The 57,671-nt window shown below is 49.9% G+C and carries 43 protein-coding genes (2 of these 43 cut by a window edge); 19 read left to right on the forward strand and 24 right to left on the reverse strand.

Annotated elements, in window-relative coordinates; all coding sequences use genetic code 11:
• The 6 genes from P2H89_RS33825 to P2H89_RS33850 form a co-directional block, all read left to right on the forward strand.
• Positions 1-697: the 3' portion of a RagB/SusD family nutrient uptake outer membrane protein gene (locus tag P2H89_RS33825; RefSeq protein WP_275835707.1), read on the forward strand. Its footprint begins 992 nt before the window's first position; the window shows 697 of its 1,689 coding nt (coding positions 993-1,689); its start codon lies beyond the left edge, outside the window; the stop codon is at positions 695-697.
• 64 nt (positions 698-761) lie between these two features.
• Positions 762-3,194, forward strand: a complete 2,433-nt coding sequence (locus tag P2H89_RS33830) for a hypothetical protein (protein WP_275835709.1) — start codon at positions 762-764, stop codon at positions 3,192-3,194.
• Positions 3,195-3,244: 50 nt separating this feature from the next.
• A complete protein-coding gene (locus P2H89_RS33835) occupies positions 3,245-4,462 on the forward strand; it encodes an alpha-L-fucosidase (protein ID WP_275835711.1) in 1,218 nt (405 codons plus the stop codon).
• Between the two features lie 15 nt (positions 4,463-4,477).
• Positions 4,478-5,755, forward strand: coding sequence for an MFS transporter (locus tag P2H89_RS33840; protein ID WP_275835713.1), 1,278 nt, complete (start codon positions 4,478-4,480; stop codon positions 5,753-5,755).
• Positions 5,756-5,757: 2 nt separating this feature from the next.
• Positions 5,758-6,153, forward strand: a complete 396-nt coding sequence (locus tag P2H89_RS33845) for an AraC family transcriptional regulator (RefSeq protein WP_275835715.1) — start codon at positions 5,758-5,760, stop codon at positions 6,151-6,153.
• 292 nt (positions 6,154-6,445) lie between these two features.
• On the forward strand, positions 6,446-8,662 hold the full coding sequence (locus P2H89_RS33850) for a substrate-binding domain-containing protein (protein WP_275835717.1): 2,217 nt from the start codon (positions 6,446-6,448) through the stop codon (positions 8,660-8,662).
• Between the two features lie 136 nt (positions 8,663-8,798).
• Here the strand turns inward: P2H89_RS33850 and P2H89_RS33855 are convergent, their stop codons facing one another.
• Both P2H89_RS33855 and P2H89_RS33860 read right to left on the reverse strand, forming a co-directional pair.
• A complete protein-coding gene (locus P2H89_RS33855; RefSeq protein ID WP_275835719.1) occupies positions 8,799-10,883 on the reverse strand; it encodes a RagB/SusD family nutrient uptake outer membrane protein in 2,085 nt (694 codons plus the stop codon).
• A gap of 21 nt (positions 10,884-10,904) precedes the next feature.
• A complete protein-coding gene (locus P2H89_RS33860) occupies positions 10,905-14,132 on the reverse strand; it encodes a TonB-dependent receptor (RefSeq protein WP_275835721.1) in 3,228 nt (1,075 codons plus the stop codon).
• Positions 14,133-14,408: 276 nt separating this feature from the next.
• On the opposite strand from P2H89_RS33860, the gene P2H89_RS33865 reads away from it, so the two are divergent.
• The 3 genes from P2H89_RS33865 to P2H89_RS33875 all read left to right on the forward strand — a co-directional run bounded on the left by P2H89_RS33865 (position 14,409) and on the right by P2H89_RS33875 (position 20,145).
• A complete protein-coding gene (locus P2H89_RS33865; RefSeq protein ID WP_275835722.1) occupies positions 14,409-15,821 on the forward strand; it encodes a sialate O-acetylesterase in 1,413 nt (470 codons plus the stop codon).
• A gap of 81 nt (positions 15,822-15,902) precedes the next feature.
• Positions 15,903-18,914, forward strand: a complete 3,012-nt coding sequence (locus P2H89_RS33870; RefSeq protein WP_275835724.1) for a T9SS type A sorting domain-containing protein — start codon at positions 15,903-15,905, stop codon at positions 18,912-18,914.
• A 79-nt stretch (positions 18,915-18,993) separates the two neighbouring features.
• Positions 18,994-20,145: an SGNH/GDSL hydrolase family protein gene (locus P2H89_RS33875; protein WP_275835726.1), complete on the forward strand. Its 1,152-nt coding sequence runs from the start codon at positions 18,994-18,996 to the stop codon at positions 20,143-20,145.
• Between the two features lie 127 nt (positions 20,146-20,272).
• On the opposite strand, the gene P2H89_RS33880 is transcribed toward P2H89_RS33875, so the two are convergent.
• Both P2H89_RS33880 and P2H89_RS33885 read right to left on the reverse strand, forming a co-directional pair.
• A complete protein-coding gene (locus P2H89_RS33880; RefSeq protein WP_275835728.1) occupies positions 20,273-21,271 on the reverse strand; it encodes an aldo/keto reductase in 999 nt (332 codons plus the stop codon).
• Between the two features lie 31 nt (positions 21,272-21,302).
• Positions 21,303-21,668: an L-rhamnose mutarotase gene (locus P2H89_RS33885; RefSeq protein WP_275835729.1), complete on the reverse strand. Its 366-nt coding sequence runs from the start codon at positions 21,666-21,668 to the stop codon at positions 21,303-21,305.
• Positions 21,669-21,809: 141 nt separating this feature from the next.
• Here P2H89_RS33885 and P2H89_RS33890 point away from each other — a divergent pair, with 141 nt between their 5' ends.
• Positions 21,810-22,697, forward strand: coding sequence for an AraC family transcriptional regulator (locus P2H89_RS33890; RefSeq protein ID WP_275835731.1), 888 nt, complete (start codon positions 21,810-21,812; stop codon positions 22,695-22,697).
• A gap of 266 nt (positions 22,698-22,963) precedes the next feature.
• Positions 22,964-23,683 carry an HAD family hydrolase gene (locus tag P2H89_RS33895; protein WP_345799385.1) on the forward strand — a complete coding sequence of 240 codons (720 nt, stop codon included), beginning with the start codon at positions 22,964-22,966 and terminating at the stop codon, positions 23,681-23,683.
• Between the two features lie 91 nt (positions 23,684-23,774).
• Here P2H89_RS33895 and P2H89_RS33900 read toward each other — a convergent pair whose 3' ends face one another.
• Positions 23,775-24,155 (reverse strand): VOC family protein, encoded by a 381-nt coding sequence (locus P2H89_RS33900; RefSeq protein WP_275835734.1) that lies wholly within the window; start codon positions 24,153-24,155, stop codon positions 23,775-23,777.
• 136 nt (positions 24,156-24,291) lie between these two features.
• The gene (locus tag P2H89_RS33905) at positions 24,292-25,296 is read right to left on the reverse strand and encodes a nucleoside hydrolase (RefSeq protein WP_275835736.1); all 1,005 of its coding nucleotides are present in this window, start codon (positions 25,294-25,296) and stop codon (positions 24,292-24,294) included.
• Between the two features lie 343 nt (positions 25,297-25,639).
• Here P2H89_RS33905 and P2H89_RS33910 point away from each other — a divergent pair, with 343 nt between their 5' ends.
• From P2H89_RS33910 to P2H89_RS33930, 5 genes are all read left to right on the forward strand, one after another.
• Entirely contained in the window at positions 25,640-25,957 is a 318-nt protein-coding gene (locus P2H89_RS33910; RefSeq protein ID WP_275835738.1) for a hypothetical protein, read from the forward strand.
• A gap of 31 nt (positions 25,958-25,988) precedes the next feature.
• A complete protein-coding gene (locus tag P2H89_RS33915; RefSeq protein WP_275835740.1) occupies positions 25,989-28,151 on the forward strand; it encodes a TonB-dependent receptor in 2,163 nt (720 codons plus the stop codon).
• A gap of 106 nt (positions 28,152-28,257) precedes the next feature.
• Entirely contained in the window at positions 28,258-28,740 is a 483-nt protein-coding gene (locus tag P2H89_RS33920) for a hypothetical protein (RefSeq protein ID WP_275835742.1), read from the forward strand.
• A 448-nt stretch (positions 28,741-29,188) separates the two neighbouring features.
• A complete protein-coding gene (locus P2H89_RS33925; protein WP_275835744.1) occupies positions 29,189-30,196 on the forward strand; it encodes a T9SS type A sorting domain-containing protein in 1,008 nt (335 codons plus the stop codon).
• 33 nt (positions 30,197-30,229) lie between these two features.
• Entirely contained in the window at positions 30,230-31,726 is a 1,497-nt protein-coding gene (locus P2H89_RS33930; protein WP_275835746.1) for a tail fiber domain-containing protein, read from the forward strand.
• A gap of 147 nt (positions 31,727-31,873) precedes the next feature.
• Here the strand turns inward: P2H89_RS33930 and P2H89_RS33935 are convergent, their stop codons facing one another.
• From P2H89_RS33935 to P2H89_RS33955, 5 genes are all read right to left on the reverse strand, one after another.
• Positions 31,874-33,478 carry an alpha-L-fucosidase gene (locus P2H89_RS33935; RefSeq protein WP_275835748.1) on the reverse strand — a complete coding sequence of 535 codons (1,605 nt, stop codon included), beginning with the start codon at positions 33,476-33,478 and terminating at the stop codon, positions 31,874-31,876.
• Positions 33,479-33,713: 235 nt separating this feature from the next.
• Positions 33,714-34,625, reverse strand: a complete 912-nt coding sequence (locus P2H89_RS33940) for an AraC family transcriptional regulator (RefSeq protein ID WP_275835750.1) — start codon at positions 34,623-34,625, stop codon at positions 33,714-33,716.
• A 71-nt stretch (positions 34,626-34,696) separates the two neighbouring features.
• On the reverse strand, positions 34,697-35,839 hold the full coding sequence (locus P2H89_RS33945; protein ID WP_275835752.1) for an efflux RND transporter periplasmic adaptor subunit: 1,143 nt from the start codon (positions 35,837-35,839) through the stop codon (positions 34,697-34,699).
• Between the two features lie 2 nt (positions 35,840-35,841).
• Positions 35,842-40,167, reverse strand: a complete 4,326-nt coding sequence (locus tag P2H89_RS33950; RefSeq protein WP_275835754.1) for a CusA/CzcA family heavy metal efflux RND transporter — start codon at positions 40,165-40,167, stop codon at positions 35,842-35,844.
• 63 nt (positions 40,168-40,230) lie between these two features.
• Positions 40,231-40,632, reverse strand: coding sequence for a hypothetical protein (locus P2H89_RS33955; RefSeq protein WP_275835756.1), 402 nt, complete (start codon positions 40,630-40,632; stop codon positions 40,231-40,233).
• A gap of 242 nt (positions 40,633-40,874) precedes the next feature.
• Between P2H89_RS33955 and P2H89_RS33960 the strand changes: the two genes are divergently transcribed.
• The 3 genes from P2H89_RS33960 (at position 40,875) to P2H89_RS33970 (ending at position 44,358) form a co-directional block, all read left to right on the forward strand.
• The gene (locus P2H89_RS33960; protein WP_275835758.1) at positions 40,875-41,249 is read left to right on the forward strand and encodes a hypothetical protein; all 375 of its coding nucleotides are present in this window, start codon (positions 40,875-40,877) and stop codon (positions 41,247-41,249) included.
• A gap of 428 nt (positions 41,250-41,677) precedes the next feature.
• Positions 41,678-42,745, forward strand: coding sequence for a T9SS type A sorting domain-containing protein (locus tag P2H89_RS33965; protein ID WP_275835760.1), 1,068 nt, complete (start codon positions 41,678-41,680; stop codon positions 42,743-42,745).
• A 116-nt stretch (positions 42,746-42,861) separates the two neighbouring features.
• On the forward strand, positions 42,862-44,358 hold the full coding sequence (locus tag P2H89_RS33970; RefSeq protein WP_275835762.1) for a TlpA disulfide reductase family protein: 1,497 nt from the start codon (positions 42,862-42,864) through the stop codon (positions 44,356-44,358).
• Positions 44,359-44,409: 51 nt separating this feature from the next.
• On the opposite strand, the gene P2H89_RS33975 is transcribed toward P2H89_RS33970, so the two are convergent.
• The 13 genes from P2H89_RS33975 to P2H89_RS34035 form a co-directional block, all read right to left on the reverse strand.
• Complete coding sequence (locus P2H89_RS33975) at positions 44,410-44,652, reverse strand: hypothetical protein (protein ID WP_275835764.1); 243 nt, start codon at positions 44,650-44,652, stop codon at positions 44,410-44,412.
• A gap of 377 nt (positions 44,653-45,029) precedes the next feature.
• Positions 45,030-45,926: a hypothetical protein gene (locus tag P2H89_RS33980; protein ID WP_275835766.1), complete on the reverse strand. Its 897-nt coding sequence runs from the start codon at positions 45,924-45,926 to the stop codon at positions 45,030-45,032.
• Between the two features lie 491 nt (positions 45,927-46,417).
• The gene (locus tag P2H89_RS33985) at positions 46,418-46,660 is read right to left on the reverse strand and encodes a hypothetical protein (RefSeq protein WP_275835768.1); all 243 of its coding nucleotides are present in this window, start codon (positions 46,658-46,660) and stop codon (positions 46,418-46,420) included.
• A gap of 153 nt (positions 46,661-46,813) precedes the next feature.
• Positions 46,814-47,797 carry an aldo/keto reductase gene (locus tag P2H89_RS33990; protein ID WP_275835770.1) on the reverse strand — a complete coding sequence of 328 codons (984 nt, stop codon included), beginning with the start codon at positions 47,795-47,797 and terminating at the stop codon, positions 46,814-46,816.
• Between the two features lie 240 nt (positions 47,798-48,037).
• Positions 48,038-48,589 (reverse strand): carboxymuconolactone decarboxylase family protein, encoded by a 552-nt coding sequence (locus P2H89_RS33995; protein WP_275835772.1) that lies wholly within the window; start codon positions 48,587-48,589, stop codon positions 48,038-48,040.
• Between the two features lie 2 nt (positions 48,590-48,591).
• A complete protein-coding gene (locus P2H89_RS34000) occupies positions 48,592-49,140 on the reverse strand; it encodes a peroxidase-related enzyme (RefSeq protein WP_275835774.1) in 549 nt (182 codons plus the stop codon).
• 32 nt (positions 49,141-49,172) lie between these two features.
• Positions 49,173-50,420: an MFS transporter gene (locus tag P2H89_RS34005; RefSeq protein WP_275835776.1), complete on the reverse strand. Its 1,248-nt coding sequence runs from the start codon at positions 50,418-50,420 to the stop codon at positions 49,173-49,175.
• 21 nt (positions 50,421-50,441) lie between these two features.
• Positions 50,442-53,210 (reverse strand): TonB-dependent receptor, encoded by a 2,769-nt coding sequence (locus tag P2H89_RS34010; protein WP_275835779.1) that lies wholly within the window; start codon positions 53,208-53,210, stop codon positions 50,442-50,444.
• Between the two features lie 25 nt (positions 53,211-53,235).
• Complete coding sequence (locus P2H89_RS34015; protein WP_275835781.1) at positions 53,236-53,796, reverse strand: peroxidase-related enzyme; 561 nt, start codon at positions 53,794-53,796, stop codon at positions 53,236-53,238.
• Between the two features lie 139 nt (positions 53,797-53,935).
• On the reverse strand, positions 53,936-54,490 hold the full coding sequence (locus P2H89_RS34020) for a hypothetical protein (protein WP_275835783.1): 555 nt from the start codon (positions 54,488-54,490) through the stop codon (positions 53,936-53,938).
• 272 nt (positions 54,491-54,762) lie between these two features.
• Positions 54,763-55,995 (reverse strand): alkaline phosphatase family protein, encoded by a 1,233-nt coding sequence (locus P2H89_RS34025; RefSeq protein ID WP_275835785.1) that lies wholly within the window; start codon positions 55,993-55,995, stop codon positions 54,763-54,765.
• 19 nt (positions 55,996-56,014) lie between these two features.
• Positions 56,015-57,493 (reverse strand): SusD/RagB family nutrient-binding outer membrane lipoprotein, encoded by a 1,479-nt coding sequence (locus P2H89_RS34030; protein ID WP_275835787.1) that lies wholly within the window; start codon positions 57,491-57,493, stop codon positions 56,015-56,017.
• A 31-nt stretch (positions 57,494-57,524) separates the two neighbouring features.
• Positions 57,525-57,671, reverse strand: partial view of a SusC/RagA family TonB-linked outer membrane protein gene (locus P2H89_RS34035; RefSeq protein WP_275835788.1) — the 3' end only. 2,958 nt of this gene lie beyond the right edge of the window; the window shows 147 of its 3,105 coding nt (coding positions 2,959-3,105); the start codon falls outside the window, past its right edge; it ends in the stop codon at positions 57,525-57,527.

Below are 57,671 nucleotides of genomic sequence, written 5' to 3' on the forward strand. Positions count from 1 at the left end.
CGGTACGCCCTGGATGGGATATTCTTATCAACCGCACCCCGATTCCCTAACCACCAGGAGCTACAAGACCGGCGCTATGGTGGCCAATTTCGACAACCGGGCTGTGCGCGAATTTGCCAGCTTTACGGGCTTCCTCTGGAAGAAAGGGATCGATCAAAGCTGGGCCGACAGGCTGGTGGAAGACAACGATGCCATCATCGTTCGCCTCGCCGACATGTTGCTCACCTATGCAGAAGCGAAGATAGAATTGGGTGAAGTGGATGGTACGGTGCTGGATGCCATCAATAAAGTAAGGGCCAGGGCCTATGGAGTGCCGTTTACAGCAGTTGCCTCCTACCCTGCCCTTACGGCACTCGACCCCATTGCTTTGAAAAAGGTAGTGCGCCGTGAACGCCGCGTGGAGTTTGTAAAGGAAGGATTGCGTTACATGGACCTCATACGCTGGCGCCTGGCCGAAAATGTGCTTACCCGCCCCGTCATCGGTATTCCCGATCCCGCTAAACAAGACCGCAATAAATGGCCCTTCCCGGGCACCACACCACTCGATGACGATGGCATTGCCGATTATAGTGGATTTGGCGCCGATGTAAAGATCCTGGTAGAAAGGAAATTCGATAAAAGCAAACAATACCTCTGGCCCATACCCGCCATTGAAAGAAGGGTGAACCCCAACATTTCGCAAAACGATAATTATTAAGCAACACATCTAAAACTCAAGGGCGGCAGTACATGCTGCCGCCCATTCGAACAAAATGAATTCCATGAAACAGTCAACCAAATGGCTGGCCTGGGCATGCTGTGCCCTCCTCTCGCGGCAAGCCATCGGCCAGGCCTCCTCATCGGCCATCGAACCCTTTGTGAAAGCATCCCGCGCCCCGGTGAAAATTAGCGGTGTATACCCGCACCTGACATTATTTAATGAAGGAGGCTCTACTGCCTGCGGTATCTCCCGGCCCGGCTCTTATACCGATGGTGGTGAAGGCGGCATTGGCGCCGTAGTGCCCTGGGCAGGTAAACTTTGGATGATCACCTATTCGCCACATTGTCCCAACGGCAGCTCGGACAAGCTGTACAGCATCGACGAAAACCTCAACGTTACCATACATCCGGAAAGCGTTGGCGGCACGCCCGCCAACAGGATGATCCATAAAGAATCCAATCAACTGATTATCGGTTCGTACCTTATAGACAGCACCGGCAAGGTGAGGGTGATCCCCCTCACCGTCATGCCGGGGCGCATGACGGCCACTGCCCGCCACCTCACCGATCCCGCCAATAAGGTCTATTTCTACGACATGGAAGGTATGTTGTATGAGGTGAACGTGTACACCCTGGCGGTGAATAAGCTCTTTCACAAGCCAGTTCCCGGATGGCATGGCAAAGGTGGCTATACCGCCCAAAAGCAACTGATCATTGCCAACAATGGCGAGCACCAGGTATTCGACATCAAAAAGGATCTGCTGCTGGCCGGCGCTGCACCAAAGAACAGCGATGAAAAAGGGGTATTGGCTTCGTGGGATGGTACCACCTGGAAGATCATAGAACGCAAACAGTTCACCGATGTAACCGGGCCTGGTGGCATATATGGTGCCCCTAACGATGAAGCGCCTGCCTGGAGCATCGGCTGGGACAAACGATCGGTGCTGCTTAAGCTGCTGGACAACGGTCAGTGGTTCACTTATCGCCTACCCAAGTCAACCCATACCTACGATCATTGGGGAGGATGGTACACCGAATGGCCGCGCATCCGCGAGATCGGCAACAACAAGATGCTCATGGACATGCATGGCATGTTCTATGATTTCCCGAAAACATTCAGCCGGAAACAAAGCGGCGGACTGTCTCCCATCAGTACCCATCTCCGTTATATACCCGACTTTTGTAACTGGAATGGCCAGCTCATCTTATCGACCGATGAAACCACGGTACTGGATAATCCTTATGCCGGGCGCTCCCAATCCAACCTCTGGTTCGGCACCCCCGAAGCATTGAAACAATGGGGAGCTCCTACAGCCTGGGGCGGACCGTGGATAAAAGATACCGTAAAAGCCGGCATCCCTTCCGATCCATTTCTCTTCAATGGCTTCCGTCAAAAAGTATTGCACCTGAGCCATGAGGCCGGAACCCCTGTATCCTTCACGATTGAACTGGACAAAGCCGGTAACAACCAATGGACGACCTGGAAAATTTTGACGGTGCCTGCACATGGATATCGTTACTTTATCTTTCCGGCTGGCCTGAATGCCAGCTGGATCAGGATAAAAGCCAGTCAGCCCTGCGTAGCTTCCGCCTATTTCCATTTCAGCGCACAGGCGCACCCTCAGCAGGATCCCATGTTCACGGCACTGGTGGGCATTGATGAAAATGCCCCGGTACAAAGCAATTTTATCAGGCCGGCACAGCACAACAAGAACCTCCAGGTACTCGACATCTCCAATGGCAAGGCGCAGTATAGCGAAGTGGATGCCGCTCTCGGGTTTGTGCAGCCGGCGGGTGACAGCAGCGCTCAAATGAAAAGAATACTGGCGTTTAAAAAGGATTATGAGACCGACGAGGCATCGGTGATCGTTACAGACAAAACCGGTAGCTATCGCCTGCCCAAAACAGCTGCAGGGTACGACAAGCTGGCGGCCAGAGGAGCCCGGGAACTGGAATCCGAACGATACATGTTGAACGCCCACGGCACCTTATACGAAGTGGGCCGCGAAAGTGGATTTGCAGCCATCCGCCCCATTACCACGCACAAGAAGAAGATCGTTGATTATTGTACCTGGCGCGGCCTGCTGGTGATCAGCGGTACAAGGCAAGGAACACCTGAGGACAAGCATTATCATGCCAGTGATAACTACGACAATGGACTTTGGTTTGGCGCCATTGACGACCTTTGGAAGCTGGGCAAACCGGTAGGTGAAGGCGGTGTTTGGAAGAACACCCCCGTAAAAGCAGGCGAACCTTCACTCCCCTACCTCATGACCGGCTACGATAAAAAACAGATCAGCCTTACCGCCGATCAGGAGGTGACCATTACCCTGCAAACCGATGTAGACCACAATGGCTGGCACGCGTACAGGAAGATCAAAATACCTGCCGGCAAAACGATCACACATCAATTCCCGCAGGGATACAGCGCGCATTGGATCAGGGCCATCGCCGATAAGGATTGTAAAGCAACGGTATGGCTGAAATACGAATAAAGCAGGCACTGCTATAAACAGACCACAAAGCATATTTAACGAAGTATATTATGAAAAGGATCATCACCACCGTATCACTTGCACTCCTCGTTGGGGTATCCGTATCGGCACAACAGCCCGAAGTACCCTATTTTTTACAGGCCTATAAGAAACAATACAAAAAGGATCCGCGCGCTGCCACCATGCAGTGGTTTGTAGATGCCCGTTACGGCCTCTTTGTGCATTGGGGCGCCTCCTCCATGTATCAATCGGGTGACTGGGTGTTGTACAACAAAAAGCTGCCCCTGCAACCCTATATCGACAGCGCCCTGAAATTCAAAGGTGAGAAATGGAATGCCGATTCCATCACCGACCTCGCCGTGAAAGCGGAAATGAAATACGTGACCTATGTAGTGAAACACCACGATGGCTTTGCGCAGTTCGACTCCAAGGCTGGCCCCTTCAACAGCATGCAGGCGGCCGCTAAACGCGATTTCCTCAAGGAAATGGCGGTGGCCTGTAAAAAGCGCGGGCTAGGTCTTTTTGTCTACTATTCCATTGGCATCGACTGGACGCACCCCTTCTACCTCACCCGGAAGGATTACAATGCTGCCAGGCCCGATTATGCTACCATGCCTGCGGAGATCCGTTCACGCGGTAAGGAAGACTTTGTTCACTACTGGAATTATGTAAAAACTCATATTTATGAGATCTGCACCAACTATGGTCCCCTGGCCGGCCTGTGGTTCGATCCCGTAGGTGGCGCGTATACCAACTCGGATGTATTTGACCTTCCCGCCATCTATGCCATGATCCGCCGCTTACAGCCCCATGCGTTGATATCGTACAAAACAGGGTTCAACGGCGATGAAGATTACATTTCCTGCGAGCACGATGTTAAGTCCATTACCGACCTTATGCGGAAAGTTCAGGGTGAAAAAACGGCGCAGGCAGCTGAAGCTGCCTGGCAGAAGAACAGGAACAAACTTGCTGAACTGAATACCACCATGCAGGACATCGACTGGGGCTACCATGCCCGGGCCAAACACAAAACAGTGGAACAAGTGATGGCCCTGCTGCAGGAAGCCGCCGACAACAATGCCAACCTGCTGCTGAATATCGGGCCCTACCCCGATGGCAGCATCGTGCCTGCCGACCGGGAAACACTGTTGGAAGTTGGCCGCATCATCCGCCGCCAGGGGCTTCCCAAACAGGATAAGGTAAACTACATGAAACTGCGTGGCGATACCAAACCGATCACTGCGCGCGATCTCGAAACACAGAAATAAAAATCAGGAAGTCCGATGTTGGTAAAAAGACCGATAGAACGATCTCCCTTCAGCAAAACCGAAGAACAGCCACCCAAACCGCCAGCGCTTTTCAGCATGGCGGTATTGGTGGCAGCCCTGGGATACTTTGTTGATATATACGATCTGTTACTGTTCAGTATCATACGCATACCCAGTTTGCAGTCCCTGCACCTCGGCAACCAGGCTATACTGACAGAAGGCGAAAAGATCATACAGTGGCAAATGTGGGGACTGGTGATCGGTGGCATCATATGGGGTGTAATGGGTGATAAAAAAGGAAGGCTGTCTGTTTTATTCGGCTCCATCCTGCTTTATTCTCTCGCCAATATTGCCAATGGCTGGGTGCAAACCGTAGACCAGTATAAGGTGATCCGCTTCATTGCCGGTATAGGACTTGCCGGCGAACTTGGTGCCGGCATTACGCTGGTGTCGGAGCTAACGCCCAAAGAAAAGCGGGGTATTGCTACGTCTCTGGTGGCGGGCATAGGACTAACAGGCGCCATTTTCGCATTTGTTATGAAACAACACTTTCATTGGCGCACTTGTTATTTTGCCGGTGGCGGCCTGGGTATCGTGCTGTTGATGCTGAGAATATCTGTATTCGAGTCGGGTTTGTTTCAGCAGAGCAGGAAGAAGAAACTGCGCAGGGGAAGTTTGTGGATGTTGGTCAATAAAAAGAGGCGATTGAAGAAATATGTATTAAGCATACTGATCGGATTACCCACCTGGTTTGTGATTGGGGTGTTGGTGTCCTTTTCGAAGGAATTTGGCGAGCATATGGATATTTCCGAAGTAATAGATCCCGGGCAATCCATCATGTATTGCTATGTGGGCTTATCCGTGGGCGACATCATCATCGGCCTGGTTAGCCAGCGCCTGAAAAGCCGTAAAAAAGCACTGTTTATTTTTTATGGTATCACCACGGTCTTCATGCTCCTCTATTTCACCGCGCAATGGCAGGGCAGCGCAAGTGGCATGTACTGGATCTGTGCGGGATTAGGATTTGGTGCTGGTTACTGGGCCATATTCGTTACGATGGCGGCCGAACAGTTTGGCACCAACCTCCGCTCTACCGCTGCCACCACCATACCCAATATGGTGCGGGGTATGCTGGCGATATTGATATTGCCGCTTTTTCAATACCTGCGTGGCATTGCTGATTTTTATACGGGTGGGTGGATCACTGCGGCGATCATCATGGTCATCACGGTAGTTGCAGCCATTCGCATCGAGGAGACTTTCAATAAAGACCTGAATTTTGTAGAACGATAGTTATGAACCCGAAAATCTGTTCTTTTAATAAGTACCAGGAGCGCTCATTTCTTGTTCGCCAGGTTACAGACAATGAAAAGATAGAAATGGTACTTGATTATGTATTTGACAACTACCACCAGGGAGTATTGGTGGAAGATGCGGCCAGCATGTTGTGCATGACACCCCAAACATTCAGGCGCTTTTTCAAAAGCTATACCAGTAGAACCTTTAAGCAGTTTGTGATAGAGGTTCGCATCAGGAGCGCCTGCCGTATGCTGTTGCAAGGCGAAAAGAATGTCTCGGAAGTTGCCTACGCCTGCGGCTATCGGACTGCTTCGCATTTTATCAGGCAGTTCAACGACATCATCGGCAAAACTCCTCTGCGCTACCAGAGAGAGGACCGTACTGAAGATTGACAGGAGATGTGATCGCTTTCAACCCGGGCAACAAAAATGACAACAGATGCCGATGCACTACGCATCGGCATCTGTTTTTTCGGCACGTCGGTAATACACAAAGCACAATTATGGCGAAACTTTATTTGATAGTCGGAAATGTATAAAACAAAGTCTTATTTGGGGTAAGTATCGCTGACGTTCCCGTGCTAACTTTATCCTTATCCGGTGTCTCTTCGATCCCGACCACCTGCTTGCAAGCATCAACAACCTTCGCCTATGTCTACACTAGCTACCTCATCAAAAAAGCTGTATGAAAAGAAACCAGGTTACCATCCTCGACCTTGCCCGGCAGCTGGGGATTTCTAAATCAACTGTATCCAGGGCGCTCCAGGGTATGAAGCAGATAAGTCCTGAAACCCGGAAATTGGTCACTGATCTCGCTCATGCAACCGGGTACCAACCCAACCTGATGGCGCTGGGGTTAAAGAATCAACGCAGCAATATCATTGGCGTAATTGTACCTGATATTGAACTTCCGTTTTATGCCAGCTTAACGAGCAGTGTGCAGCAATATGCCTTACAGCATAACTATCATACGGTGATCTGTCAATCCAAAGAATGCTTTTCGGTCGAGACAGATGTACTCCAGACCTTGTGGGGACTACAGGTTGCAGGCATATTGATGATCCATTCTAAGGAAACCAGGGACTTCGCCCATGTACAACAGGTCATCGGAAGAAAGATACCGGTCATCCTCGTCGATCGTTCTGTCACAGACTTCGATATACCCCAGGTAGAGAACGATCATTATGCCGGAGGATTTGCCATCGGACAACACCTGGCGCAGGTTGGTTGTAAAAATATCGCCATCATCGGTGGACCCAGGCACCTGAAATTAAGCAACCTCCGCATCGAAGGCTGTGTGGCGGGTGCCGGTAGCGCCGGCGTACCTATTAAGGCTTCGTACATATACCAGGGTGATTTTAATCGTGAAAAAACACTTTCCATTCTGGATGAAATATTGAAGTCCGACACCCGGCCCGACGGCATTTTTTGTGTGCAGGATCGCGGTGCCTTTGAGGTCCTGAAGCAACTTGAATTCCGGAACATCGCAGTACCCGATGAAATTGCCGTGGCAGGCTTTGGCAATGAAATGATGTCAAAATATGTAGTGCCCTCCCTGACTACTGTCGAACAAAACCCAGCGAGGTTGGGTGAATTGGCGACAGCCACCCTCATCAGTCAAATAATGGATAACGTGACGGCGCCCATTCAGCAGCAACTCATCAGGCCGGAATTGATCGTAAGAGATTCCACCCGCCGTACCATTACCCGTCAAACAAAGGTTAACCACCTGAAGGCTGAACGGGTTGTGTGTACAGCGGCCACTGTTGTCGATAGTTTCAAGTCGTTGTATGGCGCCGCTCCTGCGTGTACCGTGCAGGCGCCGGCGGTAATCACCCTGGGTGGCGACTATACCGACTACCATGATGGCATTTTAGTTGGGGCTGGAATAGATCAGCAGGTCTATTGCTGTCTTTCCGAAAGCCCGGATTCCTTGTGCCATATACAGGCAGTTGAAACCAACGAACACCTGTGCCTGCCATTGGATCAGTTAAGATTTTCTGCCGTTTCCTGGTCGCCTTTTATTCAATCGGTATTGAACGCTTTTCAACATGCTCAGATACCTATACGACCCTTTCAGCTTGCTTTTGGAGGAAACATTGCTGCAGTAGCAGGTCCTCCCACCGCATCGCTTCAGGGAGGATTGCTGTATGGATTAAATGCCCTTTTCAACCTGGGCCTCACAAAATCAGCTCTTGTGAGGCTAGCACTGCAAGCGGAAAACGAACTGAGAGAAACGCCAACAGGGATTATCAATAAATATGCCTGTATGCTGGGCAAAACAGGTGGATTCATGAAAGTGGATTGCCTGTCGATGGATTTTGAATACCTCGATTTTCCGTATGAAACTTATTCGTTGATCATGTGCGACACAGGGGTGCATTATGGTTCGGCCCGTGCCGAAATGAATACCCGCATCAGCGAAACACAGGAAGTACTCGATTGTTTAAAGGGAAAATTCCCTGCCGTGCAGTCCTTCCGGGATATAACCCCCGGTATGCTGGTGGCAGCCAGGGGACGTATGCGACCCGATATATTCAGGCATGCCAACTATATCGTACGTGAAATAGCCAATGTTCAGGAGGCAGTTGGTGTATTAAGGCAGGGTCTGGTGATACCGTTTGGCGAAACGCTGTATGCTACACAAAAAGGACTGCAGGAAGATGATCGGTTCAGCTGTCCGGAGGTTAATTTCCTGATCGGTTTTGCCCGCAGGCAAAAAGAATGTATTGGTGCTAAAATGATCGGTGAAGGCTTTGGCAGTAGCACTCTTCATATTGTGAACAGGAGCGGCTTGGCGAACTTTATGCGAAAACTGGAAACGGCCTATCTTAAAAAATATGGGGTGCGGCCAGGACTACAAGCGGTGAGTTTGTCAAAGGGAGTCTGTTTGATCTCCTAACCAACGTTTATCGTCATTACCAGAAAAAAGGGGCCGGATCTTTAGAAACAATCCAGCCCCGTTGAACATAACCAAACGAAACATAGCGAATGAGCGCTAACAGAGTTATTCTACGTTGAACTTTATTCCAATATCCTCAGTACCCTTTGTTCTGCACCAGGTTGGGATTATTAACGATATCGGAATAGGGAATGGGTAAGTAATTCATGTTGTCGTTGATGTAACTGAAATCACTCTCTGGTCTGTTATACTGATTGGCCAGGTGGCTGATTATCGTGGCCGGCAGTATACCCCAACGCTTCAGATCATACCAGCGGTGATTTTCAAAGGCCAGCTCCCGTCTTCTTTCCTGCTTCACCAGGTTAATAAGCTCTTCTTGCGAACCAAAGGTTAGATCGGAAAGTGCCGGCGTTGTACCTGTTCCCGTAGTGCCACCATGAGCCAGGCGGATGGCGTTAAGCTGTGCTAATGCGATATCCATATTCGCTGCGCCACCCATCTGGGCCAATGCTTCTGCATACATCAGGAGTACATCGGAATAACGTAGCCAGAAATAATCATCGGCATTATCGTTGGCCAGCGAGTTAATGGGGTCATTGTATTTTACAATCCGTAAAGCACTATTCACTAAGGTGATCCTGCGCATGTCGGCCCACTCATATACACTCCTTGGGTTGGGTGTGTAGGTGAACACCTGACCAGGCTGAAAGCCATTGACGGAATAATAATACGTAGTAGAATTTTCCACCCAGTTAAATCCAGGAGCCGTACCGGCATTCCGTATCGAAGAGAAAAAAGCACTGGTTCTCACTGCAGTAGCGGTAGCGACTGCATTAACAGGTGGCGCCAGCTGATCGTACAACATTTCAAACTTTCCATCACCTTCATACAGCTTTACCTGGAAACTGATATTGTTTGACACCGTGGTTCCTGCTCTCCACCGCCAGTTCTTCCATTGCACCGTCAGCACCCGGTTAGGGGCTGCACCCGTAGTTGCATAAGATGCCTCACCACCAGCACCGTTTAAATTGTCGAGCAAGGGGCCGATCAGCGGGTCTTTGGAAGTGGTCATTCCTGTAGGGCTTACCGTCCTTGGTACAAAACTGATGAAGCCGTTACTGCACATATAGAACTTATCCACTTTCAAACCACCAAAATTAAACGTAAAGCCGATGGGCAATGCGCCGGAAATAGCTTCATCCACCTGAACGGATGGCACTGAGGTTCCACCTGCCAGGTTGGTATAAGCATTTGTTCCGGCAGTAAAAGAATACAGATTAAAATCATTAGAAACCAAGGCCATGGCAAGTGAGGTATATTTATTTTTCAACCAGGTATAGGCCAGTAAATTCGGAGGCATTCCCGATGTACCCTTTGAGTAAAAGATCCTTTCCCGGTCAGCAGCCTTGTTCGCTGCAGAAGTATGGAAGATATTACTGTAGTTGGTATTGAGGCCAACCGAATATTGTAAATTGTTATCGATCAGTTCTTTCAATTTATCGGCCGCCAGTTGGTATTTGGAAACATCCTTCAGCGGAAACCCCGCCATGGTAAGATATACTTTGCCCAATAAGGCTTTTGCCGCCGCCCTGGTGGCCCGCCCGCCATTCTGGGAATCGTTATAGGCGTAATAGTCGTCAAGGTTAGCCTCAGCATATTGCAGGTCATCGATGATCACCTGGTATACTTCGGTTTCTGTAGCCCGCGCAGGCGTCAGGTTGTTCTTCACCACATCAGCAGGCTCCAGCATCAACGGCACACCGCCAAACAGCTGCACCAGGCGGAAGTAGTAGAATGCCCGCAGAAACCGGGCTTCTCCTGTTACCCGGCGAACCACCTCCCCTTTGATCTTCGTTGAATCATTTACAAAGGCCACCACATTGTTGGCCCGCTCTATCGTGCGGTAAGCATTAGACCACGTATCCCTGATATCGGTATGCCTCGAATCGTAGGCAAGATATTCCATATCCAGCCTGGCATCCAGGTTACTGGTTCCCACTGTACCATCGTCACTCATCCAGTCTTGTATAAACAGGGGGGCCATATTCGTTACATCAAATCGCATGGTTTGGTAAACCGCATTGACTGCTGCGATGGCATCCTGGTCTGTACGGTAAAAATTGGCGCGGTTGATCAGCGATTTGAACTCTTCCGTCAGAAACTTCTTACAGGAAGTATGCAATAACATAATGTATAACAGTAAAAATGATAGCTTCTTCATAATGCGTTTTTTAGCTGGATGTTAAAAATTCACGTTCAGGCCGAATCGGTAAACACGCCCCAGTGGGCTAGTTCCACCGTCTACACCACGCGCTAAACCGCCTGAGGTGTTCACTTCAGGGTTATATCCGGGATAAGAAGTAAGGATAAACAGGTTCTGGCAGTTCGCATAGAACTTTACACCCGCTACTTTGATGCGCTTCATCCACGAAGCAGGCAACGCCCAGGAAAGCGTAATGTCCCGGCAACGCAGGTAGGTGCCGTCTTCGAGGTAAAGGTCAGTGGATTCACGGGGATCATACAGCGATCCAGGTACCTGGATGTTGGCGCGCTCGTTGTGCAGCCTGATCTTGTCCGCTTCTTCTGCACTCATAGTTGGCGTGATCATTCTGTAGCGACGATCGAAAATATCCTTGCGTATATTGGCCTGTCCACGATTTAAAGACATCGTATTGAACTCATAATAATCAAATATCTTGTTGCCTACCGAATAACTGAAGAACGTTGCCAGTTCTAAACCCTTATAGGAAATCGTGGAACTGAAACCACCAAAATATTTTGGCAAGGCACTGCCAAGGTAGGTCCGGTCTTTATCGTCCAGCAATCCATCATTGTTAAGGTCAGCATAACGGCGGTCGCCTTCTCTGGCGCCAGTCTGAAACCCAGCCGGTTTTTCCAGGATCGTTTTGTCCGTCCACACTCCGATGGTTTTTAACCCATAAAACTGCCCGATTGACACCCCAGGCTGCAACCGGAATAAATAAGCACCCGTTACTACCTGGCTGATATCCTGGTATTCTCCTTTTCCTCCAGACAACTGGTCTACCCGGTTCCTGTTGATGCCGATATTGGCCTCTAAGTTCCAACGTACCTTTTTGCTGTTAACGACTTTCCAGCCAGCACTGAATTCAATACCCTCGTTGGTAAGCGAAGCAATATTTCGGGTGAGGAAGGTATATCCACTACTCAACGGAGGGATGGTTCCATACAACAAGTCATTGGTCCTTTTCCGGTACACTTCGGCAGTCAATGAAAAACGGTCTTTAAAAAAGCTGAGGTCTGCGCCGAGATTCACAGAAGCCGTTCGCTCCCAGCGTAAGGTGGGATTGGAAAGATTGGTAGGAGTAAATCCAACATTCACCGTATTGCCAAAAACAACACTGGCCACATCCAGGGTGCTGATGGTAGAGTATGGAGCTATCGACTGGTTACCTACGATACCCCAGCTGGCCCTCAATTTCAGATCACTGAAGATCGACCTGAGCGGTGAAAACCATTTCTCCTGGTTCAGGCGCCAGGCAGCACTCACGGCCGGAAAGAATCCATAGCGTTCATTTTCTGTAAACTTGGAAGTACCGTCCATACGACCGGAAGCACTGAGATAATACCTGGACTTGTAGTTATAAGAAGCACTAACGATGGAAGAAACCAACTGATTGGCATTATACGTTGTATAGGGTGTGTTGGAGGCGGATCCCGATTGGAGCGAATGATAGGTGGCTACATCAGAAGTGAACCCGATGGTGGAAGCAGTTTGTGTCTTAGAAACAAACTTCTCGGCCGAAGCCACCACAAAAGCAGACAATATATGGTCTTTGCCGAAGCGCCGGTTGTAATTGGCCTGCAACTGATAGAGCAACCCGGTATTTTGCGAATTGCCGGCGCTGGCAGCTCCCTTCAGCGCGGAGCCGCCGATATAGATGCTGGGCGTATAATTTTCGAGCAGCGCATTAAAAGTGGTAAGCCCCAGCTTGGCACTTACGTTAAGGTGGTTATTGATTGACCAGGCAAGACCAATATTGGTTAGTAATTGGGTGGAGGTTTGTACGTTCTTCACCTGGTTTGAACCGCCAAATTCAAATGGATGATTGGTGTAAGCCAGGCTTCTTGCTTCGTTGGCTGCAAACCGGGGATTATAATAAACAGTAATACCCCGCGTAGCATCATACGTTGTAGCTTGTCCATTTCCATATTGATACAGCGCCAGGTAATTCAATCCCCCATCCGGATTGACAAGCGGAACCGAAGAGGGCCAGCCTAACACTTTATTGGAAAGTATGGTAGTAGGTTGACCATTGCGTACCGAGTTGGTATAATTGGTGCTCATGGTAAAAGTGAGGTCCGGGCGCAATTTTCCTTCATAGCTTAGCTTGCCATTATAACGGTTCAAGGAAGTGCTGGGTATCATGCCCACCTGGTTATAGTACTGGCCCGAAAAGAAAACTTTGTTTTTTGCATCACCACCCGAAACGCTCATGTAAATGTCTGTGGTAGGCGCCGTTTGCTGAATATCTTTCTGATGATCGTATGTTGGCAGGGAATCTATTTCCTCGGGGAGGTAAGGTTGAATAGCCGTGGTATTATAGCCAATGGCTTTCCGGTAGGCCCAGTACTCATTCATAAAGGTGGCATAGTCGCGACCATTCAATACCTTGATGCTCCTGGTAGACCTGGTCATTGAATAATTCGCATTCAGCGACACGTTGATCTTCCCCGCTTTGCCCGATTTAGTGGTGATCAACACCACACCGTTCGCCCCCCGTGCGCCGTAAATGGCGGTAGCAGCGGCGTCTTTCAGTATTTCGATGGTTTCGATGTCATTGGGATTGATCATCGTTAACGGATTGGACGTACTAGGGGAAACCAGGCTACTTGCACCGGTAGTGAGGTTCAGATCAGGACTATTCAGCGGAATGCCGTCCACCACGTACAACGGCTGGGATGAAAAGCTGATGGAACCGATGCCTCTTATCTCCACACTAACACCGCCGCCCGGATCGGTCGAGTTTTCCAGCACCTGCACACCGGCAGCGCGCCCCCCGATCAACTGTTGAAAGGAGGAATATCCCCCTTCGGTATTATTCTTCGTATCCACTTTTGTAACCGAAGTGGTCAGGTCCCTTTTCTTCTTGCTTTCATAGCCAATGATGACCACGTCGTCCAGATCCGAAATAACCGGTTGCAGGTAGATGGTAGTTGGCATGGAGCCAGCCTTGTATTCGAGGATCTTGTAACCTGAAAAGGAGATCACGATGACATCCGACGGTTTCGCTTCGTAAACAAATACCCCTTTGCTATTGGTGGCAGTACCACGTTTGGATCCTTTAATCGTTACAGAAGCTCCTTCGGCCAGTTCGCCGGAAGGCAATTTTACAGTAGCTGTAACGGTTACATTTTGTGCGGATAGCCAATACGGCAATACTAGCAGGCAGGCAATAACGCTTAATGTTTTGAGAAAAACATTACTCATGGCAATCGTTTTTGGGTTTTTATAATCAGTTATTCATCGGTCTGGCAGATTGGAAGTTTCGTTCTTTCCAGTAGGTCGGGCTTGATTAAATAGTCGGCTATTGAATACACTGCAGCGATTTCAAAATTAGTATTTCGACTTGTTGATACAAGGAAGTTGGAGCATTTCCTCACGGGAACGTTCCCGACCCCTGAAGGCCTGGTAATGCGTTGGTTCAATTAATTTACGGTCGCAATAAGCGCTTCTATTCTTCAACAAAAAAATAAAACTACACCAATGACTTCGATCAGATTGTTGCTATTTCTCTTGCTGTTATGTACAAATCATTTATACGCGAAAATCACCTTGCCATCCGTGATCAGTGATGGCATGGTGTTGCAGCAAAGAGCAGATGTGGCGCTTTGGGGAAAGGCCAACAACAATGCCCGGATTATCATTACCACATCATGGAATGACAAAACATACACGACGAAAGCCACTGCTTCCGGCGACTGGAGACTATTGGTAAAAACAGTAGGAGCCGGAGGTCCTTTTACGATCAGCTTAAGTGATGGAGAAAAAATAACACTTAAAAATATTTTGCTGGGGGAAGTTTGGCTCTGTTCGGGACAATCGAACATGGACATGCCGGTAAAAGGATTTACCAACCAACCCATTCTTTATGCCGGCGAACTGATGATGGATGCAGACAATGATCAGGTACGCCTTTTCCGTATGGAGGTAACTGGTAGCCGGGTGCCGAATTTTGATGGCGCCGCCACACCCTGGTTGGCTGCCAATGGAGAAACGATCAAAGATTTTAGTGCCGTAGGGTATCAGTATGCAAAATTACTACAGCAACGATTAAAGGTACCCGTGGGCATTATTCAAGCAGCAGTGGGTGGTACCAAGATCGAGTTTTGGATGTCGGCCAGCAGCTTAAGTCCGTTCAGTGATGTGAAGATCAAATCTCCCGATGATCCTTCCAAGGTATCCGGCTGGGAGCCTACTGCCCTGTTTAATGCGATGATCAATCCCATCGCTGGTTATCATATCAAAGGCGCCATTTGGTACCAGGGCGAATCTAACAGCCGCACTTACCAAAACTACGAGCAGTTGATGCAAACCATGGTCAGCGACTGGAGAAAGCGGTGGAATTGCGGTGAATGGCCCTTTTACTTTGTGCAGATCGCCCCACACTTTTATAGGGATTCGACCAACAAAGCCGCCTTTTTACGGGAAAAGCAACAAAAAGCCATGAACAGTATTGCCAACGCCGGCATGGTAGTCACCATGGATGTTGGTGAAGAGTTACGTATTCACCCAAGCAACAAAACGACCATCAGCAACCGGCTCGTCGCCTGGGCATTGGGCAACACCTATGGATACAAAGGCATTCCCTTTGCAAGCCCTACCTATCAATCATCCAAGATCGTCAAGAGTGCCATCGAAATTACTTTCAACAATACGTCGATGGGATTAATGGCTTCCCACCCTCCATTATCCGCCTTCGAGATTGCAGGAGACGACAGGAAGTTTTACCCGGCAGATGCAATCATAACCAAAACCGGCGTCACGGTAAGAAGTGCCCAGGTAAAAGATCCGGTTGCCGTTCGGTATGCATTTAAAGACTGGGTAGTAGGTGACCTCTTTAGCCTGGAAGGGTTACCGGTAGCGCCGTTCCGTACCGACGATTGGCCAACGCCCTGATCCGCCGGTTATGTTGTTATCGAACACGATGCTTGTAATTACTGATCAATAAGATTTTTACTACTTAAACATTCTTGCCAAATGAAAAGAAAAGACTTTCTGCAGCAGCTCGGTGTAGTATCACTGGGTAAGCTGGTTATCCCCAATTCTGTACTGGCCAACATTTCCGGGGCCGCTATGGGCAGACCTTCGCTAGACGGCTTAAAGCTATTCAATGTAAACCATTCCGCTTTGCTGGCCCGGGCTGCTATCAGTTATGGCAAACCTCCGTCTTCAGAGAATGAGGGGATACCCATCGGCAATGGAAACATGGGAACACTGGTGTGGACCAAGCCGGCAAAGGCTGCTACTGCCACCAATGCCGCTGAACCCGCCGATCCCGCAAAGATCATGTACCAGATCAACCGCAATGATACTTTCGGCCAGGACCGCACGCACCAGCATTACGATGATACCGTTCTTCCCGGAGATAAACAGGAAGTTACCGACAATACCCTATCCCTGTGCCGCCTTGGCATCCATGTTGGAGCGGCTACTTTTCAATCCCTCCGCCAAAACACCGAAGAAGGGACTGTTACCTTGAATTACCAGGCCAGTACCGGCACCGTAGACTTTATCACTTTTGTTTCAGCCGAACACGATATGCTGATCGCCAGAATAGGTGACAGAAGAACGACCCCGGAGGAGATCAATTTTGAGGTGAGTATGGTCCGGCAGCCACAAGAAGTACATGGCCAAAGTGTGTGGGACTACACGATCACCGAATTCTATGGCCGCACCATTATTGTGCAAACTGTTAAGGAGGGTTCCTTTTACATGCAGTATGCGGTGGCCATCAGTGTGCGCGGGACCCCCGTTGAGATCGTGGAAAAATCGGCAGACCGGGTAAAGTTCAAGACCAAGCCATTTGCCGGGGGATTTGGTTTCTTCCTGGCCACTGCCACCACCTTGTATGAGCAGGTGGATGTTCGTAAAAAGGCGCTTGCCGTTTTAGCCATTGGCGAAGGTCAGGGCACTGACACCCTGTTGAAACAACACCGTGCCTGGTGGCGTAACTTTTGGGTAAAGAGCCGCACTTTTGTACACCTTAGCAGCGATGATGGTGTGGCCGATTTCCTGGAAGCCCGTTATAACCTGCATCTCTACCATATGGGCAGTACTTCCCGGGGAAATTTTCCACCGCTCTATAACTACGGGCTGTGGTTGGCTACACCAGATGGCAAGCGCTACTGGGGTGCACAGTACAAATTCATGAACGATATGATGATGTACCTGTCGCTCTACGCTGCCAATTACATGGAGTTAACCGATTCCTACCTGAACATGTACCGGAAAATGTTGCCCGACTGCGAAACCGCGGCCAAACAACGTTGGGGTGTTACAAAAGGTGCCTTTGTTCCTGAGTCGCTTGGATTCAGCGGTCCCACGATCCTTTCCTCCCAGGCAGCTCCGATGATCCATGATGTGTTGATGGGCAGGCGGACGCGGGCTTCACTACCGCCCGCCGTGGTCAAAGAGTGCCTTGTCGAAGCAACACTGGATTGGATCAATCCCAAGTTCGGTGCCCGGTATGATCAATTCACCTGGGTAGCCCATATTCTTTCGTCAGGATCACAGCTGGCCATGCAATTTTATTGGCGCTACCAACTGACCGGAGATATCAATTGGCTGCGTGACTCCGCCTATCCCATGATGAAAGGCATGGTTGATTTTTATCAGAGTTATGCACAAAAAGGAACGGACGGATATTACCATATTATCCGGAGCAATGTGCACGAATCTTATTGGGGGGTGAACGATGGAATCGTTGATCTGGCGGCCATCAGGTCGCTCACCCCGAAAGTCATTGCGTGCTCTCAAATTTTGGGCGTGGATGCGGGTCTTCGGGCAGGTTGGACGGAGTTTCTTGAAAAGCTTGCCCCCTACCCTGCCGGTGATCATGCTGACGTGGTACGCCTGCAAAGTGGTACTCCTCCGGCAGGTGAATACGGCGGGGAGAAAATTCCCTTGTTTCCGGCAGGCACTTTCGGAGCCGGCTATGCAGTAAGGTGTGTGGGGCGGTCAAATGTTGATCCGGTTTGGGTGTGGCCTGTACACCCCTTCGAAGCTATTTCGTTGGTGAAGGGGCGTTATACCGGAAGCCAGGAGGATAAAGACAACTTTCAGAAAATGCTGCTTACCTATAAGTATGTTCCACCTACCTGGTATGGATATATGTGGCCCCAGTATCCCGGCCGGCTTGGTCTCACCGATGAAGTGCGCAAGATATTACCGCTGTATGCCACCGGCGCGGGAGTAAGTGGCCTGCAGAACACCTGGGGACAGGCTAATAATGGTTTGCTGCCAGAGGCTATTCAAAGCGCCCTGATGCAAAGTATTGACGAGATCATCCTGGTGGCGCCGGCCTGGCCTTCGGAGTGGCGGGCGAGCTTTACCCTGCTGGCGCGCGGTGGTTTCCTGGTATCTGCCACCCTGGAACAAGGCGCACCCAAGGTGATACAGGTGGAAAGCACCTTTGGTACAAATTGCCGTATCGTGAACCCCTGGCATCCTGCTGCCGCTTACCTGAGACGTGCAGGGCAGACACAACAAACGTTGAACGGGCAGATCCTTGAGTTTCCACTGGTGACCGGTGAAAGTGTTTTGCTGGTCGGAAATGCAGAAATGACCCTGCAGCTTCCCATCATAATAAATCCCGCACCCGGTGCTGTAGTGAAGAAGATCCAGGCGACACACCCCAACGGGACAGTAAAAAAGACGCAGTTGGGAAAAGAAGGCCCTGTTTCAACCAGAGTGGCGGTTAAGCAGGAAACTGCCACCCAAACCCTTGCACAGGGATTGCGGATCGCTGTAAACCCTAATCCCGTACGGAATACACTTAATCTGGAGATCTATCAGGATACTACATCCCAGATCAACATACGCATCCTGGATATGACGGGAAGACAGGTATGGCAGCGCAAGGAGCAGATTACCGGTGGTGAAGCAAGACTCATGCCGGTGAACTTCAGCGCATTTTCCGCCGGTACTTATTGCGTACAGGCTAATAATGGAAAGCAATCTCAAAGTATAAAGTTCCAAAAGACAGAATAATTGACTGGTGCCCGGCATTGTTTTCGCCAATGCAGGGCTCTTGCGCAATCAAAAAATACATATCAAAAGAATCAACCTAATGAACAATTACTTTCGAGCTCAACGATCCCTAATTCATTTGCTGTGTAGCTGCCTGTTGATAGCTGCATTCACGCTTTCCTCAATGGACGGCCTATCTCAGTCGTCCGGGACGTACCAATTGTGGGAGCCGCTGGCAGATTCCCTTTCAAAGATCGGTGGCCGATTGCCTGAAGCAAGATCGCGCCATGACTATGGCCGCCTTCCTGAGAGGGCAGCTACGCTGGTCAGAAAAGGTTTATGGAACCTGAGTCTTAACAGTGCTGGTACTTATGTCGAATTTCAGACTGATGCGGCTGAAATCATGGTGCGCTACAATCTCGCCGGTTCCAACTTATTTGAGCGTAAAACCTTTCCCGGTAATGCGGGAATTGACCTTTATGCCAAGGACAGATCAGGAAAATGGCATTGGGCAACAGGCACCTGCCGTTTTGGTGATACGGTTGAATACTGGTTCAGGAACATTGACAAGCGCATCGACCTGACCCATTTCAGGCTTTATTTTCCATTACACAATGCCCCAAAGTGGTTGCAGATTGGCGTGAAGGCCGGAAATACACTCACGCCGGTTCAGCCATCCATCGATAAGCCCATTGTATGTTATGGTACCTCTATCTTGCAGGGAGGAAGTGCTACCAGGGCAGGCCTCGCGTGGGGAAATATATTGGGGCGTATGCTTGACAGGCACATTATTAATCTGGGCTTCTCAGGTAATGGAATGCTGGAGACCCCGCTCATAGATTTGGTGAATATGGTGGATGCATCTGCCTATGTGCTTGATTGCTTACCCAATCTGACCGACTCCGGAAGGGTTCCCGACACAGCACTGCGCCGCCTGATTGTAAATGCAGTGAAAACACTAAGAGCGACTCATCACCATACACCTATCGTATTGGTAGAGCATGCATCCGGCTACCCGGGTTTTTGCCTCGATGACCGGCAAAACATACGGTACACAAGGGTCAATAAAATTATGCATGCCACCTACAGGGAAATGGTCAAAGAAATGCGCATTAAAGGGTTGTACCTGCTCTCAGCGGCACAGATAGGCCTCACGGCGGAAGGATCATTAGATGGTACTCACCCCAACGATCTTGGTATGTATAAGTATGCAACGGCTTACAGCAAGCTACTCTCCTCCATTCTTCAATGATCTGGTGCCTGAGGGGCAAAATAAAAAAAATAAAAAGCACCTGTCAACGGGAGACAGGTGCTCTTCTTTACTACCTCAACTCTGGTTGGGAAAAATTACCATTGCCAGCCTGTCAATGTTTCCATGTTCATTGGATTAATCCTTTCGATTGGAGGTCATTCCAGAAGGAAGCAGGAATCGGTTTGGTAGCCATGTCAATATTCACTTTCACCTTTTCGGCCCGCGTGGTATTGAGCGCAATACTGCTGATGCCACTTACCCCTATGCCAAATTGTATGCAGGCATGCGCAGGTGAAACCTGGTGCTGTTCACAACAGGAAAAGAACTCGTTGCGCCATTGCAACAGTGGTTGATGTGCCTCCTCAGATGCCTGCACCAACTGGTAATTATAATAATCACTTCCGATGAGAAACCCACCATTAAAAACCGCTGAATTGATCACTACCGTTCCCTGGTCAGTTAGCTCTCCGATATACCGGGACAATGCTGGCGGGTGCGCATGCAGCGTCATGCTGTTGGCAATCATGACCCAATCCAATTCAATGTCCTCCGTTATTCTTTGAATGACCTTCCAGTCTTTCGATCCCACCCCTACTCCTTTCACCTTGCCACTGGCCTTCAATTCAAACAAAGCCCGGTAGGCGTCGAGTATATCCAGCCAGCGTTGCTGGCGATCTGCTTCGTCGGTGGCTCCTGCCAGGTATTCATCCGGATCGTGTACCGACACCAATTGCGCGTTATAGCCATTCAATAATGCATTGCCTTGTTCATAGCAGGCCAGGATTCCTTCATAGCTGATCCTTTGCACCGCATCGTGTTGAATATCTTTCCATACACCACGCTCAAAAGTCGGCTCGGGTGTAGTGAGCGGAATACGGTACCAACCCAGCTTGTTGCTGATCAACACTTTTTCTTTCGGCACTTTTAATTGACGCAAACATTGTCCTAATGATTCCAGCGCCAACCCGGCCCCGTATTTTCCGGCCGTATCAAATACCGCCAAGCCATCGGCATGCTGCACACATGCCTCCACGATGGATTGTCTGGTTGTATTTTCCAATACCGTATATAAATTGCCCAGTCCGCTGGTGCCATAGATGACCCTGGGCCAACTGATCTCATTCATGGGAGGTTTGTTTTACAAGCATTTGTCTTATTCATATGGTTATATTTTTTTCAGTGGTGGCGTGTAGTTCGAACAAAGGCTCCATCTTCACCCATTTTTCTCCTTCCTGCGTCCAGGGAAGCGGTTGTTGAAATTGCCACATCAGCGCCTCCCATTCCTGCACTTTGGGGTTAGTGGCATCCATGATAGCCTTTTGTTTAAAGGAGAAATCATCGGATACTTCCATGATCATGAATAGCCGGTTACCGGTCCGGTAAATTTCCATGGATACGATACCTGCGTCAAGGATACTTTCCTTTACTTCGGGCCAACCATTCTCTGCCCGGTGCCAATTTTCGTATTCGCTGATGAGCGCCGGGTCATCTTTGAGGTCGAGCGCCAGTGTGTGTCGTTTCATAGTTCAACTGATGATAGTTTTTAGAATAAATAGTGTCGTTTTGACAAATATAGTTCCAGTGCCAGGGGCGGCTATGTCCTGAATAAGACTTTGTTTTATACAAATCCGACCATTTGGTTACCTTGCAACACCAATACAAGTATGAGCAGCAGATCATTAAAATATTCCTTTTCCTTGTTGCATGTAGACCATGTGCAGCTAAGCAAACGGTGGAATTATAAAAGTGTGATCAGTCCCTATTATCGCCTGTATTACATAGATGAAGGAGAAGGTCTGCTGTCGAATGCCGGCGATAAACTGAAACTGGAGGCTGGTTATATCTATATCATTCCCAGCTATACCTTGTGCAATCTGTATTGTCCGGAATATTTAAGCCAATATTTCATACAATTCTTCGAGGAATCGCCCGATGGTATGTCACTCTTCCACCACAACCGCGCTTTGATGAAGGTGAGTGCCACGGAAATGGACATAGCTCACTTCAAGCGCTTGCTCGACATCAACCCCGGAAGGGGAATCAACCGGTCGGACAATCCAAAGGTGTATGAAAAGAATGCTTATTACCGAGAGTACCAGGAGCTCAACAACCGCCAGACCATGGCCGTCTATCTTGAAACCCAGGGCATCTTATTGCAATTGGTGGCCCGCTTTTTAGAAAGCCGGCAGTTCGAAGCAATGGCTAGCCGTGTTATTCCTCAAAAAGTGCTGGATGCCATGAGTTATATACAACTTAACCTCCATCAACCGTTAACCATTGCCCACCTGGCTCAAAGAGCTAATCAACATGCCGACTATTTCTCCCGGCAATTCTTACAATTTACCGGAGAAAGACCGCTCGCTTACATCCATTCCAAGCGTATTGAACGGGCTCAATACCTGATCTCCACTACTGATCTGCCCTATGTTTCCATTGCCAGTGAAACAGGGTTCGATAACCTGCCTCACTTCTCCAAAGTATTTAAAAAGATAACCAGCCTTACCCCTGGTCAATTCAGGAAACAAAGTCAGCAAGGGCATATTGCACATTAAAGGCACGCAGAAAAAACATTACCCGGGGCTCTGCTAGCCTCCGGGCAAATGTTTTCCTTGCATTATCCGGCACGGTTTAGGTTCCGTGTTTCCCATTACCGGGTTCTCCATAAGACTTAACGTGTACAAAACTAGCAAGTCATGCTACACTTCGTGCATAACCTACAATAAAGTTGGCGGGAACGATTGCATCTGGAAAATGCAGGATTGCATGCTACTGTTATAAATATTCTATTTCTTGCAGTAGCATTTCAGCAGGTATGGCAATGATCAAACTAGTAGTATGTGGTATGACTGGTACCACAATTTATGATAACAGGGAAGTAGAGAGTATTCTTTATGATGCACTCCAGCAAACAGGCTTGTTTGTGGAGAGGTCTACCGTAGTTGGCATGATGGGTTGGAGCAAACTAAAAGTGTTTGAAACATTGTGGGAGCAACAGATTGGTAAGTCTCATGCTATGTACCGGCAAAACGTGACCGATTCTTATGACCTGTTCACGCAGTTACTGGAACAGCATTATGCGAGCCAGCGGATCAGGGCTGCAGACGGCGCCACTGAATTGTTTTGGCATTGCCGGAAAAATGGCATTAAGGTCGCGCTGACCACCGGCCTTTACCGGAAGGTGACAAATATCATCCTGCAAAGGTTGGATTGGATGAAAGGATTAGATGAGCATTACACGAGTCAAAGTCCCTTTTCAGTGATCGACTGTTCAATATCCAGTACAGAAGTTCAAAGTGGCAGACCCTGTCCCGATATGATCCGGCTGGCCATGCAACAGCTGGGGGTAACCGATCCCATGCAGGTGATCAATATCGGCGATACACCTGCGGATCTTCTATCGGGTCGCAATGCGGGCGTCAGGTTATCGTTGGGCGTATCCAACGGTACGTATTCGGCCAGTGAATTGCAACATTATCCGCATGACGGCATCCTGGGTTCTACCGGAGAACTGATCATGCTGTTAGAGAATATAGTTTAAGATGGTTTTACTAATGCAAGGGTAAGCCCCGTTTCATAAGCAATTTTTGAAATAGCAAGTAACCCCTCCCTAGTCTTAGGGAGGGTATTTTTTACTCCCCTGCCGGCTCCCACAACTCTACTTTGTTTCCTTCGGCATCCAGTATGTGAACGAATTTGCCGTAGTCGTAGCTTTCAATATTGTCGAGAATAGTCACGCCTTCTTTTTTGAGTTCTTCTACCAGCGCCTCCAGGTTCTCGACCCGGTAATTGATCATGAATTCTTTGGTAGAAGGTTCGAAGTATTTCGTGGTTTCGCCAAACGGACTCCAGGTAGTAGATCCTTTCTTCGTATTGTCATCCCCTTCGTACCATTCAAAAGTAGCCCCATAATCGTTGGTGTTTAAACCAAGGTGCTTTTGGTACCAGTCTTTCATTTGTTTGGGGTCCTTGCATTTGAAAAAGATGCCGCCGATGCCTGTTACTTTTTTCATGTTGGAGAGTATTTTAGTCCGCTTAAGCGGTGAACGAATTTCGATAAATTTCAGTGTATTGACAAAAGGAAACCAGGTTATCGACGTGTCCGGTTGGGTACTGTCAGGCAGAACGCTGCATTGATAAAAGTTCGCACTATTTTGCCCGCGACTTTCCTTGTACAGGCTGGTGCATGATGAGCTGGTTGATCAGTGCCGTCACCTCCGCCACCGGCATTTTCTTCACGAGGTAGAAGTGGCCGGTGCCGGCATCGTCCCAACTATTGCTGCCATCGTTGTTGATCACGAAGCGCCCGGAACGAAGCGTATAGTACGGTTCCCAGCCTCTGATAGCTACCAGCACCGCCGTTTCGTCCCAGCTCATGCGCCCATTTTTATCCTGCTTACTCATGGGAATACTCAGCGCAAACACGTCCTTGACCGGACTGTTCCTGATCGCCTCATTGCCGATCAACGGCAAGCCCGTCAACACTTCCACACCGATCTCGAATCCGCTGAAGATAATGGTGCCGGGCCATTGGGTTACAACGGTTTTGGAGGATGGTATATCCCGGTCTACATTGAATTCCTTGCCGGCCGGGAAATGCCCCGCCATACTCACCAGCTGTTTTACTTTCTTTTTTACCAGCTCCCTGCCGCTTAATGGCGAATATTTATCAGGCGCAGACTGTAGCAGGTTGGCCAGGTTGGTGAAAAAGCCCACGGTCACAATTGTAACTGAATTATCCGGCTCGGCAGCGAGTAACTTACGGTAGAGCGCCACGGCATCCGGCACCTCGGTATTGGAGGAAATAACGTGCGGATAGTTGGCCGTGACCACAGAATCCCATTTTTGCCAGGACGGCAGGTCGAGGGCCTTGCGTTTGGGTACGCCAATCGGCAGGCCGGGCCGCTTGAACCAGGTATTGAAGACGCTCAACACTGCCCCCACCCGGGCGTATTTATTACTGGCAATGGTGGCCAGTATCCTGGCTTCGCCGCTATCGGCCAGGGCATGCAGCAGCGCGATGGCGCCCACATCGTCATAATCCGGACCGATATCGGTATCAAATATAATCGGAACTGGTTTTGGGGCCTGCTGTGCCAGGCTGTAGTAACTGCCAGCCAGCACCAATAGCAATGACAGGAATAATGGCTTCATAGCATGCGTTTGCCCAACGAATATAACCCCTTCCCGCCAGGAAATATGGATATGCCTAGGTGCGTGAAAGCAGCCTCGGAGGCAGTTACCGCTCCCCTCATTCAGTGGCTCCGGTATCCACTTCAAAAAAAAGTTCATTTATTTTTTGTCAAACCCTGCTCGTGCTTGTTTATTATAGGCAGAACTGATAACACCACAAGATTTAGCAATACAGGATTTTCCTGAAAACTTCTATTCACAGTTACACCTTAGTTGTAATTGCTCCCGGCAGGTCTCTGTTGGGATTTTTTTTGCCCAGCATCGCCCCCGCTCACCCAATCCCTCAATGTTGTATATTCGCGGCGTGAAAATCGTCGTCGCCTTCCTCCTGCTATTGCTCACTGCCTCGGGTACCTTCTACCCTTGTTGCATGGAGGATGATTGCGCAGACGAATTGGTAGCGTCCTCCACAGAAGGCGATCAGCAACACGAGGAAACGACCTGCTCCCCCTTCTTTGCCTGCGGCACCTGCCCCGGCGCGGTTGATCTGCCCAAGGTCGAGACCATTACCATTCCCTCCACGGGCGAAAAGCTGGAGCACCAGGGGCTGTATTTGGTCCGGCTGGCCACCTTCTCCCCTACTTTTTTCCAGCCTCCCCGGTTTGTGCGCCTATCTGCCTAACAATCCATTTTCTGTAGACTAAAGCATTTTCATGAAATTCCTTTTGACAGGCATTGTACTGTGTTGCCTCTTCACGGCTGCACAAGCTCAGCATATATTTAAAGCAACCATTCGCGGCGGCGAAGACAAAAGTCCGCTGCCCGGCGCATCCATCACCTGGAAAAACCAGCAAAAAACTGTCATAGCCGACTCTGCCGGCATTGTAACCATCACCGGCATTCCTGAAGGCGAACAGCAGTTCACCGTGTCCTTTGTCGGGTACGAGGCCCAAGACCTTTCCTATATATTTCCGCTCGCCAACCAGGCAGCCATAGAGATCATCCTGGAGCATGCGGAAGAAGAGGAGGATGAAGAAGCCGTGATCGTCACCGCCACCCGTACCAGTCGCACCATTGCCAACACCCCCACCCGTACGGAAGTGATCTCGGGCGAAGAACTGGGTGAAAAAGGCAATATGAAACCCGGCGACATCCGCATGCTGCTCAACGAAAGCACCGGCATTCAAACACAGCAAACCTCCGCCACCTCGTTCAATGCAGGCATCCGCATCCAGGGGCTCGACGGTCGGTATACCCAACTCCTGCGCGACGGATATCCCCTCTATGCTGGCTTCAGCGGCGGGCTGTCCATCCTTCAAATTGCTCCGCTCGATCTGCAGCAGGTGGAAGTGATCAAAGGATCGGCCTCTACCCTCTACGGCGGCGGCGCCATTGCCGGGCTGGTAAACCTGGTGTCGAAGAAACCAGGCAAGGAACGCGAGCTTAACTTCATGGCCAATGGCACCAGCGCCCGCGGGCTCGACCTGAGCGGCTTCTACAGCGAGCGTTATGGTAAGGCGGGGCTCACGGTCTTCGCTTCGCGCAATTCGAATGCGCCATTCGATCCCGCCGATATCGGACTTACGGCGATTCCTAAATTTGAGCGCTACACCATCAACCCCCGATTGTTCCTGTATGGTAAAAAACTCACGGCCGATGTAGGCGTTACTTATATTACGGAAGACCGCGTCGGTGGCAATGTCAACTACATCAAACACGGTGGCAGTGGTTTCTATGAAAAGAACAATACAGATCGTATTACTACCCAATTGGGCGTGGCCTATCGGCTGAATGATCAATCGACCTTACAGTTTAAGAATAGCTACAGCCATTTTAACCGCGATATCGCTATCCCCGCATACCAGTTTGAAGCGCTGCAGCAGTCCTCCTTTTCGGAGCTTACGTGGAATTACAAGGGTGAGCAATCCGATTGGGTGATCGGCGCCAATTTCCTCACCGACGATCTCAAAGAAGAAAAGCGATCGGCCGATCCGCTGCGCGATTATCATTACAATACGCTCGGCTTTTTTGTACAGAACGCGTGGACTGTTTCGGAGCGATTGGTATTGGAAACCGGGTTGCGGGGTGATTACGTGAAAGAGTATGGTTTTGAATTGCTGCCCCGCGTGGCAGCTATGCTGCGTATTACGCCCAGGTTGACGACCCGGCTGGGCGGTGGTTTCGGTTATAAAACACCAACTGTCTTCACCGAAGAATCGGAGCGCATCCAGTTTCAGCATGTATTGCCGATCGATGTAAACCAGTCGAAAAATGAAAGATCGGTAGGTGGCAATTGGGACTTCAACTACCGCACGAATATTGGTCCGGTTAATGTGAGCTTCAATCATTTGTTTTTCTATACCCGCCTCAACCGGCCGTTGGTATTGGAGCAGGAGGGATCGGGCCAACTGGCATTCCGCAACAGTACCGGCTATATCGACACCCGTGGTATGGAAACCAACCTGCGCCTGGTGTACCAGGATTTTAAATTGTTTATTGGCTATACCTATACCGATGCGAATACGCACTTTTCGGGCAAGGAGCAGTGGTTGCCACTTACGGCGCGTCACCGCCTCAACAATGTGCTGATGTATGAAGTTGAAGACAAGCTGAAGCTGGGCCTGGAAGCGTATTATTTTAGCCGTCAGCAATTGAGCGATGGCAATATGGGTAAAGATTACTGGATCACTGGCTTTATGGCCGAAAAGTTATGGGAGAAGTTTTCCCTATTCATCAATTTCGAAAACTTCACCAATACCCGGCAGTCCCGCTTCGATACCATCTATACCGGTACGATCGATAACCCGGTGTTCCGCGACATCTATGCCCCGGTAGAAGGCTTTGTGGTGAATGGTGGGGTGAAGATAAAGTTGTGAGCCTGGGTTGTCAGGAATTTACTTGACGATCTTATAAGTATTTTTTAATAAAACAACTCCAAATGGAGGTCATTAAAGCCAGATATCTGAATAATCAGTAACAGTCATGGAAAAGTTATTTGCCGAATTGAATGGCTTTGCCATTTATGAACCTGCCATGTTGGTGAATTATTTGAAAGAAAACCGGCTTAGGAAGAAAGATGTATTGTCGTATTTCTATACCTCGAATCATGGCGATCTCATTACCCGCCAGGGTATTGCCCTGCCTGTTGTAAACGTCGATCCGGACGATTATGGTTTTGAAATATTGGATGCCGAACCGCCGAACTACCTGGTGAGGTCTGACGGCTGGATCTTCCACGCCCCTGCCGGCCTGGTGCGTATCATCGGAATTGGCTATCTGACCAATTTGTCTTCCATCAAAGACGATACGGGCTTGCGGTTTACTATTCCTGAAGGCTGGCATAAGCTCACTATTTATAGTTATTGGAACGACGAAGAAGAGCCTTGCTTTGGATTGCATTTCCAACCGGCCGGCCAACAGCCCGAATTCTCTGGCGATTTTGATACGGATTATGCTTTTGAGTGAGGTAACAAGTTTCACCCGAATTAACAGGAAGTTTAATTAGTATGCAGTATTTTACGGTAGTCATTGACGTGACTACCGTAACTGCATCATATGAAGCTTATTTTACCCCCATTTTAATGAGTTCAATGCCGCCTGGCTGTACAGTGCCCCGGATTGGGAAACCCTCAATGCCGGCAACCTTAACCTCGCACAAACTTTTGCCACCAATGAGGAGCTGGCCTACCTGGGCGGCGTCCGTAAGGTCGAAAGAAGAGGCTGTTATTGGCTGAGATGCCCGTTTGTGCCATTGGGGCGTCAAATATGTCGGTCTGTCGCATTTTTACCATACTTCATACGCCGGGGAAGAGGATTTATGCTGCAAAATGGCCGGTTGATACCGAACCTGTTAGCGGCCCGCAAAAAGTATATTATCCTTGTGCAAATGAGCCGCCAAACCTCATTTACTCCAATGAAATCCAATTTCCTGTTCGCTTGCCTCACCGCATGCCCTGCAATATTTTGTCAGGCACAGTCGGGCCTGACCGTCAGTAGCGGTACTTCCCTCCTGATCAAGAGTAGTAACATGATGTCTGTTGACGGCATCGTATTGCAACCTTCCTCAGACTTCACCATCAACGGTAGTAATAGCATTGCCCGTAATACCTCCCTCTCGCATGGAGCTTCCGGCACTTATATCGGGCGCGCCTTTAAACTCGCCGGCACCGTCAATGCCTTTAGCGGCAGCATTACCATTTACTATAACGACAGTGAACTTAATGGCATCCCGGAAGGTAGTCTGACCCTGAACGTTCACAACGGAACCGCCTGGGGTGCATTTACTACAGGTATTACCAGAGATGGAACCAATAATTACGTGCGAACCACTGGCCTCAGCAACGTAAACCTGGATGAGTTTACCCTGGCCGATGCCATGGCCACCTTGCCGTTGACCTGGGGTGATGTGACGGCCAACAGAAAAGGTGCAGGGGCATTGGTGAAATGGCAAACCTACGACGAGAGCAGCATCAGCTATTTTGAAGTAGAAAAGCGTACCTCCACCAGCGATTGGCACACCACCGGTTCAAGGATCGAAGCCTATAACACAGCGGGCGCACATGACTATAACCTCGACGATGCGACGGTTACGCAGGCCCTTACCTATTACCGCATTAAACAGGTTGATATTAACAGCCGCTTCACCTATTCCAAAGTGGTTTCTGTAAGTGCCGTTGGTATGCCTGCTGACGTCAATCTATACCCAAATCCTGCGGGCCATTATGTGGTAGTCGATGCCCATCAGTTAAAAATGTTATCGGTTAAAGTGTATAGCTTGGATGGCAGCCTTGTGCTTTCCAAGCCGGCGAATGGTACAAGTGTTTGTGTGCTGGATTTAGGGCGCCTGCCGGCAGGCCAGTACCGGTTAGTTGCGCGGCTTTCTAATGGTGCTATTTGCAACCAGTCATTTATTAAAAAGTAATTCCAACATACAATATCCATTACAATTCATTTTATGAAAAACATCGTAGCCTCCGTAGGTTTATTATGCTGCTTTCAGGTTGCCAGCGCCCAGGTGGGCATCGGAACTGCAACGCCCCATACCAGTGCTCAACTGGATATTTCCTCTACCAATAAAGGCCTCCTGATGCCGAGAATGTCGCAGGCACAACGAACGGCCATTACATCGCCTGCCACGGGTTTGATGGTATATCAAACAGATGGAACTGCCGGTTATTATTACTATAACGGAACTGCGTGGGCGCAACTGGGTGGCGTTTCCGGTTGGAGCCTGTCGGGGAATGGCGGTACCAGCAGTGCTGATTTCATCGGTACTACCGATGCAAAACCATTATCTTTTAAGGTGGAAGGTGGATTGGCAGGTTACCTGAGTTCTGCCGTAAACTCTATAACTTCTTTTGGCTATTCAGCCGGTTTTAATAATACAGGCACCCATAACATAGCCTTTGGCTACAATGCACTCAGGACAAATACCTCCGGACGTTTCAATTCGGCCGTGGGTTATGAAGCGATGCGTTTGAATAATACAGGTAGTTATAATTCGGCGTTTGGAACGTTTGCATTGTCTAACAGTACAGGTGATGATAATACAGCTATCGGTTACGCGGCCCTGACAGCTACTACTACTGGTACGGATAATACTGCCCTGGGTTATCTGGCACTTCGTAGTACAACGACCGCTGGCTTTAATACGGCTGTTGGTGGCCTGGCGCTTACTAATAATACTACAGGTGGCCAGAATACGGCTGTGGGTTATCAGACCTTGCCTTCCTGCACTATTGGAACAGGCAACACCATAGTAGGTCAGGGGGCCGGGATAGGCATAAATTCGGGTAGCAATAATACGGGGGTTGGACAGCACTCCCTTTTCGACTTACAAACAGGTAATTACAATACAGCCGTGGGGGTTGAGGCCGGACCCAACGCTCCCGGGTTGTCCAACACAACAGCCATTGGCTACCGGGCTGCTCCTACAGCCGATAATACGGTGCGTATCGGCAATGCGGCGGTAGTTACCATTGGTGGGTATGCTGCCTGGAGTAACCTCAGTGATGTTCGCTTTAAGAAAGATATTGAACCAGAGGAGCATGGGTTGGATTTTGTTATGCAGCTGAAGCCGATCACCTATCACATGGATGTGGCCGGGTTAAACCAGCACCTCTATGGCAAGCGGGCCGGAGCCCTGATGCAGGATGCCACTTTTGCGAAAGCGGTGGAGGCCAAGGAACAGGTGCGCCAGACAGGTTTCAGCGCACAGCAAGTCGAAAAGGCTGCTGCCAGTATTGGATACCAATTCAGCGGCGTGCACATACCCGAAAATGAGCAGGATCATTATACGCTTGAATATTCCACCTTTGTGGTGCCGTTGGTAAAGGCTGTGCAGGAGCAGCAGGCGATCATCGATGGTCAGACCAAAAAGTTGGATGAACAGGCGAAGTTACTTGACGAGATGAAGAAGGAGTTGGAGCTGATTAAGTCAAAGTTGCGCTAAAACGATTGTTGTTCACGGCTTCCGTTTTTTCAATGCAGTAGGGCCCCATAGGAATATGGGGCCGATGGACTGCTGCTGATTAACTAACTATTGATATTATGAAAGAAACTTCAATTACAGGTTGTTATTAAAGCCGATAGCTCTGTCTTAAATAAGGTTATTGCCGGAGATCTTTAAAGTGCAGGCGTGGCGGCTTGGCGACTCTGCGGGCAACATTACTTTCAATCCCTGCTCATCGCGGGTAAACACGAGACTGCCGCGGCCCAGCATTTCCACTTTTTCAATGGTGCCGGTAGCGTGTGCACTTTGCGTTCCCAAAGCCTTGATGGTGATGTGTGATTCGCCCTGCGGCCAGCCCATAAAGAAAGCATACAGCGTATTCCCTTTGGTAGTGAAGCGCACATCTTCGTGGGTGAAATCTTTGCGGTTCCTTTCGTTGAACTGCTGGGCCGAGTTGACTTCTTTGTCGTTTTTGGTAACAGCCGTGCGGGGGCCATCACCGAATATCTTCCAGGGCCTGGTGCCATAGATACCTTCGCTGTTTACGGCCATCCATTGCCTAATGCCTTCCAGTACGGCCAGTTCGTCCGCATCGGGCATACCGCTGGCAGGCAAGGGTATGCTCAACATAAGGTTGCCATTGCGGCTTACAATATCCACCAGCAGGTCAACCACTGTTTTTGCCGATTTGTAGTGCCCTACCCTTTCTTTGTTGTAGTGCCAGTCGCCGATGCAGGTATCGGTTTGCCAGGCCAGCGGCCAGATATTATCGACAACGCCCCGCTCAACATCAAACACACAGATGCCCGAGCCGGCCATCGTATCTTCTGCGCGCTTGCTCGTATACACGGCCTGTGTGAGACCGCCATGTTTGGCTGCACTTTTGTTATACAGGTGCGCGAGCATATTCAATCCATACTCTTCAAAAGGCATGTGACCATCGCAATACAATAGATCGGGTTCGTATTGATCAACCAGGTCTTTGATGCGGCTGAACCAGTGTTTCTTCCAGCTATCGGGAATGCCATTCTCATTCCAGTCGAGCCGTTTGTTGAAGACTTCCTCACAGGTACCATAGAGATCAAAGTTGGCCGGATTGGCGCCATCGTAGGGTACGCCGGCAAAGGGACCTTGCTGATCACTGCCCTTGCTGCTGGAGAACCATTTGTAGGTAACCCATAAGTGATCGCTGATGCCAAAGCGCAGGTCGTGTTTACGGGCTGCGTTGCGGAACTGGCCCACGATGTCTTTGCGTGGTCCCATCTTTACCGAGTTCCATTTATTGTGCTTCGAATTCCATAGATCGAAATTGTCGTGGTGCACGCCGAGGGCCATGAAATATTTTGCCCCCGCCTTTTTGTATAGGCTCATCAGGTAATCGGCATCGAAATTTTCGGCTTTCCAGGCAGGTATGGTATCCTTGAAACCAAACTTCGAAGGATGGCCATAGCGCTCTACATGGTATTTGTATTGTCTGGATCCTTCAAGGTACATGTTGCGGGCATACCAGTCGCCGGCCTCTATGGCCGATTGCGGACCCCAATGTGCCCAGATACCGAATTTGGCATCCCTGAACCAGTCGGGTATCTGGTACTTGCGCAAGGATGCGCGGCTGCCGGTAAATGGACCAGGCTGGATGGCAGGAAGATCGTTGTGGCTGCTATTCGTGTTGCCAAATACGGAGGGCGCCAATGGCAATGCGCCAATACTTAAGGACAGATTCTTTAAAAGATATCTTCTGGTAACAGGCATCTTTGTAAATAATGGAGGTTAGGAATACTTGACAGCTGTTGTTGCTGCAATTGGCTGCGTGGAGCATACGATGGCCGTTAGCCATCCTGGAAGGAATGCTTTCATATAGCGTCACTGTAGCAAAAAGTGAACAATGACCAGCAGCGTTGGTGCTGCTGGCAAAAAACAAGCTTAGCGCTGTAAACCTACTTAGAAGCAGAAAAAGTCCGTGACAGTTTCCGGTCAAAAAACTATGCTATATTACCATGGTGGCCATGGGGTCGGGTAATGCGGCCAGTTCGGCGCGCAGGTATTCCTTTTTGTACTCCAACGGCTTTTTGCGGGTGATGAGTTTGAACTGGTGAATGAAGTGAGATAGGTTTCCGTAACCGCTTTCATAACAGATCTCCGATACGTTCTTCTCGTCCTCTACCAGGAGGCGACACGCATAGCCTATCCGCACTTCCATCAGGAATCGTACATAGGTTTTGTTAGTCTTGCTTTTAAAGTAGCGGCAAAATGACTGGCGGGTCATATTGACAAGCGCCGCTACTTCTTCGATGGTGATCTTGTTGCGGTAATTATTGAAGGTGAATTCAAATACTTTTTTGATCCTGTCTTTTTCTCCGTTGCCGGCGGTTTGCATAAAGCCGGTCGATGATAGCGGACTGTAATCGCGGGACGCGGCGATCTCTTCGAGCATGGTAAGCAGGTACACCAAACGCCGGGCTGGCGTGGCGGCAACCATTTTGTCGATCATGGCGCCGATATGCTGTTTGGTTTTACCACTGATCCGCAAGCCATTGTTGCTGCGGGCGAGCAGGTCGCGGATGACCTTCGTTTCTGGCAGCGACAGGAAGGGTTCACCCAGCGATTCGGGCATAAACTTGACACAGATGCTTTCGCCGGCCGCTTCTTCCTTTTGCAATACATAATCGTACTCATGCCGGAAGCAATGCGGCAGCAGCGAACCGATCATCACCACGTCGCCACTGTTGAAGTGGCCGATATGATCGCCGATCATCCAGGTGCCGGAACTCCTTTTAATATAGAGGAGTTCTACTTCGGGATGGTAGTGCCAGTTGTTGACCATTTCGCTGCCGGTATCCTTGCGCACCAGGAAGGAATGATCGGGCGTTGCGGTTATTTGACGCAATACAGGTTTCATATAGCAATATTCAAGCGATGGTAATATAGCACAACTATTTGGAAAAAAGTTGGCCCGGCGGTTAAAACACCTTACTCCGCTTTATTCTTCAGGTGCATTAGCAGGGAATAAGCGCCGGTGGTGACGATCGTTTTTCCTTCCAGACCTTTTGATACGACCACCGTTGCGCCATTAGCGGTGGCTCCTTTTTCTACTGGTGTGAGGCGGTAACTGCGTTCAGCTTCCTGAACGAATATATAGTCTTTGTTTTCGAAATTGACGATGGCCGCATCGGGTAATACATTTTCTTCACGGTCCCGGAGGCGGATCTCTGCGTTCATGAACATACCCGGCACCAGGCTTTTATCGTACCGCTCAAAATGGCAATGCACCTCAGTGCTGCGGTTCTCGTTCAGTGAGTGACTTACGAGGATGATCTTTGTCTCGTACCGCTCATTAGGCCGTGCATTGGTGAAGGCAAGCGCCTGCTGTCCGATTTCCAGTTGGGCCAGGTCTTTTTCATATACCGTGAGGTTGAGGTGAATATCGGCTGGGTTCACCAGCTCAAAGATCACGTCGGAAGGCGTTACATACTTGCCAATGTTCACGTTCACCTTGCTGATGTACCCGCTGATGGGCGAATGGATATTGATGGTTTTGGAGATATTGTTTTCCGTGAGGCGTTCTGCGTTGATGGCCAGCAGACTCAACTTCGCCGCCAGTGCTTTGCTTTCTATGCTGAGGTTGCGGTATTCGCTTTCTGCCTGCTGCAACACTTTATCGCTGCTGGCCTTGCTGCTGTTGAGCTCCCGCTGCCGGTCGTACTCCTTCTGCGCATAATTGAGCTTGTTTCTTACCAGGAGATAATCCTGCTGCAGCTGAATGTATTGCGGGTCTTCCATCACCGCCAGTAGTTGCCCTTTTTGCACATGGGTGCCGGGTAGCATGTTGGTGGTCTTGAGGTATCCGCCCAGGGGCGTACTGATCGACATCAGGTTTTGCGGCGGTACGTCTATTTGTCCGCTGAGCCTGAGCGTACCGCTCATCGCCTGGCGGCTAAGTTGGCCCGTTTGCAGGCGACTGTTCGTGACTTGCTCAGCCGAGAGTGTTACGAGGTCTTCGTCGGCGGGAGCTGCTGTAGGGGCCGCTGGTGGCGTAGCCTGGCCGCCACAACCCAACAGGGTGATGCTAATGAATAAGACCAGGGTGCAATAGATGATATTCCTGCTGTTCATAATTATTTGGATAAAAGATAGTTCAGGTGAATGATGCTGTTGTTGAGGTTCATGATCGCTTCGAGGTAGCTCAGCTGCGTTTGGAGCGACTGCTGGTTGAGCACGGTCCATTCGAGGTAATTGATCTCGCCACCCTGCAATTGCTTATTGAGGGTATTGGTGATGTCCTGTGCATTGCGGAGGGCGCCTTGTTCAAAGTCGGCCACTATGTTGCGGTATTGCTCTACCTGGCTCAGGGCTCCGGCATACTCTGCCTGCAATGCCTTCGACCGGTATTCCATTTCATTGCGGGAAATGCTGAGGGCGGTTTGTGCAGATCTTATTTTCGCCTTTTGAGCACTGGTAAACAAGGGTAGTTCAATACCGAGCTGAACAGATTGAAACCTGTCGGCCGTTCCGTATTTGATGCCGTCGCGGATGCTCAGGTTATTATAACCAGCACTAAACTCCGGGAAAAGCTTTGACTGCTCTACACGTATCGCTGCCTCGGCGGTCTTCTCCTGTTGCCGGTACCAGCGGAGTGCCGGATGATCCTTCAGGCTGCTGCTGTCCGTGAGGATGGATTCGGCTTTGATGGAGGATGATTGCGGATAGCGAAGATTCGGGGTATTCAGCAATAACATGAATTGCTGGCGCAGCGTCGCTTTTTCCTGCAATAGCTGTTTCTGCAATATACGCAGCTGAATTAGCTGGTTTTCGGCACTGGCTTTCTCCAGCATATTGGTTTCGCCGGCTTTCAGCCGTAAAGCGGCCACCCGCAGGAAGGCGCTGAAACTGCTGTCCATCTGCTGCAGCAATGCTTCCTTTTTGTCGATCAGCAGGAGCTCATAGAAGATAACCGTTGTGATCTTCCGGATATCGGCCTCCTGGAGTTCTGTTTCCACCAGCTTCGCTTTCCATTCTTCGCTCAGTAGGTTCTTTTGCCGGTTGTACACGCCGGGCAAACTGAATCCCTGCACGATGGATACACGGTTGTCGGTATACGGACTATTGAATTTGCCATATTCCACATTGACCGAAGTCTTGGGCAGGTTGGTGGCTGTTTTGATGAGTTCTTTTGCCTGCGTGGCACGCAGCCGCCTGTTCTGCACTTGTAGGTTATTGACCACGGCACTATCGAGTGCTTCTTTCAGTCCGATCTTTTCCTGGGCTGTGGAGGAAAGCGTAATGGCCAGCAAAGCGGCGACGGTAGCTACCTTTTTGCGTGATACCCGGATACCCTTTTCAAAAGCGATATAAAGGATGGGCAATACGAACAAGGTGAGCAGGGTGGCGATGAGGAGTCCGCCGATGACAACGGTGGCCAGCGGCCTTTGTACGGAGGCCCCTGCCCCATTGCTGAGGGCCATGGGCAAAAAGCCCAGGGAGGCCACGCAGGCTGTCATCAATACAGGCCTCAAGCGGGTTACGGTACCGCGCAACACCAATCGCTTCAGATCTGTTTCGCCCTGCTGTTTGATGCGATTGAATTCGGCCACCAATACGATGCCATTGAGAACGGCTATACCAAACAACGCGATAAAGCCTACCCCGGCGCTGATGCTGAATGGCATGCCCCGCAGGGCTAGCAGGAATATACCCCCGATGGCCGAGAGTGGGATCGCCGTATAGATGAGCAATCCGTATTTAATGGAGTTGAAAGCGAAATACAGTAGCAGGAAGATGAGTATGAGCGCAACCGGCACTGCTACGGATAAACGCGCTTTGGCTTCATTGAGGTTCTCGAACGATCCGCCATAACCGATGGAATAACCGGCCGGCAGTTTGATGGAGGCGGACACCCGTTGCTGCAATTCTTTCACGATGCTTTCCACATCACGGCCACTCACATTGAAACCTACCAGTATCCTCCGGCGGGTATCTTCGCGTTGTATCTGGCTCGGACTATCGACCAGTTCCACCTTCGCCACCTGGTATAAAGGGATCTGTGTACCCATCGGCGTGCGGATCAGCAGATTTTGAACATCGCTGATATCTGTGCGACGTTCCTGCTGAAGCCGCACCACCAGTTCGAATCGTTTTTCGCCTTCAAACACCTGGCCTGCGCTCTGTCCCGCAAATGCCGCATTCACGTTGCGGTTGATGTCGCCGATCTGCAATCCATATTGCGCCAGGGCGGCCCGGTTGTATTTGATCACGATCTGCTGCGTACCGGTAATCTGTTCTACATAAAGCTCAGTAGCGCCTTCGACTGTTTTAACAATATTACCCAGTTGTTTGGCGTAGAGGCTCAGCGTGTCCAGGTTCTCCCCGAATATCTTGCACACTACATCCTGACGGGCGCCTGTCATGAGTTCATTGAAGCGCATCTGTACCGGGAACTGAAAGCTCGTGGTAACGCCGGGCACTTCTGCAGCCGCGGCGCCCATTTTATCGGCCAGTTCTTCGAAAGAGCTGGCAGAGGTCCATTCTTTTTTAGGCTTGAGGTTGATGATCATATCGCCCATATCCATCGGTAGAGGTTCGGTGGGCACTTCGCTGCTGCCGATCTTGGTAACGATGTGTTTTACTTCAGGGAAGCGGCTTTTCAGAATGCCGGCTACCTGTTGCACATGGTCGATGGTGGTATGCAGGTTGCTGCCCGACAGTACGCGTGTTTCCACGGCAAAGTCGCCCTCTTCGATAGAAGGGATGAATTCGCCGCCGAGGCGCGATAAGATGAATACCGATGTTACAAACAACAGTATGACGGTACCCACGATGATGCGCGGTATTTGGAGTGCCCGGGTGAGCAGCCGTTTATACAAGGTTTCTATCCGCGCCATAATGCGGTCGGCCAGGTTGGCTTTTGTGGCGAGCTTTCTGCTCAATACCAGGCTGCTCATCATGGGAATATAGGTGAGCGAGAGGATAAAGGCGCCCAGGAGCGCAAAGGCGACCGTTTGCGCCATCGGCTTGAACATTTTGCCTTCAATACCCTGCAAGCTGAAGATGGGCAGGTAAACGATGAGGATGATGATCTGTCCAAATACGGCACTGTTCATCATTTTGGACGAAGCACTTTTTACCTCATGGTCCATCTGCTGCCGGTTGAGCAGGTTTAGGCCGGCAAATTTTTTACTGTGACTGAGCTGATGCATCACGGCTTCTACGATAATGACGGCGCCGTCTACGATGAGGCCAAAGTCAAGGGCGCCGAGGCTCATCAGGTTGCCGCTTACGCCAAACAGGTTCATCATGATCACAGCAAACAGCATCGACAGTGGTATCACCGATGCCACCAGCAGACCGGCGCGCAGGTTGCCGAGGAAGATCACCAAAACAAACACGACGATGAGCGCGCCTTCGAGCAGGTTGGTTTGTACAGTATCGATGGCATTGCTCACCATATTGGTGCGGTCGAGGAAGGGTTCTATCACGACACCTTCGGGCAGGGATTGTTGGATTTCCTCAATCTTGTTTTTGATGTCTTTGATAACGACATTGCTGTTGGCGCCTTTCAGCATCATCACGATGGCGCCGGAAACTTCCCCTTCGTTGTTATAGGTCAGGGCGCCATAGCGGGTAGCTGAACCGATGGTTACGTCGGCCACATCACGGATCAGCAGCGGCGTACCATTTGGAAGGTTCCTGATGACGGTATTGCCGATATCGTCCTGGCTGCCGATAAGGCCTTCACTGCGGATGTATAAGACCGTAGCCTGCTTTTCGATATAGGAGCCGCCGGTGTTCTCATTGTTGTTTTCAAGGGCGTTGAACACATCGGCGATGGTAAGCCCATGGGCCTGCAGTTTTGCCGGGGTAATGGCTACCTGGTATTGTTTCAGTTTACCACCAAAGCTGCTCACTTCTGCCACGCCTTTAACGCCCAGCAGCTGGCGGCGAACGATCCAGTCCTGCAGGGTACGCAGTTCAGTGATGTCGTAGCGGTTTTCGTAGCCTTTTTTCGGCTTTACTACATACTGGTATATTTCACCCAGTCCCGTAGAGATGGGCCCCATTTCAGGCTTCCCTATGCCTTCGGGGATGGAGGACTGGATCACGGCAAGGCGCTCGGACACCTGTTGGCGGGCCCAGTAAATATCGACGTCGTCGTCGAACACGAGGGTAACGAGTGAGAGGCCAAAGCGGCTGTAACTACGGATCTCGGCCATGCCGGCAATATTGGAGCTGCTTTGCTCTACGGGAAAGGTAACGAGGCGCTCGATATCGGTAGCACCGTAGGATGGCGCAACGGTAATGATCTGCACCTGGTTGTTGGTAATGTCCGGCACGGCATCTACGGGCAGTTTGAACAGTTCGAAAATGCCATAGATGATCAATGCGATGGTCGATAGCGCAATGACGAGTTTATTCCTCACGGAAAACCCGATAATTCGGTTCAACATGCAGTAAGAGAATTTGAACGATTTGTATAAGTGGAATTGACCGACCAGCAGTGTGATCAGGCCTTATGCAACGGTGGAGAAGTTGCCGGCTTTGGGAGGCTGCCAGATATTGTTGACGTTGGCAGAAGGGATGAGGGTATCGTTCTTGGGGAAAAATACATTGGGGGATGCGGGCTGCACCGGCTTGCGGAGGTCGACGTAGAAGTTGTCCGGAAGTACGGGACTTGCCTGGATATTAAAGTCAATTTTTTTGAAGGGAAGTTGATTGTCGCGCTCTTCATCGTTATCGGTATGCGGCACATCGTTGTAATGGTCGATCAGGAACCGAACGAAGGTGATCTTGTCGTCGAGTTGTTTATGCTCCTGGAAATGCTGGAGGAGCACAGGGAACTTCAATATCTCCCGCAGCTCAGTGCCGGAAATAATGGAAATAACCAATAATATGATCGTCGCAGATCGTTTCAACGTGGGCAAAGGTAATCAGGATCAGTTTGATTGAAAAGAAATTGTATAGACGGCGAACGGGAGAAATACTTGCGGATAACCCTATTCGGTGAGGAAATTAGCTGGTTCGGGCAGGAAATGGGCGCTTGCTTTGCGCTCTTGCGGACGTTGCTATAGATTACGCTCATATAGCGGAAGATAGCCGGCATTACAAGTTCCGGTATGCTTCTGCATTAAACGATTTTAATGAAGGATACCAAATCATGAGTGAACTAAAAGAATTTACCATTTTCAAACACCTGGCGCAGGAGCACCACACCTCCGTTCGTATTGCCGATAAAATGTATTCTGCCAACGTAAAAGGCCCTCAGCCGGCAACGGGCAAGGTGTTGCATTTCTGGGGACAATTCACCAGTGAGCTGCCGGTAAAGTTTCAGCCTAATGGGGAGGCAGGGCATCAATACATGGAATGCAGTTCGAAAGAAGAAGCCGACAAGTTGTGTCAGGAACTCAAGGCTTATATTTTCCAAACCTGGCCCGATAGCATCGAATGGGCCAGTGATGGCTGGTATCGCTGGATGATCCATGATATGCGGCAAATGACCCTGCAATTTGAGAATAAGATGAAGAAGAAATGAGTTCGCCGCTGTTTATTGAAAAAGAGAAGGCCCTGTGAAAACAAGGCCCTGACGTGCTATAACTGCACATGAGAAAAATGCGTTTTGCTGATCCATATGATGACGCCATATTTTGACGAATATGGTCTTATAATAATTTAACAACCCTACTTTGACCAGGTATCCCTGGTGCGGCAAGTTATGGCTGTTGCCAACTCCGCGGAACTAAGAGGAACCGTAATGTTCAAATAGTTGCCTGGAGTGAAAGAATTTTGACATCAAGTAGCATTGCGCTTGCAGTTAATAGTGCCTCAAACATCCGGCAATTTGTAGTTGTATTTACCCAATCATTGCCAGGATTCATAAATGTTACCCTTTTTTAAAGGGAAAGCTGGCGGTTTTAGACGTTGGCGGGTGTCCATTTGGGTAAAACCCTCAGGGACATAACTATGAAAACAATACCATTGTCCTTACTCTGGTACTGGGTGCTGGGGGCATTCGGTACCGCGCAGGCGCAGGTGTATCATTTTCCAACGGTATACAGTCCGGCCGGATGTGCCTACACCTATGAAATAGCCATCACTGTCAGGCTCGACTCGATAAAGGTGACCAATATCTATTTCGATGATGGCACTACCGGGTCACTGTCTTTCGAAGCGTATGTGTCTTACCAAAATGTATTTGCCAATTCGACGCTACCGCCGGGCAATTTCTTTACCTACGACATCGCGGTATTTTCAAAGAATACGAATCTAAGTCCCCAGTCGCTCACAAATAATGTAGGCAACGTGCCGGTGCAGACAGGTGGCGCTGGTGGCCTGGCCTCTCAAAACAATCCTACTTACAATGCATCGGCCAGTGCGTTGGGGCTGGTCGTCAACAAGTCGTATAGTACGGCAGCTGTATTATCGGCACTGGCTTATGACAGCGCCACGTTGCACATCAACCTGCCTTGCCTGGATACGGTGATAACGACCGATGACTCAGGGACGCTCCCGGTATGGTGGTCGGGGATCAAAGGCGCTGTAAAGAACCAACAGGTGTCACTGACATGGCAAACCTATCTGGAGCAAAATAACGAGGGTTTTTTTATTGAAAGGAGTTCAGATGCTGCGCACTGGGAGGTTTCTGGTTTTCTGGCAAGCAAGGCCGCTTTGGGCAATAGCCAGGTTCCCATTGCCTATCAGTATAAATGCAACGAACCGGCGCCCGGGCGTTATTATTACAGAGTTAAACAGCGTGACTTCGATGGCCAATCGGTGGTAAGTAATATTGTTACCGTATCATTGGCCGGCCGTCAGGGTGCGGGCGGCATTGTAGTTTATCCAAATCCGGCAAAGGATGCGATTGTACTAAAACAGCTGGCACCCAATACAGCTTATACTATCTGCGATACCTACGGCAGACTAGTACAAAGGGGTATTTACCAGAACCGGGTCGATGTTTCAAAGTTGCAGCCTGGTATGTACTGGTTTCGCGCCGATGGGGCGAGTGTCCGGTTTGTGGTGGTGCGATAATACCACGTTTTAACTATAATTTAGGCGGCAGGAAAAATTCGGGAGGATATCCGGAATTAAATTCGTGTGCGCATGGCTTTTTCCCGCCATGTTTATCATCCTATAACCTGACGCTTATGAAGTTTGTAAGTTTACTCCTATTGGTTTTCGTTTCCGCGTTTTGTTCTTATGCACAGCAAACCACCATCACGGTATCCGTACCTGTCAGCAAAAAGACTACCAGCGCCATGCTTTTTGTTCCTAATGAGGTAGAGACTTACAGGCATGCGTGGAGTGATTGGTTTTGGAATATCGACACGCCGCTGTTGGCGGGAAAAGCAACATTTTCATTTGAAGTCAATACGTCGGTATACATGCGACTTTCTGTAAAAGGATTGCCACAGGCCACCCTCTTTGTGATGCCTGGTGATCATCTGTCGGTTATCTGGCAGGATACTGGCTCGAAGAAAGGATATATCGTTACTGGCCGGGGCAGCAACAATAATCAGGATGTCAAAGAGAGACTTGCATTTAACACTGACCTCTATGAAAAAGACACACTACCCGGTCGGATACTGGCTGATCTGCGGGCTGCGTACAGCAAGGATAGCGCCGCTTTACGCTCCTATTTTGCCAAACATCGTCCTTCCCTTAGTTATGTAAATGCCCGCAAGGCCGATCTGGCCTATTTTATTCCGGATGTATTTTGCGACTACCTGGGCAACCACAAGTTTTATCTCAGGGATCTGCCGAATTATCCTACCCTCAAACCTGTGTGGGATCGTGCACTCGATAGCATCATGAAGCGCACTACGATGACCGATTATTTCGCTCTGGTCTCCCCTCATTATACTCATTTCCTCACTACTTATCTGTTGCGATATAAAGAAGAATTGTGGGATCAAATGAGTACAGATCCTGAAGAATTTCGTAAAGATTGGTGCTACGACGAGCATGATAGCGGCAAGGCATTGCTGGCGGATATGGAAAATCTGCTGACGGAAAAGATCATCAAGCGGTCTTTCAATGGATCTGTAAAGGAATTCGCTTATGTGCACATGATGCATGAAGCGGTCGGTGAAAAGGAGGATAACCTGGTAAAGATCTACAACAATTTCACGGCTAACTGGCCTGTCAGTACGTATCAGCCATTTCTTGAGCCCAGATTGGCGCCCATTCGCGAAAAGTTCCGGCGATGGTATAATGAGAAGATGATCATCGTGCCTAACAGCACAAGCTATAAGACGTTTGGTGAATTAAAGCAGCTTGTAAAAGGAAAGACGGTCTTGCTGGACATGTGGGGTACCTGGTGTGGTCCCTGTCGCAAGGAGCTCGATCAGCATAGCCAAGCGCTTAAGGATTACTTCAAAGGGAAAGGTGTTGTTTTTCTCTATGTGGCCAATTATGACCTGGGCAATGAAACCAGATGGAAAGACCTGATCCCCTACTATAATCTCGAAGGCACCCACATCCTGGCCAGTCAGGAGTTAACAGCAGATATCAATAAGGTAACAAAGATGAGTGGCTATCCTTCCTATATCATCATCAAAAAAGACGGCAGCTTTGAATTGTCCCAAGCCGGTTATCCCATGAACCGCGCCAAGCTTATCAAACAAATTGAGGCGGCTTTGTGAGATGAGACACTTAATTGTTCATTGTTGCGTACCGGTAATTAAAAACACTTCTTAAAGGTTGGGATTTTCTTTGGAAGGGGCTTTGTCATTCCTTAGCTGATCACGCCAGTATTTTACATCTTCCTCCTTGCTCCATTTAATCCATTCCCGTCTGTTCCTGATTGCAGTGAATGAGCAACCCGTTGCTGTGGGAAATGAATACAATAATATATTGGCATACCAATCGCGGGTGGTGTCGGACAAGAGGCGAACCAGCCTTTTCATCAACCGTTTTCTGCCGTACCGGGTGATCATTGAATCGACATTAACAGATTTAGTATCAATACAAGGCAGGTGTATTGATAATTTGGGTTCCTTATTAGAGATAGGGACCAGCGCGAGTACTTGATTAAAGCGTAAGCTGTCATTGGAAAGACTTTTTACGAATCGCCTCATTCCATGTTGGGCATTCGAAGTCTGATAGGATAATCCTAACGCTATTGCTAAGGAAAGCAGTTGGGGAGCAATTATTCTTAAGGGCATGTCTGACCGCATTTGGAGGCGGCAAACATAATTATTATTCGTGGGCAATGCGCTGGTTGCCGGTACCATGAATGGGCTGACGCCGTTAAATAATTTATAAAATGCATCGTTGCCGGCGGAATGGATGGTGGTTTTCTTTTTGCCGGCGATTATTTTCTCCGCGCCGGCGAATTGAGGTTTCGACCATGATAAACGTCCATGGGGATATGATTGCCTGGATATACCTTCTCCAATAGAGCATAGAGCACGGGATCGTACTGCTTCAGGTCGTCGGGTGTTTGAATGCGTTGTGTGCCGTCATAAAATTCGTAGTTAGACCAGAACCACCACTGGGTGCCTTCGGCCCAATATTCCTCCATGGTGTTGATGGCGTATTGACCTTTGTACAGTCCTTTGGTTTTTGCGGTTTCATAAGCCAGTCTCAGTGCACTGCGAAAGGCCGTATCGATCGACACCAGCGCGCCCATAATGTTGTGGCTGAACTCATGCACAGTAATGTTCTCGCCAAAATACCGGGTGCCGGGGATGCCGAGCAGGTTCTCTTCGGCGCAGGAGGTTTTGATGCCACCCATGCCGCGAGCCCGCTGGTTCCAGTACTGGCGATCGGTCATGGATGCGATGCCACCAGGCTTATCGTAATTCTCCCGCTCGCTGGGTGTTAAACGCCGGTCGTCTTTGGTGGGTTTCTTCCAGTCGCGGCATTCAGGCAGGTCGGTTTGCATTTCTGCTTTGGCAATGATCGACAACCGGGCTCCCCGTTTGATCAGCACGGTGCGTACATCCGGCCGCTTTAACAACATGTAGTTGACGATATCCCGGGCTACAAGCACCGCTTCATCGGACACGTTGGTGCTCGAAACGACAGGGATACCGTAGGCGTCGGTGTATTTCTTATAGAAACCGGTATCGAGGCGCAGGCTATCGGGCGGCGTGCTGATCACATACTTGCTGTAAGAGACGATCAGGCTGCCATCGCCGGAGGGCGTCTGCGCGTGAGCCGAAAGGGACAAAAATGTACCGGCTATGAGGAGAGATGTTGGTTTCATGCTGGATGGGTAAATGCTGTTGGAAAGTGGTGATTGTAACAGCAATTTAATCTACCCTATCCTTTTAGCGGCGGAATACCCGGCTCTTTGTTAAAATGGGTTTAGTATTGGGAAAAATCAGGTAAACGCAAAAAAAGCTGTATCCGGGAAGGCCAACAAAAAAAGCCTGATTTTATCTCAGGCTTCAATTTTTACTACTTGCGATATTTTTTTGCAGGATCCCTTTTATTATGGTAGATGGAAGTTATAATTACTTTTTTCGATTTCTCATCAGGGAAGTAAACAAATCGTATTGGGATACTTTTTTAACGAAGTTTCTCTGAAATCACTGTATAGATTTCTAAATCTTGAAGGGTCTTTACAAATAGTGTATATCAATTCGGACACCTCTTTGACAAAATTCTCAGCAGCCACACTACTTCTGTATTTGTACCATTCCACTGCTTCTTTAAATTCTACCAAAGCCACCGGATCATAGTAGTGCCGGTATTTCATTTTTTCTTCTTTTTGAGTACGTCCCGAATTTGCTTATTGGCATCGGTGGCACTCACCATTTTGCCTCCATTCTTATAATGTGCGTACCTGCTGTCCAACTCCTTTTTAAACTCGTCGGTATACTCCCAATCATCCTGAGTTATCTCATCCTCAAACAAAGCATACATTGCCTTTACCTTTTTCTCTTCTGCTGTTTCGATAAACTGGTGAAGCTTTTGACGAATTGCAGCTGTCCTCATTATTGTCGTGATTTTCAACAAATTTAAGATTTAACCTGGTATCCCAAAATGCCATGTTCGTTCAGCCATTTATTCGTTTGCCGCACCAGCCACCAGGCCCGGGGCACTTGCGCCACGCCTTCCCCCACTTTGCTGTCACCGACGAGCCCGCACCTACTTCCCCACTCTCTTTTGCAGGTGTTCGGGATAGCGCGCCCCTTGCACGGAAATCTGCGCCGCGCCGGTTTCGATAGCAGCCAATTCTTCGGGGGTGAGTTCAAGGGAGGCTGCGCCGATATTCTCCTGCAACCTAGCCAGCCTGGTAGTGCCCGGTATCGGAACGATCCATGGTTTTTGTGCCAGCAGCCACGCCAAGGCAATCTGGGCAGGCGTAGCATGCTTTTGTACGGCGATCGTCTTCAACAGGTCCACGAATGACTGGTTGGCCTTTCTATTGTCTTCAGAAAACCGGGGCACGATATTCCGGAAATCCGTTTTGTCAAACTGCGTGTTCTCATTGATGGCCCCGGTAAGAAAGCCCTTGCCTAGCGGACTGAATGGCACGAAGCCAATGCCCAGCTCTTCCAATACCGGCAATACTTCCTGCTCCGGCTCACGAAACCACAAAGAGTATTCACTTTGAAGGGCGGCCACCGGCTGCACGGCATTCGCCCTGCGGATGGTTGCTGCACCCGCTTCGGATAAGCCCCAATGTTTTATTTTACCTTCCTTCATCAATTCCTTGACGGTATCCGCTACCTCTTCAATGGGGACATTAGGATCTACCCGGTGTTGATAAAACAAGTCGATATAGTCGGTCTTTAATCGGCGTAATGAAGCTTCCGCAACGGCTCTTATATTGGCTGAACTGCTATCCATCCCCAGATCGGGTTTACCTTCTTTAAATCCGAACTTGGTGGCTATAACGACTTCCCGGCGAAATGGTGACAGCGCTTCTCCCAACAACTCTTCGTTGACATAAGGCCCGTATGCTTCCGCCGTATCAAAAAAGGTTACGCCCGCTTCATAGGCCGCCCGCAACAGCCTGATCGCTTCCTGCTGGTCGGTAGCAGGACCATACCCAAAGCTCAAGCCCATACACCCTAAACCCAGGGCAGACACTTCTAATCCGCTTTTGCCTAATATGCGCTTTTTCATTGTATTAATTATTAACGATGAATGAATTGCCAAATCCACCCCAAAGGTCGCAATGATTTACGGACGAGCCCGTATACCGATTACCGGATCTCTTACCATTATTACTGATTGACCGGCGGGCAACCCACTAACCGGATAACAAGCTGTGAAGTTTGATGCAAGTCATTTCTTTGTTTGACTACGACACATAAAAAGAGGCAGGTCCGTTGCGTGGGCCTGCCTGCTTGTGGTACAGCCGCTTTATTTATTCAAATCGAACTCTACGTATCCTTCTGCGGCCCGGCGCGGCGCCCGGTCGATGTAGAATTGCCGGTCGGTGGGCGCCCAGGTGGCCATGCCATCCACATACCGGTTAAACATACAAAAGGCCGCTGCGATCAATACCGTGTCGTGTATCTCTCTATCGGTGGCTCCTTCCTGTCTGGCCGCCTCGATGAGTTGAGGCGTTACCGCTTTACCGCCCCGCTGTACAGCGCCGGCAATGGCCAGCAACGATTTCAGCTTATCGGATACAGGTGTTGAGGCATAATCCTTTTTCACGGCATCGATATACTGAATGTCGCATTCCAGGTAATGCTGCGCCAGCGCTCCATGAACATGCTTACAAAAGAAACAATCGTTGAGCGACGATACATAAGCACCGATCAGTTCCCGCTCTCCGCGGCTTAGGGTATTGTTATCATCTCTTAAAAGCACTTCAGCAAGCGCATTCAGTGGCTGTGCCGTTTCGGGACGGTAAGCCATTAGTCCGCGGATGCCCGGCAGTTCATTGTGCAAATCGATATGCGCCATCGTTAGTTTGTTTTTTGAGGTAATACATAACCAAGGGTTGTCATCCTTTTTCCCATCTCCTCATACGCCGCCGGATCGGTAGGCGTAAGGGTAGCCAGTCCGTCTACATACCGGTTGAACATACAGAAAGTGGCGGCAATGAGCACCGTGTCGTGCAGTTCGCGGTCGGTAACACCCAGCCATTTGGCCGCGGTGATGTCTTCCGGCGTTACGGCTGTACCGAGTATCTGCACCTTACCGGCTATGTGCAGCAAAGCTTTTAGTTTGTCGCTGATAGGCGCAGTCGTGATGTCCTGCAACACTTCATCCACGACGTTCTTGTCATCGCCGTACAAACAACGTGCTGCTGCGGCATGGCTGTTGCGGCAAAACATACAGTCGTTTCTATGCGATACATAAGTGGCAATGAGTTCCCGGTCGCCCTCGCTGAGGGGCGATTCGCCCCTTAAAAGAACCTGCGCCAGTTCATAAAGATGCTGCCCCGTTTCGGGACGATACATGACCAGGCTCCTGATGCCCGGTACGCCTTCGGGTACTTGTATATGTGCCATAAGTTGATTGTTTTGCTATTGTGAAGAATCGTTTAATGCTGGTTGTTGATGGCAGCCCGTCGGGCAAACAGCACGATCAGACCGATCACGAAAACCAGCGAAAAGATGAACAGGGCATTGCCATAACCGTCCAGGCCCGCCACCATCACCCCAACAAACAACACCGCTGTGCCCGTCACCAGCCTGCCCACGTTGAAGCAGAATCCGGTAGCGGTAGCCCGCATTCCTACGGGGAATAATTGCGGTATAAAACTGCTCAACACGCCCTGACTCGCCCCAAAAAATAAGGCGAGGCTGGCAATTTCAACATAGGTTACCGTGCTGAGGTGGGTGTTTGTTTTGAACAGTACTGCCGATAATACCGCACAGGCTGTAAAACAAAGCAGCATCGAGCGATACAATCCCAATGCATTGGCCAGCCAGCCCGATACAAACCCGCCGGTGAGTCCGCCGATGCCCATCAGCATCATACTCATGCCACGTTCCTCCTGCGCATCTGCTGTGCCCGATATGCTTTGTACCCAGGTTGGCAGCCAGGAGAAGATGGCCCACAGACCTATCAGCATGGTGCCGAAGATGAGCGCTCCGGTGATCACTTTTGGACGATGTTCGGTCGAGAATAATTCAGGTACCGTGCCCGATCGTTTTTTGTTGTCAGCTACCTGTTGCTTCCAGTAGTCTGACTCCTGGATCAGTAATATGCCGATCAACGATATTACAACGGGGATGATGCCTACGAGAAATCCTTCGCGCCAGGAGCCCACGAGGTAATTGATCAAGCCGGCTGAAAATATGCCTACCGGGAACGCGATGGATAATATGCCTGCAAAGACCTGCCGGCTTTTGGGCGGCCACACTTCGCTGATGAGGGTAAAAGAGATCACCAGCACCCCGCCTACACCAAAGCCACTGACGAACCGGCCAATCATCACTCCCCACCAGGTAGGCATTAAGCCTGTGAGGATGGTAAAGACGCCGTAGCATCCTATCGCCAGCAGCAGTGAACTTTTGCGGCCGATAGCATCACTGATGATGCCCCAGGTGAATCCACCAAAGGCCCAGCCAAATATGAAGAGGGCGTTGATATAAGCACTGATGCGGTTCAGTTCTTCGGGCGTGGTATTGCCCAGTAGTTCCCGCACAGCTACGGGCAGGTATACACTCATAAGGGTAGACACGGCGCCGCCGATCGCACTGCTCAGGAAGCAAAGGGTGAACAATACGACCTGGTAGGATCTGGTTTCTGTACGCACCATTGATGTTGTGATGGTAGTATCCATGTTGCAGATGGTTTATAGTGATTACTTGAGCAATTGATCGAAGGTGACGGATACATAGTACACGGCACCCACGGCTGGCGAACCGAATGCCTGGTACACTTTATGGTTTAACAGGTTGCTGCCGCCCAGGCGCACAATCGATTTGATGGCCGGCAGGGTGTAGCTGATGCCCGCATCGATCGTTGAGAAGGCATTGATGCGGCCTGGCCTCAGCTCGTTGAAGGAACCGACCCAGTCATACGCATTCTGCCAGCGCCAGGCCAGGTTAATGCCTATGTGTTTGGTAAGATGCGGGTTGCCAATGGTGATGGTCGAACGCCAATCGGGTGTATTGAAAGCCGGCACATTATTGGGATTGGCATCTTCGATATCGAATGAAGCCCATGCTGCATTGGCGCCCAGCGTATATCCTTTCTTAAACATATACGTGATGCCGGCAGTGGCCCCCTGTGAGGATACTTTATCCGATGCATTCGTGTAAAGTTGGTACAAGGTCATATTGCCGTTGAGCAGCTCGGCGGCCGCTGCAGGATTGATCTTTCCATCGGCTCCCAGTACCGCACTCTTCGGCTGCATCACCACCTGGTTGATGATGAAATCGGTATAACTGCTGAAATAATAATTCACATCTACCAGTATCCTGTTTTGCAATAAGACTTTGTACCCTATTTCAAAGGTCTTGAGCAATTCGGGTTTTATGAACGCGACATTCGCCTTCACCAGTTTGTCTTTGTGCTGCATGATGGCATCGGGTGGCGGAGTGCCCTGCCCTACGGCGGCGCCGAATGCCGGGGCAAACACGCCCATGGAGGCGGCTGTTACGGAGTTCTCATACACATTCATACCCTTACTGTTATTGGGCACGCCGCCGAGAATGGTGATGGGGCCTGCGTTCAGCTTAATGTATTGGTCGACAGGCGTTGGATTACGGAAACCGGTTTGGTAAGATGCGCGGAAGTTGTGCACTTTCGCTGCCGTATACACGGCAGAAAAGCGCGGCGTAAAGTTGCCATCGAAGTTCTCGTTCTTGTCGTACCGGATAGATGCGGTCAGTTTCAGCCTGTCGGTAAGCAGCTTCTTCGATACCTGGGTAAATACGCCGTATTCTTTGATGGTGATCTTTTGGCCTTTGTCGTCGAACAGGGTACCGTCGGTAAACATATTGTATTTGCGGTAGTTGCCACCGACCAGCACATCGAGCACTTTTACGGAGGAGCTCAGGTCGTATTGCCCCTCTGTATGAAAGAATTTACTGTTGCTGAAGATGCCGGCGCCGCCCATGCCCCGGAACTGGATCAGGCGGTCTTTCTGTGTGTTGAAATCGGCCGATCCCGGCTGGTACATGCCCTGGTCGGCAAAGGCTCGTGCCGCGGCATGACTATTCCCGGCCACATTACCCACCTTACCCTGGTAGGCCTGGGTATAGCGGTTGAACCACATATCGTCTGCCTGTTGGGCGCTAACCACGTTACCGTTGAGGTCGCGCACCCAGGTACGGTTGATGAGCTGCCCCAGTGATCGTGCGTTGTACGAATCGTGCGAGTTCTCTTCGGAGGTATACATCCGGATGAAATAATTGCTGCCCCTGACTTCAATGCGGTGATTTTGCAGGGTGAAGTTATTTATCGAGAACCGGTTGCTGCCGGTATAGGCCGCTGTACCCTGTCCGAACTTGTATTCATAGATCGCTTCGAGATTATCCGTAATGCGGTAATGAAGAGAGCCGCTGAGTTTGAGGCTGTAGACGTCATAGTCCATCAGGAACCGTTCTTCGTATCCTGTACGGGAAACCCGGCCAATACCATTGATGGTGCGGGCCACTTCATCGCCATATATGTTGAGTGCATTGCGTGCGGGATTGTTGGGGCCTTTGTTGGCCTCGGGCGTTTGGGCATCCACATCGGTGTAATTGGTAGCATACCAATCGAGCCCCTTGAGGTACGACGCATTCAGTTTAAAAGCAAAACGGTTGTTGAAGGCTTTGGCATAGCGGATGCCGACATCGGTTACGAGGTGCGGATTGGCCAGTTGCTCGCCAAAATGATTGGCGCCCAGTTTCACCTGTGCACTGAGGCCCTGGTATTTGAAAGGATCTTTAGTGGTCATCATGAGCACACCATTGAAGGCGATGGGGCCATACAGGGCCGAGGCGGCGCCTGGTATAAGTTCAGCACTCTCCATATCGAGTTCGGAGGCGCCCAGCATATTGCCCACCGAAAAGTTGAGGCCGGGTGTTTGGTTGTCCATGCCATCGATCAATTGCAGGAAGCGGGAGTTGCCGGTATGGTTAAAGCCCCGCGTATTGATCTGACTATACGTTAAACTGCTGGTGACCATCTCCACCGATTTAACGTTGCGCAGCCCTTCATAGAAATTCAAAGCAGGTGTTTCCCGAATGGCCGTGAGGTTCATTTTCTCAATACTCACGGGCGATTGTAGTATGCTTTCTGGTACCCGCGAAGCAGAGATCACCACCTCGTTGAGCATACCTGGTTGTTTTTTGAGGCCAATGCTGACAGGCTTGCCGGCATCAGCTACCACAAATTCATTTAGTTCATAACCAATCACGGACAATTGGAGTATAACCGGGAATTTTTGATTGGTATGTAGGGTGAAAGCGCCTTTGGCATCCGTGAGCGTGCCGGCCAGCTTGCCCTTGATGGTGACGGAGGCATTGGGTATGGGTTCGTTACTGGCCTGGTCGGTGACCGAACCGGAAATGGTTGTTTGCCGGGCAAACAAGGTCGAAAAGCATAGCAGGCAGGATATCAGGGTGATGAATTTTCTCATACGGGCAATAGTTGTTGGTTAGTAGTTATTTTTTCAGGTGGTCGTATCCCTGTGGCAAACGGGTATAGCCGTGGTTCACGAGGCGATCGGCCAGTGTGCCGAAGTACTCCGGCTTCTCGGGCATGGCGGTGGCGAGGCCGTCAACGTATCGGTTGTACAGGCAGAACAGGGCAGCGATCAATACCGTATCGTGTATCTCCAGGCCTGTGGCGCCTGCTGCTTTGGCGCTGGCAACCGATTCCTCCGTTACCTGTTTGCCGCTTTGCTGTACCTGTGCGGCGATGGTGAGCAGTGCTTTCATCTTATCGCTGACGGGCGCGGTGTGAATGTCTGTCTTTACACACTGTGTAGTGTCTGACTCTCCCAGCAACAGATCGGCCGCTGCGGTATGGGCCGTGGTGCAGAATTTACATTCGTTGCGGTGTGATACGATGGTGGCGATCAGTTCCCTTTCGGCTTCGGTGAGTGTATTGGGCCCGCGCAACAGGTATTGGGTAAGGTTGCGGATGGGCAAGGCTGAATCTTTCCGGTATTCCAACAGGCCGGTGATGCCGGGTAAATGTTGTTCCAGTTCGATGTAAGGCATGGTGTATGTTGAATGGGTCAATGAAATAGACTGCAGGTAACATGGCTTGCATGGGCACGCTGTGCTCATACGGTTGTGCAGTGCGGGTAACCCGCCTGCTCGTGCTTATGTTGTTTGGATCAGGACCATGTATAAAAGCTCAGGAGCGGTCTGCATCAGGAGGCTGGTGCGGGATGGCCAGGCAGGTTTGAAATAAACATGATGCCTGGTTCATAGCGTCCTTGTGGAGGATAGTCGGGGGGCATTGAAAGGTATAGTCAATGGTGCGGTCGTCATAATCACCCATCAGGGTTTTGGCAACATTGGTTTTGTGCTGCTTACTATCGGAGTGAGCCAGGCCGTTGGCGAGTTGGAAGTAATCGTTGCCGGCGGCTTTGATCTGCTCTTTGGAGTCGTTGGCGATGCATTTGAGGATCAGGTAGCCGTTCTCGATCTTTCTCTTTACGTACGTGTAGTATTTGCCTTCAATTTCTATTTCGCCGTAGCATCTTTCAAAATCCGACTGGCTGGGCTGATAAGGAATAATGATGGGTACTTTGAATTCGACCAATTGTGATTCGTGATAGTCGTTGTTGTCGATCTTCCGTTCGAGGAGTTTGTCGGCGTCTTTGGTGAGCATCCCTATAACGATACGGTAACCGTACCAGTTAAAGAAAAGTAAGGCAATCAGGCATATGGCAGCTGGCTTTTTCAAAGCAGTCGTTGGTAGTACCTAATTTAAGGAAATTTCCCACACAAACATGAGGGGGCCGTGATAATTTGCCGGTAAAGCTGTATTTCATACAATTAATACGGAAATTGATCCGGTTCGGCGGTTTATGCCAGACCTCCGGCAGACATATGAAATACAGCTGCCGGAAGCCTGGTATGGGAATTACCCGAGTGGAGAACAACTACAACAGTAGCGGGTAAAAGAGAAGCCGCCTCCTGTACAGGAAACGGCTTTGAGCTATAATGCTAACCTACTTATTTTACTACGATCCACCGGTTGAGGTAATGTTCCGGTGTTTCGATCACGATCTTGTAAAACTTCGACGGTATGCCTGTTACGTCGATCTCTGCTGTCTCACTGGCCAGAGGAACTGTAGCTTTCAACACGTATTGGTCACGGCCGCCTTCTTTGAACTGATTGGTGGTCGTGAGCCAAATCTTTGCATTGCCTTTGCGGCCGGTAGACTTCCAGCTTACTTTAATCTTCCCGTTTTCCAGTTTGGCCCCGGGATGCGTAGCAGAGATATTGCCGCTTAACGGTACGCCGTCTACTTCCATCAGCTGCTCGCGCGGAATCGTTACGCCTAAGAAGTTCGCGATCGATGGCATGATGTCTACAATGCCAGGATTGCCGGTCTTGAAGTAGTTGTTCAGCTTCTTTGCGTTGGTCACGATCCAGGTGCTTCTTTCCCGGTTCGACTGGCCTCCATGGCCCTTGCCGGTTGCACTGTCGCGTCCATGGTCGGTGGTAATATAGATCACCCAGTCTTCTTTAAACGCCTTCTTACGGTAACTGATAGCATCCCACAGGCGGCCCATCTGCTTGTCCATGTAACCAATCGCCTCGTGAAACTCGGGACTGTCACCATACCGGTGGCCCATATCGTCGGTGTACTCGAGGTACACCCAGGATAGATCGGGCGCATCCTGTTTGATATATTCGGCAGCTTTATTCACCACCGCTTCGTCGATGCGGTGCATATACTCCTTCTTTTTGTCGTGCGGGTATTGCAGGGTATCCAGCTCCAGCCCGTCGAAATGATAGTCGAGTTGAATGCCGCCGGTGGCTGGCAGGCCCTCTCCCACCAGTTTGGTGCGGTTATCGAGCCAGCTGGAGAAAATGGCCGTCTTCTTCTGCGGGTATTGCGTCTTGAAAAAGCGGAAGATGGTCCAGTAGTTATAGTCGGGTGCGGCGATATCATTGTCCCACACATTGTGTTTGTTGACCCAGGTGCCGGTGAGCAGGCTGTTGTAGCCTACTGCCGAGATGGTGGGCGTTTGGGAATACCCGCCTTTTTCACCACCCACATGCGCGCGGGTAAAACCGCCCTCTTTGGCAATCCTGTCGAGGTTGGGGGTTGGCTGCTGCTCGATCACGTCGGCCGCAATACCATCTACGATCACAAATAATGCTTTCTTCTTTTGCTGGGCCTGTGCGCCCGTTGCTATAGCAAACAGAACGACTGCCGTCAATAATCCTTTCATCATGGTTTTTTCAAAATCGTTGTTATTGTAAGATCCACATGGTGCCGTTGATATTATCTCCGCCGGGATACTGGGCTTTTACGGCATTCTCTACATTTACCCGGTTATTGGTGTACTCATCGTTGGGGTACATCCAGCGCCTTGGTACCACTCCCCCATTCAATATGCCCGATCCGCTTACATCGAGTGCAGGGAACCCGGTACGCCTTTGCTCGTAGAATGGCTGCCAGCCGGTATTCATGAACATACTGATGTACTTCTGCGTAATGATCTGTTTTACTTCCTGCCCGGCCTGCAAAGCTACGCCAGCCTGTGCAAGGTAATCATTGATCTCGGTGGCTGTATAGGTATTGTTATAATTGGAAAAGTCCAGGGATGCTTTGATGCCGTTCTTGTAATAAGTGGCCGCGTCGCCGGTGATCCAGCCACGTACCACCGCTTCTGCCAGGATAAATTGCAGTTCTGCATAGCTCATCAATACGCTGGGCTCGTTGATGGCCTGGTAAGCGTAGCGGTCATTGATCTGTGAAGCGTTGCCTGCTCCCCTTTTCGCTGTATTGTACGACAGGGAGGCGCTGCCCTTCAGTCCGTCGTAGCCGTTGAAATCCTTCACGGGCAATCCGCCGGATGGCTTGGGTTTGCCGAATACGAACAACCGGGGATCTTTCAGGTCCTGTAATATATCCACGAAGGTGCTATCCAGGTAATAATCCGTTTTCATCGAGTTGTTGTTGAAATACGGATACTGGTTGCCCGTGATATCGTAGTAAGGCAGGCGTCCGTTATCTGAATTGGATGCCAGTAACGGGTATTTAGCCGGATTGGAGATGATCTCGTTAAAGCGTTGTTTAATGTTCAGGGAGGCTTCGGCTTCTTTTTTGGAGAGGCTCATCAACACGCGTAAGGTAAAGGAGTTGATCAGCTTTTTCCAGCGTTCGATATTGCCGGCATAAACGAGGTCACCGGCGATGGCTACATCTGCGGCAGACAGGGAGTCGCTGGCAATCTTCAACTCGTCGAGCGCACCTTTGTATACATCCTGCTGTTTATCATAACCGGGCCTGATGGCGGCGGTATCGGTAAAGTTGTTGTTGCGGATGGACTGCATCATCTTCGAGTAAGGGATATCTCCAAAGGTCTGCGTCATGCTTATGATGAAATAGCTGGTAAAGAACTTGCCGATGTACCGGTAGTTCTTTTTGCCAACACGGGCTGCCTCCTGCTCCATCTTCATGACCTGGCTGATGCTGCCATAGCCCATACCGCTGCGCTGCCAGCCATAGTACTGGGAATTGCTGACAGATTGCGTGTACACGAGGTAGCGCGATGCCAGCGCCGCATCGGCAGATATCGTAGAGAAGGCCGTTCTTTCAATGGCTGGTAACAACAGCGAGGGATCGGCTACCGTAGGGTTATTGGGATTGATCTGGAACTCTTCGAACTTCTTACAACCCGTAGCAGCTGCCAGGGTAAGCAGGAATAATATTTTATATCGTTTCATTTGTTGCTTTTTAATGGATGATTGCTCCGGGTTAAAACTTCAGGTTGAGGTTAAAGCCCATCGACCGCATCGAAGGAGTTTGCAGGTTGTCGCTTTCCGCATCGGGATCAACGTTGGGTATCTTAGACAGGATAAACAGGTTGTTGCCGATCAGTGATACCGAAGCGCTCGAGAATAC

Origin of the sequence: Paraflavitalea sp. CAU 1676, assembly GCF_029223285.1 — a bacterium.
Classification (GTDB): Bacteria; Bacteroidota; Bacteroidia; order Chitinophagales; family Chitinophagaceae; genus Paraflavitalea.

Bases quoted from the DNA above. Each gene is read 5' to 3' on its own strand.
- P2H89_RS33830 (WP_275835709.1), top strand. From the start codon at position 762: ATGAAACAGTCAACCAAATGGCTGGCCTGGGCATGCTGTGCCCTCCTC.
- P2H89_RS33835 (WP_275835711.1), top strand. From the start codon at position 3,245: ATGAAAAGGATCATCACCACCGTATCACTTGCACTCCTCGTTGGGGTA.
- P2H89_RS33840 (WP_275835713.1), top strand. From the start codon at position 4,478: ATGTTGGTAAAAAGACCGATAGAACGATCTCCCTTCAGCAAAACCGAA.
- P2H89_RS33845 (WP_275835715.1), top strand. From the start codon at position 5,758: ATGAACCCGAAAATCTGTTCTTTTAATAAGTACCAGGAGCGCTCATTT.
- P2H89_RS33850 (WP_275835717.1), top strand. From the start codon at position 6,446: ATGAAAAGAAACCAGGTTACCATCCTCGACCTTGCCCGGCAGCTGGGG.
- P2H89_RS33855 (WP_275835719.1), bottom strand. From the start codon at position 10,883: ATGAAGAAGCTATCATTTTTACTGTTATACATTATGTTATTGCATACT.
- P2H89_RS33860 (WP_275835721.1), bottom strand. From the start codon at position 14,132: ATGAGTAATGTTTTTCTCAAAACATTAAGCGTTATTGCCTGCCTGCTA.
- P2H89_RS33865 (WP_275835722.1), top strand. From the start codon at position 14,409: ATGACTTCGATCAGATTGTTGCTATTTCTCTTGCTGTTATGTACAAAT.
- P2H89_RS33870 (WP_275835724.1), top strand. From the start codon at position 15,903: ATGAAAAGAAAAGACTTTCTGCAGCAGCTCGGTGTAGTATCACTGGGT.
- P2H89_RS33875 (WP_275835726.1), top strand. From the start codon at position 18,994: ATGAACAATTACTTTCGAGCTCAACGATCCCTAATTCATTTGCTGTGT.
- P2H89_RS33880 (WP_275835728.1), bottom strand. From the start codon at position 21,271: ATGAATGAGATCAGTTGGCCCAGGGTCATCTATGGCACCAGCGGACTG.
- P2H89_RS33885 (WP_275835729.1), bottom strand. From the start codon at position 21,668: ATGAAACGACACACACTGGCGCTCGACCTCAAAGATGACCCGGCGCTC.
- P2H89_RS33890 (WP_275835731.1), top strand. From the start codon at position 21,810: ATGAGCAGCAGATCATTAAAATATTCCTTTTCCTTGTTGCATGTAGAC.
- P2H89_RS33895 (WP_345799385.1), top strand. From the start codon at position 22,964: ATGATCAAACTAGTAGTATGTGGTATGACTGGTACCACAATTTATGAT.
- P2H89_RS33900 (WP_275835734.1), bottom strand. From the start codon at position 24,155: ATGAAAAAAGTAACAGGCATCGGCGGCATCTTTTTCAAATGCAAGGAC.
- P2H89_RS33905 (WP_275835736.1), bottom strand. From the start codon at position 25,296: ATGAAGCCATTATTCCTGTCATTGCTATTGGTGCTGGCTGGCAGTTAC.
- P2H89_RS33915 (WP_275835740.1), top strand. From the start codon at position 25,989: ATGAAATTCCTTTTGACAGGCATTGTACTGTGTTGCCTCTTCACGGCT.
- P2H89_RS33920 (WP_275835742.1), top strand. From the start codon at position 28,258: ATGGAAAAGTTATTTGCCGAATTGAATGGCTTTGCCATTTATGAACCT.
- P2H89_RS33925 (WP_275835744.1), top strand. From the start codon at position 29,189: ATGAAATCCAATTTCCTGTTCGCTTGCCTCACCGCATGCCCTGCAATA.
- P2H89_RS33930 (WP_275835746.1), top strand. From the start codon at position 30,230: ATGAAAAACATCGTAGCCTCCGTAGGTTTATTATGCTGCTTTCAGGTT.
- P2H89_RS33935 (WP_275835748.1), bottom strand. From the start codon at position 33,478: ATGCCTGTTACCAGAAGATATCTTTTAAAGAATCTGTCCTTAAGTATT.
- P2H89_RS33940 (WP_275835750.1), bottom strand. From the start codon at position 34,625: ATGAAACCTGTATTGCGTCAAATAACCGCAACGCCCGATCATTCCTTC.
- P2H89_RS33945 (WP_275835752.1), bottom strand. From the start codon at position 35,839: ATGAACAGCAGGAATATCATCTATTGCACCCTGGTCTTATTCATTAGC.
- P2H89_RS33950 (WP_275835754.1), bottom strand. From the start codon at position 40,167: ATGTTGAACCGAATTATCGGGTTTTCCGTGAGGAATAAACTCGTCATT.
- P2H89_RS33960 (WP_275835758.1), top strand. From the start codon at position 40,875: ATGAGTGAACTAAAAGAATTTACCATTTTCAAACACCTGGCGCAGGAG.
- P2H89_RS33965 (WP_275835760.1), top strand. From the start codon at position 41,678: ATGAAAACAATACCATTGTCCTTACTCTGGTACTGGGTGCTGGGGGCA.
- P2H89_RS33970 (WP_275835762.1), top strand. From the start codon at position 42,862: ATGAAGTTTGTAAGTTTACTCCTATTGGTTTTCGTTTCCGCGTTTTGT.
- P2H89_RS33975 (WP_275835764.1), bottom strand. From the start codon at position 44,652: ATGATCACCCGGTACGGCAGAAAACGGTTGATGAAAAGGCTGGTTCGC.
- P2H89_RS33980 (WP_275835766.1), bottom strand. From the start codon at position 45,926: ATGAAACCAACATCTCTCCTCATAGCCGGTACATTTTTGTCCCTTTCG.
- P2H89_RS33985 (WP_275835768.1), bottom strand. From the start codon at position 46,660: ATGAGGACAGCTGCAATTCGTCAAAAGCTTCACCAGTTTATCGAAACA.
- P2H89_RS33990 (WP_275835770.1), bottom strand. From the start codon at position 47,797: ATGAAAAAGCGCATATTAGGCAAAAGCGGATTAGAAGTGTCTGCCCTG.
- P2H89_RS33995 (WP_275835772.1), bottom strand. From the start codon at position 48,589: ATGGCGCATATCGATTTGCACAATGAACTGCCGGGCATCCGCGGACTA.
- P2H89_RS34000 (WP_275835774.1), bottom strand. From the start codon at position 49,140: ATGGCACATATACAAGTACCCGAAGGCGTACCGGGCATCAGGAGCCTG.
- P2H89_RS34005 (WP_275835776.1), bottom strand. From the start codon at position 50,420: ATGGATACTACCATCACAACATCAATGGTGCGTACAGAAACCAGATCC.
- P2H89_RS34010 (WP_275835779.1), bottom strand. From the start codon at position 53,210: ATGAGAAAATTCATCACCCTGATATCCTGCCTGCTATGCTTTTCGACC.
- P2H89_RS34015 (WP_275835781.1), bottom strand. From the start codon at position 53,796: ATGCCTTACATCGAACTGGAACAACATTTACCCGGCATCACCGGCCTG.
- P2H89_RS34025 (WP_275835785.1), bottom strand. From the start codon at position 55,995: ATGATGAAAGGATTATTGACGGCAGTCGTTCTGTTTGCTATAGCAACG.
- P2H89_RS34030 (WP_275835787.1), bottom strand. From the start codon at position 57,493: ATGAAACGATATAAAATATTATTCCTGCTTACCCTGGCAGCTGCTACG.